Genomic DNA, 55262 nt, shown 5'->3' on the forward strand with positions numbered 1-55262 from the left:
CAAGCCACGTGAGGAGCGTCCGGCCATGACGAGCGACAAGCTGACGACCTGCCTGTGGTTCGACCGCGGCGAGGCCCGCAAGGCCGCGGACTTCTACGCCGCGACCTTCCCCGACAGCCATGTCGGCGCGCCCATGAACGCCCCCTCGGATTTCCCCGGCGGGTCCGCGGGCGACGAACTCACGGTCGCGTTCACCGTCCTCGGCCGTCCGTTCGTCGGCCTGAACGGCGGCCCGGCCTTCCGGGCCAACCAGGCGGTCAGCTTCATGGTGCTGACCGACGATCAGGCGGAGACCGACCGCTACTGGGACGCCGTCGTGGGCCACGGCGGCGCGGAGAGCGCGTGCGGCTGGTGCACGGACCGCTGGGGCTTCTCCTGGCAGATCACGCCGCGCGCGCTCCTGCACGCCAACAGCCACCCCGACCGGGCTGCGGCCCGGCGCGCGTTCGAGGCCATGATGACCATGCGCAAGATCGACATCGCCCGGATCGAGGCTGCCCTCCGCGGGGACTCCGCCCATGCGTAAGATCACCGGCTCCCTCTTCCAGTCCCTCGACGGCGTGATCCAGGCACCGGGCGGTCCGGAGGAGGATCAGACCGGCTTCGCGCACGGCGGCTGGACCTTCCCGTACTTCGACGCGTCGCTCGCCGGGCCGATGGGCAAGCTGCTCGGCGGCGATTACGAGCTGCTGCTCGGCCGGCGCACCTACGAGATCTTCGCCGCCTACTGGCCGCACAACGCCGAGCAGCCGATCGGCGCGACCTTCAACGCGATCCGCAAGCATGTCGTCACCGGAAGCGACGCCGCGCTCGACTGGAACAACAGCCAGCGCCTCGCCGGCGACCCCGTCGCGGCGGTCACCCGCCTCAAGGAGAGCGCGGGCCCCGACCTCCTCATCCAGGGCAGCAGCAGGCTCTATCCGGCGCTGCTTCCGGCGGGCCTCATCGACCGGCTCGTCCTGATCACCTTCCCGGTCATGCTCGGCCGCGGCAAGCGCTGGTACGCGGACGACCCGGCGGCGGCCCGCACCTGGACGCTGGTCGAGCAGAGCCACTCGCCGAAGGGCGTCCACGTCGCGGTGCTCGCGCGGGACGGGGCGGTCCAGACCGGCAGTTTCGCCAGCAAACCACCCAGCGCGGACGAGATCGCGCTCCGCGAGCGCCAGGCGGCGGGTCGCTGGTAGACCGCCGCCTGCGGCAGCGACCGGCCGGCCGCGCGCACGGCACGGGGTCGTGACCCGTCGGAAGCCGGCAGGTCCCGTGTCAGCCTTCCCTCAAACCTCTTGGCGGCCGCGCCGCGGCCGGGGTAGCCTGCCGCCAGGCCGATGCGGCCTGCCGCTCGCCCCGGAACCGGGATGGTGAACGCATCGCGGACGACCCACCCCCACCGTGTCCCTGACTGGCGCCGGGTCGGCAATGCGGGCACCGACGGACCGACGCCGGCCCGGGGAGAGGACCATGACGACCGTCGATCAGGCCAAGACCATGGCCAAGCGGCTGCGCGCCGCGCTGGCAGCCCGCGACCTGGCCGTCCCGCACGCGGCCGCCCTCGAACTCGTCGCCGCCGGGCTGGGCTACGACGACTGGAACACCGCCTGCGCCGTCCTGAACCGGGACGCGGATGACGGCCCCCGTTTCCTGGAGGCGGTGCCGCTTCTGCGCATCTTCGACGAGGCCAAGGCGCGCGCGTTCTACTGCGGCTTTCTCGGCTTCACGCCCGGGTTCGAGCACCGGTTCGAGCCGGGTCTGCCGCTCTACATGGAGGTCGCCCGCGCGGGTTTGCGGTTGCACCTGACCGAGCACCACGGCGACGCCACCCCCGGCTCGACCGTGTTCGTGCCGATGCGCGGCATCCGGGCCTATCACCGGGCGCTCACCGACCAGCGCTACGGCTATGCCCGGCCCGGCATCGAGCAGGCGCCCTGGGGCGAGGTGCTGGAGGTGGCGGATCCGTTCGGGAACCGGTTGCGATTCTGCGAGCGCCGAACCGGGTGACTGGTCGGGCAGGCGGTCCGATCCGCCGCCGACCCAGCATCTGGACTCGATCGGCACCTGACGGCGACGACGGCGTTCAGAGCGACGCCCGAGGCGTGGTGTTGCCCTCGATCGCGAAGGCGGCCTGTGGGGAAGGGCCGATCCCGGGCGCATCCCCATCGCCGGCCGGATTCCGATGCCGCCGGCGTGCTGGGCCCGCCTCCAGTCCGAAAGCGGATCGTAGGTGCCGGCCCGGAGCCCGTGCTGCAGCGCTCTCATCGCGACGGAGCCGCACGCTCGTATGGGTGCTCCCATAACGACCTTGACGTGGGTTAATAGGGACGATCTCAAAAACTTATTGAACATAGACGCTAGGTCTAATATCTGACAATTTTTAGATCAATATTGGGAGAGTCGGCCGCATCGCTTTGGTGCGCGCCTGCCTTTCTGGAATCGATTGAATTGCGTTGGAGGGAGCGATGACTGATTTTTTCAAGCAAATCATTCATGCGCCACAGTTGATTATTACCTGGACGATGTTTTTCGGGTTCGGACTGGCATTTTATGTAGCTTATATTGCAAAGAACCGCGCGAAATTCTCATTCCGTGGACTTGCGAAGCACTGCGTACCGTTCAATGTCCTCACGGAAAAAAGCTTCCATACAGATGTAAAAATATACATCATTGGAAAATTGACAGGCAGTTTCATCGTGATACCTGCCATATTTCTCACTGCTGTTTGCTGCAATGCATATAGTTCTCTCGCGCATCTACTTTTCCCGGATTTCAAGAACCTCGAGTTTAGTATTCTTTATGCCAGTATTTGCACGATCGTCGTGTTCGTTGTCGTAGAATTCTCGGATTTTATCTGCCATTATGTTGAGCATAAAGTGCCGTTCCTGTGGGAGCTTCATAAAGTCCATCATTCGGCGCAAACTCTGAACCCTCTGACATCGAAGCGAGGCCATCCCGTGGGGATGGCGCTCGAAGCCATCGTTCGAGGGCTTCTGACTGCCGTGCCCGGTGGCTTGTTCATGTTCCTGTTCGGTCTCAGCGTCGTTGAGGCAACGTCACTATCTTGGGTCGCATCGAAAGTTTTTATTCTTCTCACTCTCGATCCGCTGAAGCATTCGCATCTTCCGATAAGCTTGGGTTTCTTCGATAAATTCCTGATCAGTCCGCATATGCACCAGATACATCACAGCAAGGTGCAGGCGCATTGGGACAAAAATTTCGGTACAAATTTGTCTATATTCGATTGGATGTTCGGGACTGCCTATAGACCGAGTCGGAACGAGATACCGGTATTCGGCATCTCTGGCCTCAAAGACGAAACGTTGATGAAATACAACTCTCTGTACGGGTCCTATGTCGCGCCTCTGACCAGGAGCTACAGAAAGATCCGGAAAATGTTCAATCATGAAACAGGCTCAACCGAGCGATCGGCATCCTAGCTGGGGGCTCATTCAGGCCCATGCGATGACACGGGAGACGAGCGCGACGGCGGCGAGATGATTATGGGTCAAGCGATCGTGGTGGGTCGTGACGGGCCGCCAGTTTCTGAGGTGTCCGCAAAGGCGCGCGACTCGATTGCGCCGCCGGTCGGCGATCCGGCTGTGTTTGTAGGGCACCGTCCGCGTGGCCGTGGACGGGATGGTGGCGATCAGTTCGGTGGCTCTTGAGCCAATCTCCCAGGCTCTGCGCGTCGCAGGCTCTGTCGGCCGTCAGAGCCCGCGATGAGCCACCTGTTGTAGCGGTTGTGGATCGTCGTGTGGGTGCCGTGGGCGGAGGGCGTGTCCTGCCAGCGGCAGCCGACCTTCGGGACGTGCCGGATGCCGCTGATCACCCGCCTGTCGTCGATCCGAGGTTTGCCCGTTTGGCCATGCGGCAGAAGCGGCTCGATCCGCGCCCAGGCGTCGTCCGAGAGCCAGAACAACCGCGCCATCGCGATCCTCTCGCGCGGAGAACTCCACAATCAGGAAGCGGACGCGAGCGGACGCAGATCGTTGTATGAGTGCCCGAACCAGGGGAGGAGGGCCGCGATGGGCGTCGATATCGCGCGCGTGAAGGCGCTCATCGCGACGTTGGAGGCTGTGACCTCCGCCCCCCACTTCCACAGGACGGCCTTCCGGACGCCGCGCAAGACCTTCGCGACGCTGGACGAGGTGGGCCACGACATCAACCTGATGTTCGACCCGGACCTGCGCGACTTCTTCTGCGAGCAGGTGCCGGCGGCTTTCAGCCCCGTTCCGGGCGGCTGGGGGCGGATGGGCGCGACGCGGTGCGACCTCGCGATCGTCGACGAGGCGACCCTGATGTCGGCCCTGACGGCGGCCCACCGGCTCGCCGCGCCGAAGCCGCGCGCGCGGCGCGGCGGCGCCTGAGACCGGCGCCCGTCGCCCACGCCCCGCCGACCGTGACGGTCCCGACCCCCAAGGTCGGGCCGGGATCCGTCCGCCGGCCAGACCTCAGGCCGGGATCCGTCCGTCGGGCGTGTAGCGGTCGACGGCCCGGGGGAGCTCGCGGGACAGCCGGGAGAGCAGCTCATCGCGGGACAGTCCCGTCCGCTGGGTGAGAGCCGCGAGGACGTCGGGTCCGATCGCCTGTTCCAGATGATGCGGCGCGATTTCTTGGTTCGGTCCCGGGTTGACCCAGGACTGGGCGGCCGTCCCGTGACCGGCCTGCTGGAAGCGGTCCAGCATCTCGCCGAGGCCGCTGTGCAGGAACCCGCCGGGAGCCTCGCCGCGCCTGTCGCCCAGCAGGCCGCCGAGGAGACCGCCCAGGCCGGCACCGGAGCCGCTGTTGGAGGCGCCGTTGGAGCCGTCGGCCGGGCCGCCGGGGCCCGCCGGCGCGGTCTGACCGGCGCCGCCCAGCAGTTCCGCGAGCTTGTCGCGGTTCTGGTAGCCTGCCAGGGCGAGGAGGCCCAGGAGCGCCGTCATCGAAGGGTAGCCATCACTCATGGTTCGTCTCCCGCTGCGGGCAGCGGGCCCGCGCCCGTTCGCCACGCGACGCCAACCAACGCGCGCTGACCCGGTTGCGATGCGGGCGGCCCCGCCGAGGCCGGCGCGGCCGCATCGCGAACGGCTCTAGCCCGCCGCGGCACCGACCGGGTTGTCGACGCCGATCGGGTAGGTGCCGTGCCCCGCCCGCACGCGGCCATCCTCGAAGACGAGCACCTCGCTGACGCTCACACCCTTCTGGTTGCGATACTGGATCACCAGCGTGTCGATGCCCGCGAAGACCTGCTCCACCGCGAAGTGGAGGTCCGGGATCCGCCGCAGGGCCTCCGTCCAGTAGGCGCGCAGCGCATCCTTGCCCCGCACCGATCCGCCCGAAGCGGGGACGATGCGCGCGGCGCCCGGCGAGGTGAACACGGCGTCGTCGTGGAAATGGGCCAGCACCCGCTCGACATCGTGGGCGTTCCAGGCGGCGCACCACGCGTCGGCGAACGCGTTCCAGTCCACGGGGTGCGACATCCCGGTGATCCCCATGCAAGTGCCGGACTCGGGCACCGCGTGACGGGCCGACGGGAGGCTACCGCACGCTCGCGGCGATGGGTAGGCCGACGGGCCCCGGGACAGGGCCGGCCGAGGAGCTGCATGCCCTCGGCGCCGGCGAACCCGGCCGGAGGTCGGCTCAGCGCCACCCGAGCGCGGGGGCCACGTGCGTGAGCAGGCTCTCGATGAGGTGGGCGTTGTAGGCGACGCCCAGCTGGTTCGGGACCGTCAGCAGCAGGGTGTCGGCCTCCGCGATCGCCGCGTCGGCGCGCAGCTCGTCGACCAGACGGTCCGGCTCCGCGGCGTAGGAGCGGCCGAACACCGCCCGCATGTTGTCGATGATGCCGACCTGGTCGCTGCTCGTTCCGCGCCCGAAATAGGCGCGGTCGAGGTCGTTCACGAGCGCGAAGATCGAGCGCGAGACCGAGACCCGCGGCGTGCGGGCGTGTCCCGCATCCTGCCACGCCTGCCGGTAGCGGCGGATCTGCTTGGCCTGCTGGACGTGGAACGGCTCGCCGGTCTCGTCCGCCTTCAGGGTCGAGCTCTGCAGGTTCATGCCCTGCTGCGCCGCCCAGATCGCGGTCGCGTCGGAGGCTGATCCCCACCAGATGCGATCCCGCAACCCCTCGGAATGCGGCTCCAGGCGCAGGAGTCCCGGCGGGTTGGCGAACATCGGCCGCGGGTTGGGCTCGGCGAACCCCGTTCCCTTCAGGAGGTCGAGGAAGACCTCGGTGTGCCGGCGCCCCATATCGGCGTCCGTCTCGCCCTCGGCCGGGGCGAAGCCGAAGTGCCGCCAGCCGTCGATGACCTGCTCGGGCGAGCCGCGGCTGAGCCCGAGCTGCAGGCGTCCGCCCGCGATGAGGTCCGCCGCGCCGGCATTCTCGACCATGGAGAACGGGTTCTCGTAGCGCATGTCGATGACGCCGGTGCCGATCTCGATCCGCTTCGTCCGGGCGCCGACCGCCGCCAGCAGCGGGAAGGGCGAGGCGAGCTGGCGCGCGAAATGGTGGACCCGGAAATAGGCGCCGTCTGCCCCGAGCTCCTCCGCGGCGACCGCGAGGTCGATCGACTGGAGGAGTGTGTCGGCCGCACTGCGCGTCGCCGATCCGCCGGTCGGCGACCAGTGCCCGAAGGACAGGAACCCGATCGTCTTCATTTGCAGAACCTCCGCCCGCCTGCCGGGACCGGCGATAGCCGCCGGAATCCGGCCGGGCAACGATCCCGCGCCGCGGGGCTGACCCGCGCGGCTGGCCGCGCGCCCGGCGATCCGGCAGACTCGGTCCCGGTGACCGGGCTCGGTGACCGGGCCCGGTAATCCGGCGGGCCGGCACGAAAGTGGCAGGGGCACCGGCGGGCCCGTCCCGGGGACCGGCGTTCGGGGAGGCGTAGCGATGGACCGCGTGTCCGCCATCACGGCCGCCGTGCGCGCGCAGCGCGGCCGGGTCGAGGCCCTGTTCGCGGAGCTGGCCCGGTGCGGCCGGACGGAGCCCGGGTTCACCCGGCCCTCCTACAGCCCGGAGGAGACCGCGGCGCACGCGGCGGTGGCGCGCTGCGCCTCCGATCTCGGCCTCGCGATCGCCCGGGACGCCGCCGCCAACACCGCCATGACGCTGCCGGGGCGGGACCGAACCCTGCCGCCGATCCTGATCGGCTCCCACCTCGACACCGTGGCCCAGGGCGGCAACTTCGACGGTGCCGCCGGCGTGGTGGCCGGGCTCGCCGCCGTCGCGGCCATCCGCCAACTCGGCCTGGAGCCGGAGCGGGACATCTCCGTCCTGGGCATCCGCGCCGAGGAGAACGTCTGGTTCCAGGTCTCGTATATCGGGAGCCGCGCGGCGCTCGGAGCCCTGCCGGACGGGGCGCTCGACGCGGCCCGGATCGACACGGGCCTCAGCCTCGCCGACCACATCGCCCGGGAGGGTGGCGACCCGGACGCGCTCGCCCGCGGCCCGGCGGCCTTCGACGCAGCCGCGATCCACGCTTTCCTGGAGGTGCATATCGAGCAGGCGCCGAGCCTCGAGGAGGCCGGGATCCCGGTCGGGCTTTGCACCGGGATCCCCGGCAACGTCCGCTATCCCGACGTCCGCATCGCCGGCCGCTACGACCATGTCGGGACGCCGCGCCGCTTCCGGCGCGACGCGGCCATGGCCGGGGCCGAGATCGCCCTGGCGCTGGACCGGGTCTGGGCGGAGCGCGAGGCGGCCGGGTGCGCGATGGCCGTCACCTTCGGCCGGTTCCACACCGACGCCGAGGCGCACGGCCTGACCACGGTCCCGGGCGAGTTCCGGTTCAGCCTCGACATGCGGGCCTACGCGGCCGCGGTGCTGGCGGAACTGGAGGCGGCGATCCTGGCAGCGGTGGCGGAGGTGTCCGACCGCCGCGGCGTGACGGTGACGCTGGGTCCGCGCGCCGAGGCGGGCGTCGGCGCCGTCGCGCCGCGGATCCGTGACGGGTTCGCGGCGGCCGCGGACGCCCTCGGCATCGCGACGCGGCCCCTCGGCAGCCCGGCCTCTCACGACGCCGCCGCCTTCGCGAAGGCCGGCGTGCCCATGGCGATGCTGCTCGTGCGCAACGCCAACGGCAGTCACAATCCGCGCGAGGCCATGGCGATCGACGACCTGCTCGACGCCGTGGCGATCCTCACCGCGTGGCTCGTGGCGGAAACCTGCGGCGCCTGACCGGATGCGCGTCGACCGGCGAAGCGCTCGTCGGGTCCGCCGCCGCACCGACAGGTCCGAGGCTCCGCAGGACGTTCGCGGAGCGCCGGGAGGCGCTGCGCTGTACGCGGCGGGCCGTTCGATGCGGGCCCAGTCGTCTGGCCGGGCCGGCGATGAGGCCCGCTAGACCTGCCACACGGTCGGCGCGGGCCGTCAGCGTCGGACCAGCGTGAACGTGAGGTCCTTTGCGACCGACCACCAACGGATGTTGCCGTCGTGGACGGCCCGGTAGGTCCCGGAGGTCACCAGAGCGCAGAGGCGCTTGAGCGCCTCGAGGCCGACCTGTAGACGGCTTCCCGCTCGTCGAGCTGGTGCAGCGCGCGCTGCAGGAAACCGACCGCGCGGTCCCGATCGAAGAGCGGGAAGGCCCCCGCGCTCGCGTCCGGCAGACGTGTGACGATCCGGATCATCGCGGCGGTCGTGTGCCGGTAGGGATCCGATCCGCCGGCCGCGCTCCTGGGCCTGGGATGCCGCACGCGCGTCCCGTCGCCGAACAGGTTGTTGCCGTGCTGGCGGTAGTGGACGAGCGGGACATCGATCTCCACGACTTGCCCGACGACTTGCCCGACGACTTGCCCGACGACTTGCGCGAGGAACGTCACCCACCGATCGTGCGCGATCATCGCGCTCGGCACGATGAAATCGATGAAGCGGTCTTCGATATCCCATAGGTCAGGAGATCGCGGCGGAAGACGATCGAGAAGCCGAAGAACGTCAGCCAGGGATCGTAGCTCAGTGGCGGCTTCACGCCATCGCGCTGGATCCCCTGCGAGAATAACCGGAGCGCGCGGTTGCCCGCGTCGAGGCTCAGGGCTGTATGGGCGATCATGGACACGGCGCGATCATCGATGTGGTGCGAGCAAAGCTCGATCTTCCTCGGGTCCCAGATGTCGTCCTGATCGCAGAAGGCCACGAAATGCCCGCGTGCGCGCAGCGCTTCGCACAAGAAACTGTCCCGAAAGCCTAGTGCGGGCGAGTTCCGGAATATTCGAATTGAAATTTTGCTTGAGGGCACAAATTACTGAACAATTTCAAGGGTATTCTCGGTCGAGTTGTGGTCTGAGAGGATGATTTCCAGCGGGCGCCCGGTTTGCATGACGAGGCTGTGCAGCTGCTCGCGGAGGAACGCGGAACCATTATGTGTTGCGATGACGACCGATATACCGTGTTCGTATCGCATCATGCCCGTTCAGATCGGAGAGCAAAGCAGTATCACCAAGTGATGAGGATAATATTGCCGCCACTGTGGCTGCGCCTTCGAGCCTGCGCGACGGCAGAGAATGCGCTCCCGGGCTCGACCGCGCCATCGCCCGCTGACAAAGTTAAACATTGCGCGGCTCTGGACGGCACACGCGGTCTGTCCGCTCTCTACGTGCGCCTCTTTCATACCGGGCCCTGGCTGGATGTGCCGTGGCTCGCCGTCAATGGAGGACTTTCCGTCGATACGTACTTCACGTTGAGCGGCTTCGTCCTTGCCCGCGCTTACAAGGATCGAAGGGACCGGCTGTCCAACATGGACTTCCTTTTTCAGCGTCTCGTCCGGTTGATGCCCGTCATCGCGCTCTCGCTCCTCATCAGCGCGCCGTATGTCGCGCTGCGAAATTCCATGACGTCCGGCGCCACCTACGCCAGCCAGATCGTCGTCGCCGTCCTTCTCGCGCTCCTCAACATCCCCTACTTCCATGCCCCGCCGCGGATCGGCGGTCCTCAGGTCTTTCCATTAAACGGCCCACAGGTCTCGCTGTTCTTCGAGATCGTGGCCAACGCGTTCTGGTGGTCGATCCGATACCTCAAACCGGTTTACGCGTCGGCATCTCTCTACATCGTGTCCGCTTGCTTCGTCATGACCGTGTGAATCGACGGCGATCAGACGGATAACTTCATGGGCGGATTCGGCCACGTCGGGTGGTCCTTCTTCGTCGGTGTCTTCTGCTACCAGATCAAGGATCTGCTCGCTCGGCGGGCCAACCTGACGCCGGTCTTCTACGTCCTGCTCGTCGTGATGGTGATCATCTTCACCATGCCGTACGAACTGAACCACACGCAGCGGATGCTCTGGAAGCTGCTGCTGGCCCCCCTGCTCGTCGTCGGCGGATCGTCCAGCACCCTGTCGGACCCGCTGAAAGACCTCTCGACCCTCGGCGGAGACCTATCGTATCCGATCTACGCCCTGCATTTTCCGATCTTCTCGTGGATCCACGGCCTGTACCAGAAGCTGAGCGGCGGGAAGTCGGCCGCGATCGAGGCCGCAACGCTCTTCGCAGCGACGTTGATCTTGAGCTACCTGGCGCTGCGCTTATACGACCGGCCGATACGCACCTATCTCACGCGCCTGCTCAAGGCGTCCCGAAAGCCGATCATCCCCCGGATCGATCGCCGGTGTCGAGAGCGGCCTGATGGCCTCTGAAGGGGATCATCGTGGCTGCGGCGCAGGGCGCGGCGTGGCGGAAGCGCCGGTCACCTCCGGCGTGATCGAACGCGCGCCGCGTCCCTGAATACGGTCCCTCCCTTCGGACCGTCCCTGCAGGCCGCGGTTATCCGCGACGCCTCACCGCACCGACAGGGTGCGCGGCAGGTCGGACAGGGGCTCGACCCCGTCTGCGGTGACGATGACGGTCTCCGAGGCGCCGACCGTCCAGGCGCCGTAGCGGCGCAGGGTGGCCGGCAGGTGGAAGACCATGCCGGGCTCGATCGGCCGGTCCTGTCCGGTGAAGAGCGAGAGCAGGGCACCCTCCCCCCAGTCCGGCGCGAAGGCGACGCCCATCGAGTAGCCGATCCGCTTGCGGAAGGCCGGGCCGTAGCCCGCCGCGTCGATCACGGCCTGCGCCGCCGCGTGCGGGGCGGCGCAGGGATGGCCGGGCCGGATCGCGGCGAGCGCCGCGTCGAGAGCGCGCAGGGCGCAGTCCATCATCCGCGACGCCTCGATCGGCGGCGGACCGATCCAGACGCTGCGCATCAGCGCCGCGTGGTAGCGGGCGTGGCTGCCAGCGAGCTCGAGGAAGACCGCGTCGCCCGGCTCCAGCCGGCGCCGCCGCCACGTCATGTGCGGCAGACCGCTGCGCGGTCCCGACGCGACCAGGGGCTCCATCGCCATGGCCTCGGACCCGGCGACCGTCGCGGCCGCCAGCATGGCGGCGGCGACGGCGTTCTCGTCGGTGCCGGCCGCGCAGGCGTCGAGCCCCGCGGCGAGACCGGCCTGCGCGTACCGGGCGGCGGCCCGGATCGCCGCCAGTTCGGCCGCCGACTTCACTGCCCGCAGGGGCGCGAGCAGTCCGGATCCGTCGGGCAGCGGGCCGCTTCCGAGGGCGGCGTCGATCCGCGCCGCGAGCGCCGGCGCGACGAACCAGCCGTCCCGCTCCAGGGCCGGCCGGGCGACCCCGCGCCCGCGCACGAGGGCCGCCAGGGCCGCGGCCGGGTCGGCGCCGTCCGGGTAGGCCCGGATGTCGTCGAGCCACGTGTTGGCGGCCGCGCCCGGCAGTTCGAGCTGCCGGACCAGGAGGGCCGGGTCGCCGTCCACGGGCACGAGGAGCGCCTGGAAGGCGAAGTAGCCCGCCGTCTGGCGGCCGGTCAGCCAGTAGATCGTCTCCGGGCCGGTCACCACGAGGGCGTCGTGGCCGGCACCCGCGATGGCGGCCCGGGCCGCCGCCTGCCGGGCGGCGAACTCCGCCTCCGGGAAGGCCGCCTCGCGGCCGCGCAGCTCCGTGAACTCGTGCATCGCGCCGCCCTCGTCCCAGACTTCGCTCAGACTTCGCTCAGACTTCGCTCAGACTTCGCTCAGACTTCGCTCAGGCGCCGGATGATGCCCTGCTTGAAATTCTCGAGATGGGCCGCGATCGCGTCCGCCGCCGCCGCCGCGTCCTTGGCCCGCAGGGCGGCGACCACCGCGAGGTGCTCGCGATGGACCGCCTCGAACCGCTCGGGCATCCGGCTCAGGTTGAACATCTGCGTCTTGAGCCGCAGGTCCTTGATCGTCTTGGCGAGGGTCGCGTTCTGGCTGTGCTCCGCGATCAGGTCGTGGAAGCGCCGGTCGACCTCCCAGTTGCCCGGCGCGTCCGGGTCGCCCGCCGCCAAGAGTGCCTCCATCTGACGCTGCAGGTCCGCCAGCACCGCGTCGGCGATGCGGCCGGTGGCCAGCGCGACGCTCTCCCGCTCCAGCAGGCGGCGGACATGCAGGATCTCGATCAGCTCGCGCAGGGAGAATTCCTTGACCACGAGCATCCCGCCGGGTTGCCGCTCGATCAACCCCTCGGTCTCCAGCCGCGACATCGCCTCGCGGGTCGGGGTCCTGGAGATGTCGAGCATCTCGGCGAGGCGGCGCTCGTGCAGCACGGTGCCGGCCGGAAGGTCGCGGCGGACGAGCATGTCGAGCAGGCGGTCGTAGGCCATCTGGCCGAGGCTCTGCTCGCGCCGTGCACTGAGCGCCGTCGTGTACGACGCGGCGTCGAGGGTCTTCATGGTGTCCTCCCGGAGCGGCCGGCTCAGCCGCTCCCCATTCTTGTTCTCGCGCGTCCGCCGTGCCCGCTCACATGGCGGGCGTGCGGATCGGCTCCTTCGGGGCCGGATCATAGCCGATCAGCGGGGTAACGAGCTTGGCGTAGGTACCGTCCGCGACCATCTCGCCGAGCGCCTTGTTGACGGCGGCGTGCAGGTTCGGCTTGCCCTTCTTGATGGCGAAGCCCTTCTGGACCGTGCTCAGCGGGGTCTCGATCATCACCAGGGGCAGCTTGCGCGCCTTGATGGCGTAGTTGCCGGCCACCGCGTCGTTGATCACCGCGTCGATGTTGCCGCCGACGAGGTCCTGCATGGCGTCCGCGGCCGTCTTGTAGCTCTTCAGGGTGGCGCCGTTCTCCTCGGCGAGCTTGCCGAAGGTCGAGGCCGAGAGGGCGCCGACGTTGCGGCCCTTGAGATCCGCCGGCCCCTTGATGCCGGTATCCTTGCGGGTGACGATCCGCGCGCCGGATTCGAGCCACCCGTCCGCGAAGGCGACCTGCTTCTGCCGGGCGGGGGTGATGTCCATCGACTCGCTGGTGATGTCGTACTGGTCGGCCATCAGGCCCACCAGCAGGGCGTCGAACTTGATGTTGACCGGGCTGTACTCGAGCCCGAGCCGGCGGCAGACCTCGCGCATGACCCGGACCTCCAGCCCGTCGAGCTCGCCGCTCGGCGTGCGCATGCTGAAGGGCGCGAAGGTGCTGTCCGTCGCCACGATCAGCTTGCCGGGCTCGATCAGCTCCAGCTTGCCCTCGGCCGCGCGGGTCGCGGGGGCGGCGAGGATCCCTGCGCCGAGGCTGGCGCAGAGGGCGGCGAGGGCGAGGACGTGGCGGCGGTTCATGGTGATCTCCGGTCTCGGGACGGGGCGGGAAGGATCGGCCGCGGCCCGTCCCGCGGCGGGGGGGCTCAGGACAGGCGGGCGTAGCGCCGCTCGAAATAGGCCGAGAGCTGCGACAGGATCGACGTGAGGCCGAGGTAGATCAGCGCCGCCGCGATGTAGAAATCGAACGGCCGGAAGGTCGTGGCGATCATGAGCTGCGCGTAGAGCGTCAGCTCCACCACCGTGATCGTCGACAGCAGCGAGGTATTCTTCACCGCCGAGATCGCCTCGTTGGTCAGCGACGGCAGGATCATGCGGAAGACCTGCGGCAGGACGATGCGCACCATCATGATCCGCGGGTTCATGCCGAGCGCCAGCGCCGACTCGACCTGACCCCGGGGGATCGCCGCGAGGCCGGCCCGGATCGTCTCGGCCACGTAGGCGCCGCTGCTGACACCCAGCGCGATGATGCCGGCGGTCACGGGCGAGAGCTTCACCCCGACCTGCGGCATGCCGAAATACACGATGAAGACCTGCACGAGGGTCGGCGTGCCGCGGATGAACCAGACGTAGAAGCTCGCCAGCGCCCGGAAGGGCGCGAAGGACGAGCGCTTGCCCAGCGCCCCGAGCAGGCCGCAGGCCCAGCTCACCAGGATGCTCGCCACCGTGACGCCGAGCACCACTAGGGTCGCCGAGAGGAAGCCGGGGCCGTAGGTGACGACCTCGTCCGAGAGGGTGAGCCACCACTCCTGCAACGCCGCGACGCTCATCGCTGTCCCTTCTCCCCGGTGATGGGCCGGCGGCTCACGCCGTCTGTCCCGGCGCGGCGGGCTGGTGCAGGACGCGCCGGAGGAACTGGCGCAGCCGCTCGCTCCGGGGCGCGCCGATGATGGCGTCGGGCGGCCCGTCCTCGGCGATCACGCCGCCGTCGAAGAACAGGGTGCGGGTGCCGACATCCCGGGCGAAGGCCATCTCGTGGGTGACGAGCAGCATCGTCATCCCGTCCGCCGCGAGGGAGCCCATCAGCGCCAGCACCTCGCCGACCAGCTCCGGATCGAGGGCCGAGGTCACCTCGTCGAACAGCATCACCTTGGGCGCCATCGCCAGGGCGCGCACGATCGCCACGCGCTGCTGCTGCCCGCCCGAGAGCTTCGACGGGTAGGCGTGCCGCTTCTCGTAGAGGCCGATGCGCTGGAGCAGCGCCTCCGCCTCCGCGACGGCCTGCCGGCGCGGCATCCGACGTACCCGGATCGGCGCCTCGATGACGTTCTCCAGCACGGTCATGTGCGGCCAGAGATTGTAGCTCTGGAAGACCATGCCGATCCGCGCCCGCAACTCGCAGAGCTGCTGCGGCGTCGGCTGGCGGCGGGCGCCCTGCTCGTAGTCGAAGGCGAAGCGCTCGAAATCCATGAAGCCGGAGGTCGGCGTCTCCATGAGGTTCAGGCAGCGCAGGAACGTGCTCTTGCCCGAGCCGCTCGCACCGATGATCGACACGACCTCGCCCTCTCGGATGTCGAGGGAGATGCCCTTCAGGACCTCGTTGGTGCCGTAGCTCTTGTGCAGCTTCCTGATCTTCAGGAGCGGGGGCGCGGCCGTCTCGGTCTGAGCCATCGTTAAACCTGATGTTTTGCAGTCGCTTCGCGGATCGATGCTTAGATCCGCACGCAGATCGCATTATGTTGCTGTTTTATCGTTCATAAAATCTCTCAATATAGAGATTTAATTTTCCATCCGCCGACGTTTTACATTGCCAAATCGGATGGGATGCCTTAGCAGAACCGGTATACCGCCGGCATTCAAGCGGTATTTTTGAGCATGGCTGCCTCCGACATGGTCATCGAACTTCCGGATCCCGGTATTCCCTTCGCGACTGCGCCGGGCGCGTGCCTCATTGTTCAGCCGATGGACCGGGTCGGACCCGCGCGGCAGCCGGCATGACCCGGCTCGCGATCGATCCGGATCTCTGCGCGGGCCTGTTCGCCGAGCTCCTGAGCTTCAGCGAGGACGCGCCGGGCGTGACGCGGGCGGCCTACGGCGTCGGCGAGGAGCGCGCCCACGCCCTGATGCGAGCCACCGGGCTGGCACTCGGGCTCGCCGCCGAGACCGACGCGGCCGGCAACCTGTTCCTGACGATGGCGGGCCGCGACCCGGCACTGGCGCCCTGGATGGTCGGCTCTCACGTCGACACGGTGCCCCACGGGGGCAATTTCGACGGGGCGGCGGGCGTGATCGGCGGCCTCGCGGCCGTGGAGGCCCTGCGCCGGGCTGGGATCGTGCCGGCGCGTCCCGTGACGGTGGCGGTGTTCCGGGCCGAGGAGAGCGTGTGGTTCCCGGCCTCCTACGTCGGCAGCCGGGCCGCGCTCGGCCTGCTGCCGCCGGAGGTGCTCGACCTGCCCCGCGCCGATACCGGCAGGAGCCTGCGCGACCACATGGCCGAACTCGGCCTGCGGCCGGGGGCGGTGGCGCGGGGCGAGCGGCTCCTCGATCCGGCGCGGATCCACGGCTTCGTCGAGATGCACATCGAGCAGGGCCCGGCGCTGGAGGCGGCCGGGCTCCCCGTGGGCTTCGTCACGGCGATCAGCGGCAGCTTCCGCTACCGCAAGGCGGCCTGCTTCGGCCGCTACGGCCATTCCGGCGCCGTGGCGCGGGGCGACCGCAGCGACGCCGTCTTCGCCCTCGCCGACCTGATCACCGGCCTGGACGCGCTCTGGGGCAGGCTGGAGGCGGAGGGCTGCCCGGCCACGATCACGCTGGGCGAGGTCGCCACCGACCCGGTTCAGCACGCCTTCGCCAAGATCCCCGGCGAAGTCCGCTTCTGCCTCGACGTGCGCAGCACCGAGCCGGCCGTTCTCGACCGGGTCGAGGCGGCGCTCGCCGAGCATATCGCCGCCATCGAGGCCGCCCGCTCGGTACGCTTCGTGCTGGGCGAGCGGACCGGCAGCACGCCGGCGCGGATGAGCGCCGCGCTGGTCGAGGCCCTGTCCGGCCACGCGCGCCGGCTCGGGACGCCGTTCCGCACGATGGCGAGCGGGGCGGGGCACGACACCGCGACGCTGGCCGGCCAGGGCGTGCCGAGCACGATGATCTTCATCCGCAACCAGAACGGCAGCCACAACCCGGACGAGGCGATGCGGATCGCGGATCTGTGCGCCGCCGCCACCCTGGTGGCCCACCTGGTCGCCGAAGCCTGACCCCGCGCGAGAGAAGGGATGCACCGATGATCGTCGATCTGAACTGCGACATGGGCGAGGGCTTCGGCGTCTACCGTCTGGGCGACGACGCCGAGATGCTGACCGTGGCGACCTCGGCCAACATCGCCTGCGGCTTCCACGCCGGCGACCCGCTGGTGATGCACGAGACCCTGAGCCGCGCCGCCGCGAACGGCGTGCAAGCGGGCGCCCACCCGAGCTTCCTCGACCTCTGGGGCTTCGGCCGGCGGCCGATCCACGGCGAGCGCCCCGCCGACATCGAGAAGGCGGTGCTCTACCAGGTCGGCGCGCTGCTGGCGCTGGCGCAGGATGCCGGCTGCCCGGTGCGCCACGTGAAGACCCACGGGGCCATGGGCAACATGGCCAACGAGGATGCCGACCTCGCTCTGGCGGTGGCCCGGGCGATCCGCACCCTCGACCGCGACCTGATCTTCGTGGTGATGCCCGGCCTGGAGACCGAGCGGGCCGGCGAGAAGCTCGGGCTGCCGATCGCGCGCGAGATCTACGCCGACCGCGCCTACGCGGATGACGGCACCCTGGTCTCGCGCAAGCTCCCCGGCGCCGTGCTGCACGATCCCGATTCCGTCTCGGAGCGCGTGGCGCGGATGCTGGAGGACGGGGCGATCACCTGCCTGTCCGGGCGGCGCATCCCGACGCGGATCGACACGGTCTGCGTCCACGGCGACACGCCCGGCGCGGTCGCCATGGCGCGCCGCCTGCGGGCAGAGTGCGCCGCCAAGGGCATCGCCCTGCGCCCGATGGCCGAGGTGCTCGGTGTCTGAGCCCGGCTACCGCCTCCTCGATAGCGGCGACCGGGCGCTCACGGTGGAGCTCGGCCGCGCGGTCGATCCCGCGATCAACGCGCGGGTCATCGCCCTCGACGCGGCGCTCCGCGGCGCCGGGCGCCCGGGCGTCCTGGAGACCGTGCCGACCTACCGCTCGCTCCTCGTCCTCTACGATCCGGACCTGCTGCCCCGGGCCGACCTCGCCGCGCTGATCGCCGCGCACTGGCCGCCGCCGGACGGGGCGGCGGGCTCGCTGCGCCGCTGGCGGGTGCCGGTCCATTACGGCGGCGCGCACGGCGCCGACCTCGACGACCTCGCCGCCGGGGCCGGCCTCAGCCCGGAGGCGGTGATCGCCCTTCATTCCGGCCGCGACTACCGCGTCTACATGATCGGGTTCGCCCCCGGCTTCGCCTATCTGGGCGGCCTCGATCCCCGGCTCCACGCGAGCCGGCGCACCGATCCGCGGCCCAAGACGCCCGCCGGCAGCGTCTCGATCGGCGGGAACCAGACCGGCGTCTCGCCGCCCCTGGAGCTGCCGAGCGGCTGGCAGCTCATCGGCCGCACGCCCGCGCGCTCCTACGATCCGGGCCGGGCCGAGCCGTTCCTGTTCGCGGCCGGCGACCTGATCCGGTTCGAGCCGATCGACCGCGCCGCGTTCGACGCCCTCAGCGAGGCCGCCCGCGCCGGCGAGACCGTCGCGACCCTGGAGCGGATCGATGCCTGAGGGCCTGCGCGTCATCGCCCCCGGCGTGGCCTCGACCCTGCAGGATGCCGGGCGGCCGGGCTACCTGCGCTACGGCATCTCGGGGTCCGGCGCGATGGATCCCGACCTGCTGGCCCTGGCCAACGGCCTCGTCGGCAACCCGCTCGACGCCGCGGTGATCGAGATGGCGATGGTCGGTCCGACCCTCGCCTGCGAGACGGATATCTGCCGCGTCGCCCTCGCCGGCGCGCCCTTCGCGATAAGCCTGAACGGCCGCGCCCTCGACCCGTTCACCGCCTACGACCTGCGGCGGGGCGACCGGCTCGTCCTGGGCGGACCGCGGCAGGGCCTGCGCGCCTGCCTCGCGGTCGCCGGGGGCTTCGCCGTCGCGCCGATGCTAGGCAGCGTGGCGACACACACCCGCACCCGCCTCGGCGGCCTCGACGGCCAACCCCTGGCCGCGGGCGACCTGCTGCCCCTCGCGGCGCCCGCGCCCCGCGACCGCCCGCTGACCCTGCCGCCGGCCCACCGGCCGACCTTCGGCGGGCCGATCCGGGTGGTGCTCGGGCCGCAGGCCGACGGCTTCACCGCGGACGGCCTGCGGACCTTCCTCTCCGAAGCCTACACCCTCACGGCGCGGGCGGACCGGATGGGCTGCCACCTCGACGGGCCGCCGATCGCCCACGCGGGCGGCTTCAACATCGTCTCGGACGGGATCGTGAACGGCTCGATCCAGGTGCCCGGCCACGGGCGCCCGCTGATCCTGCTGGCCGACCGCCACACCACCGGCGGCTACCCGAAGATCGCCACCGTGATCTCGGCGGATCTCGGCCGCCTCGCGCAGGTGCGGCCGGGGGAGACGATCCGGTTCGCGGCCGTCGCTGTCGCGGAGGCCCAGGCCATCGCCCGCGCCGCGCGAAGCGCTCTGGCCGCGCGGCTGACGGCGCTGGTGCCGGCCGGCGGCGGCGATCTCGACAGCGCGTTCCTGCTGTCCTGCAACCTCGTCGGCGGCGTCGTCTCGGCGCGTGCCCTCGATCCGGCGCCCTGACGGCGCCGCAACCCCCTCTCAACCGAGCCCAGCAAGCAAGAGACCGTCGATGCTCACGCCGTTCCACCTCGCCTACCACGTCACCGACCTCGACGCGGCGCGCCGCTTCTACGGCGGCGTCCTCGGCTGCCAGGAGGGCCGCAGCACCGAGACCTGGGTCGATTTCGACTTCTTCGGCCATCAGCTGTCGCTGCACCTGGGCGAGCCCTTCGCCACCACCCGGAGCGGGAAGGTCGGCGACCACACGGTGATGATGCCGCATCTGGGCGTGGTGCTGCCGCTCGACGCCTGGGAGGCGCTCGCCGGCCGTGTCGAGGCGGCCGGCATCGCCTTCGACATCCCGCCGGTCGTCCGCTTCGCCGGCGAGCCCGGCGAGCAGCGCACGATGTTCTTCTTCGACCCGAGCGGCAATCCGATCGAGGTCAAGGGTTTCCGGGATCTGGCCGGCGTCTTCGCGCACTGAGGCGCGTATCCGCGAAGCGGCCCGCCGCCGGAGCGGCGACGGGCGGCCAGGACACGCCGCCCGTCAGGCGCGGCGGGCGTTCCAGAAGACGAACTGGCCGTCGACCACGTCCCGGAGGTCGCGCCGGAAGGCCGTCCGGTAGAAGTACTGGCCGGTCGGCAGGTACGGCACGTCGCGCATCGCCAGGGTCTGCATCCGGGCCGCGATCGCCTGGCGCGCGGCCTGGTCCGGCGCCTCGATCCAGGCCTCCCGCAGCCTCTCCAGTTCGGGCAGGTCCGGCCAGCCGAAGAAGCCCTTCTCGCCGCCGCAGCGCAGGACCTGCTCCACGACCGGGTTGGCCATGTCGAGGCCGGTCCAGGTCGTGGTGAAGATGTTCCAGCCGCCCTGGTCGGGGGGCACCTTGCTGGCGCGGCGGGTGACCAGCGTGCCCCAGTCGGACACGACGTACTGCACGTTCATCCCGAGGCGCTGGAGCAGGTCGTGCATGATCTCGCCGAGGGCGCCGAGCACGGGGTTCTCGCTCGTCGACATGAGCACGACGCGCTCGCCCTGGTAGCCGGCCGCCACGAGGTCGCGCTTGGCCTTGGCGAGATCGCGCGGCCGGGTGAGCACGTCGAGCCCGGCATCGGTGGCCATCGCGGTCCCCGGCGTGAACAGGCCGACATCCTTGCGCCACAGCTTGGGATCGTCGCCGGCGGCCGCCGCCATGAAGTCTGCCTGGGACAGGGCCTCGAGGACCACGCGCCGGACCGCGGGCTTGTCGAAGGGCGGGTGGAGATGATTCATCACGCCGGTGCCGAGATTGCCGAGCGGCGAGGCGAGCTGCGTGGCGATCTGCGGGTGCGCCTGAAGCGTCGGCACGAGATCGCTGATCGGGTTCTCCCACCAGTCGACCTCGCCGTTCTGAAGGGCGGCGGCCGCGGTGCCGGGATCCGGCATGACCTGCCACTCGACTCGCTCGAAATGGACACGCTTCGGCCCCGCCACCCAGGAGACCGGGCCGTTCTCCCGGGGCCGGTAGTCCGGGTTGCGGTCGTAGACCACGCGGGCGCCGACGAGCCGCTCCTTGGTGTTGAACCGGAACGGCCCGGAGCCGATCAGCTCGGGGATCTGCTGGGCCGGGTCGGTGGCGGCGAGGCGCTCGGGCATGATGACGAGGACCGGCGGACCGAGCTTCGCCAGCGTCTCGAGCATCAGCCCGTAGGGCCGCTTCAGGCGAATGACGAAGGTGCGGTCGTCCGGCGCCTCCAGGGCGTCCGTGCGCGCCATCAGGGCCTGCCCGAGGCTGTCGCGTTGCGCCCACCGCCGGATCGACGCGACGCAGTCGCGGCCCCGCACCGGCTCGCCGTCGTGGAATCTCAGGCCCTCGCGCAGCCGGAAGGTCCAGCGCCGCCCGTCCTCCTCGACCGTGTGGCCCTCGACCATCTGCGGCTGCGGCGTGAACTGCGCGTCGAGGCCGTAGAGCTGGTCGAACACCATCAACGCGTGGTTGCGCGTGACGTAGGCCGTGGTCGTCACCGGATCGACGATGGTGAGGTCGGATTGCGGCACGAAGCGCAGGACGCTCGCCCGGCCGCCCTGGGCGAGGGCCGGGCGGGCCGGCAGGAAGGGCGCGGCGGCCGCGGCGGCGGCACCGCCCAGGAAGGTTCGTCGCAGCATGGGGTCACTCCTGGCGTTCCGGGTCAGGCGGACGGGGACGGGAGCGCCGGTCGGCCTTCCGTGCGAGGCCAATTTCTGCGGGCGCAGTCCGCGGGAGCACAACCTGCAAGGGCCGTTCCGCCCCGGCCGGTCACGGGGTGCGGACGGCCTCTTCGGCCCGCCGGCGCAGGGCCGCGCGGTCGATCTTGCCGGTCGAGGCGAGCGGCAGCGCCTCGACGAACCAGACCCGACGCGGGTGCTGGTAGGCCGGCGCGTGTTCGAGCGCGTAATCCTTGAGAGCGGCCTCATCGACGGTGGCGCCGGGCCGGCGGACCACGAAGGCGACCGGCTTGGTGCCCTTGATGGCGTCGTCCACCGGCACCACGCAGGCCTGGAGCACCGCGGGGTGGCGCTCCAGCACCAGTTCGACCTCGCCCGGAAAGATGTTCTCGCCGCCGGAGACGAACATGTCGTCGGTCCGCCCGAGGAAGTAGAAGAACCCGTCCGCGTCGCGGCGGAAGACGTCGCCGGTGTCGTAGAACCCGTCCGCGGTGATCGGGACGGGCACGTCCGGCCGGTTGTGGTAGCCGAGCATGATCGCGGGGCTGCGCATCTGCAGGATCCCGGTCTCCGGGGCGTCCGGTCCGACGAGGCGCAAGGCCACCTGGGGATGCGGCGCGCCGACCGACGCGACCGGCGTCGGCAGGCCGTCCGGATGGTCGCCGAACACGACCGGGCCGCCCTCGGTGGTCCCGTAGGCGTTGAGGATGCGGGCGTTCGGCAGGAGGGCGCGGATCTGCCGGGCGAGGGTGTCGTTGACCGGCGCCGAGCCCATCCGGACCGTCCGCACGCCGGTGAGGTCGGCTTCCGCGAGGAGATCCGGCTCCCGCAGCATCATGGCGATCATCGGCGGCACGGCGGTGAGCCACGTGCAGCGGTACCGGTCGATCGCCGCGATGTAGGCCCGCGCCTCGAATTGCGGCAGCAGCACCATCGTGGCGCCGGCCGCGCAGACGAGGAGCGCCAGGGCGAGCGCGTTCATGTGGTAGAGCGGCGCCGCCACGAGCAGCCGGTCGTCGCGCAGGTCCGTCTCCGCGGCGCGGGTCCGCGCCACCCAGAGGTGGCTGGCATGGCTCAGCCGCACGCCCTTCGGCCGGCCCGTCGAGCCGGACGTGTAGAGGAACAGGGCCGCCTCGTCGGGCTCGGGCACGACCGGCACGAACGGACCGGGGTCGAGCCAGGCCGCGAAGCCCTCCGGCCCGTCATCGTCGAACCCGGCGATCCGGATATCGGGGCCGAGATCGGCCAGCAGCGCCCGGCGCGGGCCGTCGCAGAGCACGAGCCGCGCCCCGCAATCGGCGAGCACGGCGGCGATCGTGGCCGGCGGGAACTTGTGATTGACCGGGACCGGAACCACGCCGGCGCGCATCGCCCCGAGCAGCGCCGCGATCGTGTCGGGCCGGTTGGCCGCGAGGATCGCGACCCGCGCGCCGCGGGCGATCCCGCCGCGCAGCAGGCCGCGGGCGAAGGCGTCGGCCCGGGCGTCGAGACCGGCGCGGGTCATCACCGCGGGCTCGCCATCCGGGCCGACGCCGATGATCCGCGGCCTGTCCGGCGGCCCGGACCGGTCGACGAGGTCGCCGAGATTGGTCGGAGCCGTGGCCGCGCGCGTCATGGGGCCGCCCTGCACACGAGACGGAGGTCGAAGGCCGGTAGCGTCAGCGTGGCCGCGTCCGGCCCGTGCCGAACCCAGGCCGCCTCCGGGAGCGCGCCCGCGCGGGCTTCGAGGGCGTCGAGGTCGCGGAAGCGCAACGCCAGGGCGGAGAAGCGGGCGGCCGGCCCCGGCACGATCGCCACCCGCGTCTCGCCGAGCCGGAGGGTCCGGACGCCGCCCGCGGCCTCGGCCGGGGCGCCGCTCGCGCTCGCGTAGAGGGCGGCGTCGGCCTCCGGCGCCGGGCTCTCGATCGTCAGCGCGTCGAGCCCCGTGAAGCCGTTCGGATGGTCGAGCCATTCGGGGCGCCAGACGAGATCCGGGGTCAGGTGCTCGCAATGGTAGAGGCGCCCCGCCGGGAACCGGTCGACCGGCACCCGCACCGTGCGGAACCGGGCCGTTTCCTCGCGGCCGTCGACGGTCACGGGGCGCGTGAAGGCGACGGGCGGCCCGGCCGCGAGCCCCGCCGCGGCGAGGCGGGCATGCGTCGCGTCGGCGTCCCGGCTCGCCACGACGAGCCCGTTCAGGCCGAACGGGCTGTCCAGAACGTCCTGCCGCTGCGGACCCGTCTCGGGCAGGCCGACGAGTTCGAGGTAGGGTCCGGCCGTCATCATCAGGTGGTTGACGGAGCCCAGCGAGTGGTGGCCGCGCGGCGTCAACCGGAAGCCGAGGGCGGCGAACAGGTCCGCCGCCTCGTCCATCCGCCGCAGCACGTTGATCACGACGTGGTCGAGGGCCCCATCCGCCGGGGCGCCGGGGGCCGGTCCGGTCATTTCGGCGGCGCCGTCATGTAGACGCCGCGGCCGCTCGCGAGCAGGCGCCCCTCCGGGTCGAGGATCTGCGCCTCGGCCACCGAGAGCTGGTTGCCGAACTTCACCACCGTGCCGCGGCAGGTGAGATCGCCCTGCATCGCGGCCCGGTGGTAATCGACCCGCAGGTCCACGGTGGGGACGCCCCGGCCGGTCTTGGAGACTAGCGCCCAATCGGCGGTGAGGTCGACCAGCGTCGCCAGGATGCCGCCGTGGACGTAGCCGCGCTCGGCGTTGACGACCCATTCCGGCCGCCACGTCGCCTTCAGTTCGATCGTCCCATCGCCGACGGCGACGACGGAGAGGCCGAGCCACTGGTGGAACGGGCCGCGCAGCAGCAGCGCCTCGACCTGCTCCTTGGTGAGGGGGGTGTCGGACATGGCTTCGAGATCTCCTCGGGCGGGGCTGGGGGCGTGGACGCGCGGCGGACCGGCCTCGGGCGGTGTCAGGGGGTGACGACGATCTTGCCCATGACCTCGCGGTCGCGGATCATCCGCAGGCCCTCGGCGGCCTCCTCGAGGGGCAGGAGCTTGTCGATGGTCGGCTTCAGCGTGCCGGCCTGGATCATGTCCATCAGGGCCGACAGGTTGTCGTCGTAGAAGCTGTTCGAGCCGATCACCTTGAGTTCGAAGCTCCAGATGTAGCGGAGATCCTCCTTTGGATCGTGCCCCGCGGTGGCTCCGCAGACGAGCAGCGTGCCGCCGCGCTTCAGGCACTTGAGCGAGGGCACCCAGGTGTCGCCGCCGGTGAAGTTGATCACCACGTCGACGCCGCCCTCGTAGGTCCGGCGCTGCGGCTTGCCGTACTGCTGGATCGCCCACTTGGAGAAGTCGGTCTCGCGGTAGTTGACGACGTGGTCGGCCCCGAGGGCCGTCAGCGCCGCCATCTTCTCCGCGCTGCCCGCGCAGGCGATGACCTCGGCGCCGAGCTGCTTGGCCAGCATCACGCAGCCCGTGCCGACGCCGCCGCTGGCGCCCAGGATCAGGACCTTGTCGCCGGCCTTCACGGTGTTGTGGGTGATCAGCATGCGGTGGGCCGTGCCGTAGGCCACCGGCAGGGACGCCGCGTCCGCGTAGCTCACGTCCGGCGGCATCGCGATGAGCTGGCTCGTCGAGACCCGGCAGTACTCGGCCATGCCGCCGTCGAGCATCTCGCCCATCAGGCCCTTGGCCTTGTTGAGCGGGTTGACCAGCACCCGGTCGCCGACGCGCCACTCCGCGACGCCCGCGCCGAGCTCGACGATCTGCCCGGCCATGTCGAGGCCGATCACCACCGGCATCGGCACCTTGATGCCGGGCATGCCCTTCACGGTGAACACGTCGTGGTAGTTGAACGAGGACGCGCCGACCCGGATCAGGACCTCGCCCGGGCCGGGGGACGGCCTCGGATAGTCGTTCACCACCTTCAGCGTGTCGATGTCGCCGTGCGCCTCCAGAACGAGCGCCTTCATCGTCTGAGCCATCGTGGAAACCCTCTTCTGCAGGTCGGAAAGGCTACGGGATCGACTTCGACCGCTCGTAGGGGCCGGGGACCAGGGCCGTGTCCGGCAGGCTGCCCTGGACGGCGCCGACCGCCTTGAACACGTCGAATTCCCGCTTCAGCGAGGCGATGTCGGCGGGCTCCAGGCTGACCGTGTAGATGCCGTCCCAGAGGCCCGCGTAGGCCGCGGCGTCGGCGTCGCTCAGGTTCGCGGCCGCCTTCAGGATCTTGGCCACGCCGGGCTTGTCGGCCTGGCCGAAAGCGTAGGCCTTGCGCATCGCGGCCACGACCTTGGCGGGCGCGTCCGGATTCTGCGTCATCCAGGCATTGCGCATCAGGCCAACGCCGAGGACCGGCGGCGCGTCCTGCTGGGTGAGGCGCTTCCACTCCTCCCGGAAGGTGCCGAGCCGGCGCAGCTTCACGTCCGGCAGGAGCGCGAGGGTCACGGTGCGCAGGGCCGCGGCGTCGATGTCCTTCTGGACGAGGAATTGCGCCAGCCGGGAATCGTTGCCGGGGACGGCCTGGTAGTCGGCGGGCTTGAGGCCGTGATTGGTCTCCAGGATCGCCGCCGCGATGGCGGCGGTGCCGCTGCCGGCCGGCGAGGTGCCGATCTTCCTGCCCCTGAGGTCGGCCATCGTCTTGATCGGCGAGTCCTCCGGGACGACGAAGTCGAGATCGGCCACCTGGGTCGCCAGGACGATGCTCATCGGCAGCCCGTCGGCGGTGACGCTCAGCGCCGTCCCGGCGCTCGCCGCGATCGCGAAATCGATCGCCCCGGCGGCCATCGCCTTGGTCGGCGCGTTCACGTCCGGGAACTTGACGTACTCGGCCGTCAGGCCCTCCTTCTCCATGAACTTGCCGGCTTCCAGCACGGCGCCGAAGCCGAGGCTGATGCCCGAGCTCCAGTATCCGATGCGCACCGTCTCGGCGCGCGCGAGGCCGGGCAGGCCGAGTGCGCAGAGCGCGGCGGCGGCGAGGACGCGGATCCGTTTCAAGGCGTTCTCCGGGACGGGCGATGAGGGGTCGTGCGGCGGGCGTGTCCCCGGCTGGCGCCGGCCGTCACGGCTGCGCCACCTTCTTCCAGGCGAACAGGCGCTGCTCGGCCGGCTTCAGGACGAGCGTCTCGAGCCCGATCATCAGGGCGACGAGGGTGAGGGTCCAGGCGAAGACCTGGTCGGTCTGGACGAGGTCGGCCGCCTGCCGCAGGCGGTAGCCGATGCCGCTGCTCGCCCCGAGCGATTCCGCCACGAGGACGACCCGCGCCCCGAAGCCGATGGCGAGGCGCGCGCCCGCGAAGAAGGCGGGCAGGATCGTCGGCAGGTAGATCTTGGTCAGCACCTTGCGGCGCGGCATCCGGAAGGTGCGGGCGAGCTCGAGATGCTCGGCGCTGACCGTGCGCGTGCCCTGCCAGACGTTGGTCAGGATCAGCGGCATCGCGGTCATGAACACCACGAAGATCGTGGTCCAGTTCGAGAGGCCGAACCAGATCAGCGCGAAGATCGCCCAGATCGCGGAGGAGACGGTGTTGGTCACCGTCAGCACCGGCTCGAAGAAGCGCCCGAGGCGCGGGCTCGCGCCGAGCAGCAGGCCGAGCGGCAGCCCCACGAGGGCCGCGAAGGCGAGGCCGACGCCGATCCGACCCAGCGTGATGCCGAGATCGGCGGCGAAGCTCGGCGTGGCGACGAGGCCGAGCCACGTGTGCCAGACCCGCGCGGGGCTCGGCAGGACGAAGCTCGGCGCGTGCAGCGATCCGAGCTGCCACGCGGCCAGCGCCAGGGCGAGCAGGGCGAGCCGCTGGAGCAGCACGCCCGCCCGGCGGCCGGCACCGGACGTCCGCGTCCGCCGGATCAGGCGCGGCGGGGTCTTCACGAGCATCGCGCGCTCGCCGCGGAGAGGCTGATGCGCAGGCGCCGGACCTCCTCGGCGACCTCCGTCGAGAGCGGGTCGCGGGGGTACGGCAGATCGATGGCTCGGACGGTGCCGATCCGGCCCGGCCGCGGGTGCAGGACGACCACCCGGCTCGCCAGCACCACCGCCTCCTCGACGTCGTGCGTGACGAAGACCAGGGTCATCGCCCGCAGGCCGGCGATGCGCAGCAGCTCCGCGTGCATCTGCGCGCGGATCTCGGGATCGAGCTTCGAGAACGGCTCGTCGAGGAGCAGGATCTTGGGCTCGGTCACGAGGCTGCGCGCGAGCGCCACCCGGCTGCGCATGCCCCCCGACAATTCGTGCGGGTAGGCGTCGCGGAAGGCCTCCAGCCCGACGAGCCGCAGGGTCTCGTCGACCCGCCGCGCCCGCTCCGCCCGGCCCATGCGTCCGGCCTCGAGGCCGAAGGCGACGTTCTGGGCGGCCGTGCGCCAGGGCAGCAGCCGGTCCTCCTGGAACATGTAGGTCATGGCCCGCCAGTCGCGGAAGGCGTGCGACGGGATGCCGTTCAGGAGGACGGCGCCCTGATCGGGCTCGACCAGCCCGGCGATCATGTTGAGGAGGGTGCTCTTTCCGCAGCCCGAAGCGCCCAGGATCGCGACGATCGCGTGCTGCGGGATCGCGATGTCGACGGTGTCGAGGACGTGGAGCGGCCCGCCCTCGCGCCGGTCGAACCACTTGCTGACGTGGTCGAGCTCGACGGCGTTCACGGCTCGCCCCCGTCGACCCGGGCCGGCCGCACCGGCGCCACCACCGCGGTGTCGCGCAGGCTGGCGATGACCTTCTCCAGGGTCATGTCGCGGAACGTCTCGACGTGGCGGCGGGCCACCAGGGCGGCGCTGTCGGCGTCGCCCGCCACGAGGTGCTCGATCAGCGCGGTGTGGTCGTTCTCGATGTTCGGTCGCACCCCCTGCACGCCGAAGCCGAGGGCGACGAGGCGGGTCATCTCGTCGAGGAGGCCCGACAGCGTCCGGTACAGGCGCCCGTTCCCCGCGGCCGCGGCGATCGCGAGGTGGAAGCCCCGGTTGGCCTCCAGGAAGAAGTCGATCTGGTTGCCCATCTCCACCGTGATCTTGCGGCGGCAGGCCTGCTCCAGGCGCTCCAGATGCGCCCGGTTCACGCGGCCGGCGGCGCCCCGCGCCGCGAGGGGCTCGAGCTCCATCCGGAGGGCGAAGACCTCGTCGACATCCTTCACGGTCACCGGGCTGACCCGGTAGCCGTGCCGCGGCATCGAGCTGACGAAGCCTTCCTGGGCCAGGCGCTGGAGCGCGATCCGGCAGCTCGCCTTGCCGATCTCGAACCGCTCCATCACCTCTGCCTCGGTGAAGCGCGTGCCGGGCAGGAGGCGGCAGGCGACGATCTCGCGGCGCATCAGGTCGTAGGCCTGGTTGCCCTTGCGCGTGGCGTCGGGGACGGCGAGCACCGCCGCGGTCGGGCGAGCGGGCCGGGACCTGTCATCGCGGGTCGTCATCGCACCTCGCTGTTCGGGCATTGAGGCTCCCACAGCATGCTGTGAGCTGCCCACCGCACGCAGGACATGTGCCAACCCCGCGCCGGCCCGCCTGCGCGCGGCGCGCATCGGCGGGCGGAACGATGGTCGGGTGCCGGCATTCGTCGCGCGGTGGGAAGCTCAGCTGCGACGCGTGATCAGCTCAGCGCGCGCTGTGGGCATTCCATGCCGTATTTATGCGCAACGTCTCCGCGTTCTGTAAATGGAATGCGCGTCCAATTTTCGCGAAGATGTTGGAAGAAAGAGCTTTTCGCGGCGCTCGGACGCAGGACGATCTGTGTTTTCCTTGGGCAGAAGGCGCGTGCCGCGGGCCGCAACGGCGACGCCCTACAGGATGTCGGGCTGGCCGCGCCGGTGCTCGTGCCCCGCGATGACGCGGCGCAGGAGCCGGGTCAGGGTGTCCTGCTCCGCCGGGGTGAGGGCCTCGACGGTGAGGCCGTGCGCCGCCCGCGCCGCCGGCTCCATCGCGCCGTGGAGCGCGGCGCCTTCGTCCGTCAGCCGGCAGACCTGCGCGCGGCGGTCGAGGGGCGAGGTCGTGCGGCTCACCAGACCGCGGGCCGCGAGGCGCTTCAGGGCGCCGGTCGTCGTCGTCCGGTCGAGGGCGACCGCGCTCGCGAGCGTCGTCTGATCGGCCTCCCCCAGATCGCGCAGCAGCGAGAGCAGGCTGTACTGGAGCGGGGTGACGCGAAACGCGGCACAGCGTTCGGCGAAGAGGCTGACGTGGATCTGGTGCATGCGGCGGGCGAGGAAGCCCGGGCGCTCGGCCAGGGGCCAGTGCCGGGCGTCCGCCGCCCCTGACGCGGTCCCCGCTTCCGCCAATCCCGCCGCGCAGCCGGCATCCGGGACCTCATCCATCGTCCGCCTCCGCAGAACGGTTCCAGCCTTGGCACGCGGTGTGCAACGCCGGAATACGAAGCATGCTTCGCTTTTGGCAAGGGCGAGGCCGGCGCGCCGGCCGGGACCACGAGGTCGACATGGACAATCGCCGCTATGATCTGGTTCTGCGGGGCGGGCGGGTCATCTGCCCGGCCTCCGGCATCGACGGCATCCGCGACGTGGCGGTGCGGGACGGGCGAATCGCCGCCGTGGCGGAGACGATCCTGCCCTCGGCCGCTGCCGAGGTGGTCGACGTCGCGGGCAAGCTCGTCCTGCCCGGCATGATCGACACCCACGCCCACGTCTACCAGTACGTCACCGGCCGGTTCGGCCTGAACCCCGACATGGTCGGCGTGCGATCGGGCGTGACCACGGTGGTGGACCAGGGCGGGCCGTCCTGCATGACCCTGCCGGGCTTCCGCCACTTCATCGCCGAGCGCTCCGAGACGCAGGTGCTGGCCTTCCTGTCGGCCTACCTCGTCGGCGGCCTGGAGGGGCATTTCTACCCGAACCTCTACAGCCCGGACGGCGTCGACATCGACGCGACGGTGAAGTCGGCCACCGAGAACCGCGACCTTGTGCGCGGAATCAAGGGCCATGCCGAGATCGGCGGCTTCGCCCGCTGGGGCATCAAGGTGATGGAGATGGCGGCCGAGATCAGCCGCCGCGCCGACCTGCCGCTCTACGTGCATTTCGGTCAGCTCTGGGGCCTGCCGGAATCCGGCGCCAACGGCGAGGACGCCGACACCATCGTCGAGCGGGTGATCCCGCTGCTGCGGCCCGGCGACGTACTGGCCCATCCCTTCACCCGCCACCCGGGCGGCTTCATCAACGAGCAGGGCGAGGTCCACCACATCATCCGCCGGGCCATGGAGGCCGGGCTCAAGGTCGATGTCGGCCACGGCAGCCACTTCTCCTACCGCGTGGCCCGCGCGTCCCTGCCGGCCGGCGTGATCCCCTACACGCTCGGCGCCGACATGCACGGCTACAACACCGAGGTGCCCGAGGTGACGAAGCCCGCCGGCACCCCGGACGAGCACCACGACGACGAGAACCATCCCTTCCTCGGCCAGGCCCGGTTCAGCCTGACCCAGGCGATGAGCTCGATGATGGCGCTCGGCATCCCGCTGGAGGAGGTGGTGCCGATGGTGACGTCGCACCCGGCCGAGATGCTGCGCATGGGCGACCGGATCGGCGCGCTCAAGGTCGGCTACGCGGCCGACGTCTCGGTGCTGCACGACGATCGCGGCCGCTTCCTGCTGCGCGACAACGAGGACACGCGGGTGATCGCCGACCGCCTGCTGCGCCCGGCCTTCTGCCTGCGCGCGGGGCGGCGCTTCGAGGCCGACTCGCCGATCCTGCCCCAGGCGATCGCGGCCTGAGGGGGCGCCGGTGCCTGCCTTCCTCCTCGACGACCCGACACCGCCGGATCCGCGCCGCCGCTGGGCCAGCCTGGACTTCGCGGCGCGGGGCGCCTGCTACGACAACAATGCGGCCGTGCCCGACAGCGCCGCGCAGGTCGCGGCCCGCAACGCCGCCTCCGCGATCTACCGCGCGGCGCACCCGGCCGGGCTCGACATCCCCTATGCCGCGGGGGACCGCACGGCCTTCGACCTCTACCCGGCGGCGGAGACGGGGGCGCCCTGCCTCGTCTTCGTCCACGGCGGCTACTGGCAGCGCAACGCCCGGGCCGATTTCGCCTGCTTCGCGGAGGGGCTGAACGCCGCCGGCTGGTCGGTGGCGATGCCGGGCTACACCCTGGCGCCCGAGGCGCGCCTCGCCGGCATCGTCGCCGAGATCGGGGCCGCCCTCGACTGGCTCGCCGAACAGGGCGCAGCGCGCGGGGTCGGCGGACCGATCGTCCTCGCCGGCTGGTCCGCGGGGGCGCAGCTCGCCGCCCTCCATCTCGGGCATCCCGCCGTGACCGCGGCCCTGGCGATCTCCGGCGTCTACGACCTCGCGCCGATCCGCGAGACCTACCTGAACGAGAGGCTCGGCCTGACCGACACGGAGATCGAGACCTTGTCGCCGCTGCGGCTGGCGGTCACGCCAAAGCCCATGACGATCGCCTACGGCAGCCGGGAGCTGCCCGCCCTCGTCCGCGACGCGCGCAACCTCCACGCCCTGCGCAGCGCCGCCCACGCGCCGGGCGCCCTGCTGCCGGTGCCGGGCGCCGACCACTTCTCGATCCTCGACGGGTTCCGCCGGCCCGACGGCCTGCTGGTCCGCGCCGCGCAGGACCTTCTCGGAGGCATCCGATGAGCCACGAGGGCGTCGGGGCTCCGCTGCCCCGCAAGGAGGACGACCGCCTGATGCGCGGGCGCGGCCAGTATGTCGGCGACCTCCGGCTGCCAGGCCTGCAGGACGTCGCCTTCGTGCGCAGTCCGCTCGCCCATGCCCGGATCCGCGCCATTCACGTGCCGGAAGCCTACCGCGACCGCGTGTTCACCGCCGCCGACCTCGACGGGGTGCTGCCGATCCGGGCGGTCTCAGGGCTGCCGGGCTTCAAGGTCTCCGAGCAGCCGGTGCTCGCCACTGGCAAGGTCCGGCAGGTCGGTGAGCTGGTGGCGCTGTGCGTCGCGCCGACCCGCGCCGAGGCCGAGGACATCGCCGCCGCCGTCGTCCTCGACCTGGAGGAATTGCCCGCCATCCACGACATGCTGGCCGCGCGCGCGCCGGATTCCACCCTCGTCCACGAGCATTGGGGCGACAACGTCTTCCTCGAGACCCTGGTCGATGTCGGCATCGAGGGCGCCCTCGACGCGCCGATCAAGGTCAGCCGCACCATCTCGACGGGGCGCCAGTGCATGGCGCCGATCGAGGGCCGCGGCACCGTGGTGCAGCTCGATCACCGGCTCGACCAGCTCGTGGTCCACACCGCGAGCCAGATGCCCCACATCGTGCGCAACGGCCTCTCGGAATGTCTCGGCATCGAGCAGGGGCGCATCCGCATCGTGTCGCCGGATGTCGGCGGCGGGTTCGGCTACAAGGCGATCCTGCTTGCCGAGGACGTGGCGCTCGCGTGGCTCGCGCTCCGCTGCGGCCATCCGGTCCGCTGGCTGGAGGACCGGCGCGAGCACCTGACCGCCAACGCCAATTGCCGCGAGCACCATTACCGCATCACCGCCTACGCGGAGCGGGACGGGACCCTGCGCGGCATCGACTGCGAGGCCACCGTCGATTCCGGCGCCTACTCGGCCTACCCGTTCTCGGCCTGCCTGGAGGCCGCGCAGGTCGCCAGCATCCTGCCGGGGCCCTACGACTTCCCGGCCTATCGCTGCCGCACGTGGTCGGTGGCGACCAACAAGTGCCCGATCCTGCCCTACCGGGGGGTGGCGCGCACCGGAGTCTGCTTCGCCCTGGAACTGGTGCTCGACGCCGTCGCCCGCGCGGCGGGGGTCGCACCCGAGACCGTGCGCGAGAAGAACCTCGTGCGGCCCGAGCAGATGCCGTTCGAGAATATCACGAAGAAGCATTTCGACAGCGGCGACTACCCGGAGGCGCTGTCCCGGGCGCTGAAGGCCATCGACGTGGAGGCAATCCGCGCCCGCCAGCGTCAGGGTGAGCCGGACGGGCGCCGGATCGGCCTCGGCCTCGCGATCTACTGCGAGCAGGCCGCCCACGGCACCTCGGTCTATTCCGGCTGGGGGATCCCGATGGTGCCGGGCCACGAGCAGGCCAGCGCCCGCCTGACCCCGGACGGCGGCCTGGAACTGCGGATCGGCGCCCATTCCCATGGCCAGGGCCTGGAGACGACGCTGGCCCAGGTCGCCCACGAGATCCTGGGCGTGCCGGTGGCGCGCACCCGCCTCGTCCACGGCGACACCGCCATGACCCCCTACTCCACCGGCTCCTGGGGCTCCCGAGTCATGGTGATGGCCGGCGGCGCGGTCGCGGCGGCCTGCGAGGAACTGCGGGCCCGAGCCGTGCGGATCGGCGCCCACCTGCTCCAGGCGCGGCCCGAGGAATGCCGGTTCGAAGGTGGCCACGTCGTCGGCCCCACGGGCGATGTCCCGCTCGAGGCGATCGCCCGCACCTGGTACCGCCGCCCGCAGGACCTCGCGCCCGACACCGATCCCGGCGGGCTCGAGGTCACCGCCGGCTACAAGCCGGTGCGCGATTCCGGCACCTTCTCGTACGCGGCGCACGCGGCCGTGGTGGCGGTCGACCCCGACCTGGGGGCGGTGGAGATCCTCGACTACGTCATCGTCGAGGACGGCGGCACGCTGGTGAATCCCCTCGTGGTCGACGGCCAGATCTACGGCGGCCTCGCCCAGGGGATCGGCACGGCCCTGTTCGAGGAGATGCGCTTCGACGCCCGCGGCCAGCCGCTGGCCTCGACGTTGGCCGACTACCTCCTGCCCGGCGCCGCCGACGTGCCGATGGCGCGCATCGACCACATGGAGACGCCCTCGCCCTACACGCGCTTCGGCCAGAAGGGCATCGGCGAGGGCGGCGCCATCGCGCCGCCGGCGGCGCTCGCCAACGCCGTGAACGACGCCCTCGCGCCGCTGGGCGTCGAGCTGCTGCATTCGCCCCTCACCCCCCGGCGGATCGTGGAGGCGGTGCTCGCCGCCCGTGATCCCGCCGTGACCGCGCGGGAGGCCGCATGAAGCCCGCCGCCTTCGCCTGGGAGCGCCCCGACAGCCTGCCCGCGCTGCTGGCACGCCTCGCCGAAGCCCCCGCGGGCGTGAAGCTGATCGCGGGCGGCCAGTCCCTCGGGCCGATGCTGAACCTGCGCCTCGTCGAGCCCACCCTGATCCTCGACATCACCGGCATCCCCGAACTCCGGGACGCGCGGGTCGAGGGCGACACGCTCGTCCTCGGGGCCTGCGTGACCCACGCCGACGTCGAGGACGGGCGCGTCCCGGACCTCACCGGCGGCGCGCTGCGGCGGGTCGCCGCCGCGATCGCCTACCGGCCGGTCCGCAACCGCGGCACGATCGGCGGCAGCCTCGTCCACGCCGACCCGGCCGCCGACTGGGTCACCGCCCTGACGGCCCTCGGCGCCGAGGTCGAGATCGCGGGGCGGAGCGGCCGCCGCACCCTGCCGGTGGAGCGTTTCGTGACCGGCGCCCTCGAAGTGGCGCTCGGCGCGGACGAGATCCTGGTCGCGGTGCGTGTCCAGGCGCTGCCGGCGGGCGCGGCCTGGGGCTACGTCAAGCACTGCGCGAAGATCGGCGAGTTCGCCCACGCCATCGGGGCCGTGCGACTCGAGCCCGGCGCGGGCCGGGGCCGGGCCGTGATCGGCGCGGTCGAGGGGCCGCCCGTGCTCCTGGCCGATGCCCGCCCGCTCTTCGGCGGCCGCATCGGCGCCGACTTCGCCGCGCGCTTCGACCCCCGGGCCGCCGACCAGGCCCTGCGGGAGGCTGGCATGGCCGACGCGGTCGAGCGGCACATCCACGTCACCGTCCTGAGCCGCGCGGTGGCCGCGGCGGCCGCGCCCGATCCCCGCGCCAACACCCTTCCGGAGGCCGCATGAGCGCCGCGCTGGCCGAACCCGGGACGTCGCGCATGGCCCTGGCGCTGACGGTGAACGGCCGGGCCGTGCGGGTCGCGGCCGAGCCGCGCAGCCACCTCGGCGACGTGCTGCGCGACGGGCTCGACCTCACCGGCACGCATCTGGGCTGCGAGCACGGCGTCTGCGGCGCCTGCACGGTCCTGCTCGACGGCGAGCCGGCCCGCGCCTGCCTCACCTACGCGGGGGCCTGCGCGGGCGCCGCGGTCACGACGATCGAGGGCCTCGACGCGGACGCGATCGCGGGCGAGTTGCGGGCCGCCTTCAACCGCGAGCACGCGCTCCAGTGCGGCTACTGCACGCCCGGGATGCTGGTGGCCGCCCGCGACCTGGTCCTGCGGCTGCCCGAGGCCGACGAGCGGCGGATCCGCGTCGGCCTGTCGGGCAACCTGTGCCGCTGCACCGGCTATGCCGGCATCGTCCGGGCCGTGATGGCGGTGATCGCGGACCGGCGCGGGCGCGGCATCCCCCCGGAGACCGGTGCGGCGCGGCCGCTCGGCCCGGTCGGCGCCCGGATCGGCGACGCGGCTTTCGCGCCCCTGGAACCGCCGGCGGATCGGATCGCCCCGGCGGCGCCCGCGGCCGTCGCGGACCTGTCCGACGCATTCGCGCCGGCCCACGGCTTCACGCAGGTCCTCAACTTCGCCCACCCGCCCGAGGGCGTCTTCGCCCTGCTGGGCGATATCGCGACGGTCGCCGCCTGCCTGCCGGGCGCGGTGCTCACGGCGCCGCCCGCCTCCGACACGGTCGAGGGCGGCCTGCAGGTGCGGATCGGGCCGATCGCCGCGACGTTCCGCGGCCGCGCCCGCCTCGCGCGGGACGAGGCCGCCCGGACCGGCGCGGTCCACGGGGCCGGCACCGACGCGGGCGGCCGCTCGGCGACCGAGGGCCGGATCCGCTACCGGGTCGAAGCCGGGCCGACGCCCGGCACCGCCCGGGTCGAACTCGACGTCGGCTACACCCTGACCGGGCCGCTCGCGCAGTTCGGCCGGCCCGGCCTCGTGCGCGACCTCGCCGGCCGCATCGCCGCGGAGTTCACCCGCAACCTCGATGCCCGGCTCTCGGGCGTCGCGGCGCCGGCGCCCGCCGGCCTCAACCCGCTCCGCCTGCTCCTCGGCCTCGCCCGCGCGCGCCTCGCCGCGTGGTTCGGCCGCGCCTGATCCCATCCCGCCCCAACGCACCGGAGACACGCGAATGCTAGGCAGGTTCACCCTCACGACCGCGATCCTGCTGGCGCTGACGGCCACCGGCGCACGGGCGGAGGCGATCCGCATCGGCGTCAACGAGCCGCTGACCGGGCCGTTCGCGGCCTCGGGCACCTACGTGGTCAACGGCGCCAAGATCGCCGCCGACGAGATCAACGCCAAGGGCGGCGTCCTCGGGAAGAAGCTCGAACTCGTGATCGAGGACAACAAGAGCAACCCGACCGAGGCCGCCGCGGTCGCCGAGAAGCTGATCACCAGCGACAAGACCCCGGTCATGATGGGCGCCTGGGGCTCCAGCCTGACGCTCGCCGTCATGCCCAAGCTCGCGGATTACGAGACGCCGATGCTGGTCGAGACCTCCTCGTCCGGCAAGATCACGACCTCCGGCAATCCGTACGTCTTCCGGATCTCGCCGCCCTCGTCGCTCGAGGCCGAGACCTTCGCGCCCATGGTCGGCCGCCTCGGGCTGAAGAAGGTCGACTTCCTCGTCCTCAACAACGATTTCGGCCGCGGCGCCGCGACCGATTTCGGCAAGATGCTCAAGGACAAGGGCGTGACGGTCGGCCTCGTCGAGACCATGGACCAGGGCGCGCAGGACATGAGCGCCCAGCTCGCCAAGCTGAAGGCGTCGGATTCCGACACGATCATGATCACGAGCTCGGTCGATCAGCTCGTGCTGCTGTTCAAGCAGATGGCGGCGCTCGGCCTGAAGAAGCGGGTCATCACCACCGGGGGCTCCCAGAACCCGGACCAGATCATCGCCCAGGCCGGTGCCGCCGCCGACGGCACGATGCACCTCACGACCTTCCTGCCCTGGTCGCCCGACAGGACGCCGGACCCGAAGGCCACCGAGGCGTTCATCGCCGCGTGGAAGAAGCGCGGCTTCGACTTCGCCGGCGTCACCGAGAGTTTTCGCGGGTACGACGGCATCCGCGCGATCGCCCACGCCATCGAGAAGGCGGGCTCGGCCGATCCGGCCGCGATCACCAAGGCCTTCTGGTCGGTCGACTTCGTCGGGCTCAACGGGCCGATCCGCTTCGCCAAGGCCGGCCCCGCCGGGAAGGAGAGCGGGCAGAGCAAGCCCGACGTCTACCTGATCGAGATCAAGGACGGGACGGTGATCGTGCCGACGCTGTAGGGCTGCCGCGGCGTGCTCTCCTCCACCCTTCGGCAGGCTTTTGGATCCACGCATCAGGTCCGGGCATGCAGGTCCAGGATCGAGCGCGGGTCCCCTCTCCCGTGCGGGAGAGGGACAGGGTGAGGGATCAGGTCTCTCCGAGCGAGGCGCGCCTTACCGGCGCGTCGATGGCATGCCTCATCCGGAGGGTTCTCGTCCCTCACCCCAACCCTCTCCCGCTCGGGAGAGGGGGCCCGTCGCGCTCTGCAGCCCGCCGCGATGCCCGACGGAGATCTGTGAACCTCGTAAGCCTTGCGGGGGAGGGAGACGCACCGTGCCTGTTCCCGAAATGACAGCCCTCGTGTGCCCCCACGGGGTGAAGCGCCGGTCATCCGGCACGCGACCTGCCAGGAGAGGCCCATGGATGAACTGATCCAGCACCTCGTCAACGCGCTCATCCTCGGCGGCACCTACGCGTTGCTGGGGATCGGCCTGACGCTGATCTTCGGGATCATGAACGTCGTGAACTTCACCCACGGCGCGCTCTACACGGTGGGCGCCTACGTGATGTACCTCGCGGTCGCCGCGCTGGGACTGAACTTCTTCCTGGCGCTTCCTGTGGCGATCCTCGGCGGGCTCCTGCTCGGGGCCGCGATCGAGTTGCTGCTGCTGCGCCCGTTCCGAGGCTCGGACATCGACACCACCATGCTGGTGATGATCGGCGCCGGCATCGTCCTGCAATCGGGCACGCTCTGGACCTTCGGCGGCGTCGCCAAGGCGATCCCCGCGCCCTTTCCCGAGGCGCCGCTCCAGGTCGGCCCGGTCTCGGTGTCGTGGCTGCGGCTGTTCGTGCTCGGGGCGGCGCTGACCTTGATCGCCCTCACCTACGCGCTGATCAACCGGACCAAGCTCGGGCTCGCCATGCGCGCCGCGTTCCAGGATTCCGACACGGCGGCGCTGATGGGCGTCGACGTCCGCCGGATCTACACCGCGACCTTCGCCCTCGGCTCGTCGCTGGCGGCGGCGGCCGGCGCGCTCCTCGGTCCGGTCTACGTGGTGTTCCCGCAGATGGGCGGCCTCGCCGAGCTCAAGGCCTTCGCCATCGTCATCCTGGGCGGGCTCGGCAACGTCACCGGCGCGGCGATCGGCGGCTTCATCCTGGCGCTCGCCGAGGAGCTGGGCGCCGGCTACGTCTCCTCCGGCTACCGGGACGCGATGGGCTTCCTGATCATCATCGCGGTCCTGCTCTGCAGGCCGACCGGGTTGTTCGCCAAGGCGGAGCGCATCGGATGAACCGGCTCCTCCCCCTCGCCCTGCTCGCCGGCCTCGTCGCCCTGCCCCTGGGGCTCGGCGCCAACCCCTACCTCCTCAACGCGCTGATCGTGACCGGCATCCTGACGATCGGCGCCATGAGCCTGAACCTGCTCCTCGGCTTCACCGGGCAGCTCAGCCTCGGCCACATCGCGTTCTTCGGGATCGGCGCCTATGTCAGCGCGCTGACCAGCCTCGGCTTCGACGTGGATCTCGGCTTCGGCATCCGGGCGGTCCACGAGCCCTGGCCGGCGGTGGTCGGCCTCCTGCTGGCGACGGCGGCGGCGGGCGCTTGCGGCTACCTGATCGGGCGGCTCTCCTTCCGGGTGCGGGGCGCCTACTTCGTGATCGTGACGATCTCGTTCGCCGAGGTCGTGCGGCTCGTGGCGCTCAACTGGGTGGAGCTGACGCAGGGGCCGCTGGCGCTCACCAACATCCCCGCCATCACCCTCGGCCTGCCGGGCCTCGGGATGTGGACCCTCAAGACCAAGCTCCAGAACTACTACCTCGTGCTGGCCGTGGGGACGCTCTGCTACGCCGTGATCGCCCGCCTGGTCGGCGGGCGCTTCGGCCGGGCGATGCGGGGCCTCAAGGAGAACGAGCCGCTGGCGCTCTCGGTCGGCATCAACGCCACGCGCACGCTGACGGTGGCGGCGGTGATCTCGGCCGCCATGGCCGGCGCGGCCGGCAGCCTCTACGCCCATTACCTGCGGATCATCGATCCCGACGTGTTCCTGTTCGCCACCACGGTCACCATGGTCATCATGGTGGTGGCGGGCGGCAAGGGCACCCTGCTGGGCCCGGTCGTCGGCGGCCTGATCTTCGGCCTGCTGCCGGTGGCGCTCCGCCCGGTCATGGCGCCGGAGGCGCAGTGGATCGTCTACGGCCTCGTGCTGATCGTGATCCTGTTCGTGATGCCGCGGGGCATCGTGCCGGGACTGGCGGCGCTGCTGGGCCGCCGGCCGGCCCCGGCCGCGCCCGTCCTCAAGGCCAACCCGGCGGTGCAGCGATGAGCGCGATCCTCTCCGTCGAGCATGTCGGCGTCCGCTTCGGGGGCCTCGTCGCCATCGCCGACCTGCATTTCGACGTCCGGGCCGGCGAGATCGTCAGCCTGATCGGCCCGAACGGGGCCGGCAAGACGACGGCCTTCAACGTGATGACGGGCTTCCTCAAGCCCAGCCAGGGCGCGGTCCGCTTCCGCGGCACGTCCCTGAAGGGCCTGCCGCCGCACGCGATCACGCGGCTCGGCCTCGCCCGCACCTTCCAGCGCACCAGCGTCTTCCCGGACGACACGGTGTTCGACAACGTGATGATCGGCCTGCACCAGATGGGCGCCGCGGCGGGACGCGCGCCCGTTCTGGACGCGCTCCTCGGCCGCGCGGGGGCCGGCGAGAGGCAGCTGCGCGCCCGGGCCGCGGCGCTCCTCGACTGGGTCGGGCTCGCCGGACGGGCGCAGGAGAAGGCCGGCGCCCTCGCCTACGGGGAGCAGCGCCTCGTCGGCGTGGCGCTGGCGCTCGCCACCGAGCCCGCCATGCTGCTCCTCGACGAGCCGGTCTCGGGGATGAACGCCTCCGAGACGCGGGTCTTCGTGCGCCTGATCCGGCAAATCCGGGAGCGCGGCGTCACCATCCTGCTCGTCGAGCACGACATGCCGATGGTGATGGAGGTCTCCGACCGCATCGTCGTCCTCAACTACGGGCGCCTGATCGCCGAGGGGCCGCCGGACCGGATCCGCAGCGACCCGGCGGTGATCGAGGCCTATCTCGGCCAGGGTAGCGCCGCCCGGCAGGCCGCCGCGGCTGCCGCGCAGGAGGCGGTCCATGCTTGAGATCCGCGACCTCGTCTGCGGCTACGGCCACGTCACGGCTCTGAAGGGGCTCACGATCGACGTGCGCGAGGGCCAGCTCGTCGCCCTCGTCGGCGCCAACGGCGCCGGCAAGTCCACGACGCTCCGGGCGATCTCCGGCCTCGTCCCGCCGCGCTCTGGCGCGATCCGGTTCGCCGGCCGGGACATCGCGGGGGCGGAGCCCCCCCGGATTTTGGCGGCGGGCATCGCCCATTGCCCGGAGGGCCGGCGCGTCTTCCCGCAGATGACGGTCGCCGAGAACCTCGCCATGGGCGCCTACCTGCGCCGCGACCGGGCGGCGGTCGCGGCGGACTTGGCGCGCATCTACGGGGAGTTCCCGCGCCTCGCGGAGCGCCGCGACCAGGCGGCCGGCACGCTGTCGGGCGGCGAGCAGCAGATGCTGGCGATCGGCCGCGCGCTGATGGGGCGCCCGAAGCTCGTGCTGTTCGACGAGCCGTCCCTGGGGCTCGCCCCCAACATCGTCGAGCGGATGTTCGCGGTGATCGGCACGATCCGCGACGCCGGCACGACCGTGCTCCTCGTCGAGCAGAACGCCTTCGCGGCCCTCGAACTCTGCGACTACGCCTACCTCCTCGAGACCGGCCGCATCGTCCTCGAGGGGCGCGGGCAGGACCTCATCGCCGATCCCCACGTTCGGGACGCCTATCTCGGTGGCTGAGCGGGATCTGCCGGGGCGGATCCGCCTCGGCCCGGTCGACCTTCTCGGCGACCGGGACCTGCTCCCCGTCACCGCGGGCGGCCGCCGCCTGCTCCTCGTCCGGGACGGCGCGCGGATCGTGGTCGCCGAGCGCGCCTGCCCGCACGAGGGGGCCGATCTCGCCCTCGGACGCTGCGTCGCGGGCCGGCTGCACTGCCCCCGGCATCAGGCGTCGTTCGACCTCCGGGACGGTGCCGTCTCGCCGGGCTGGTCGTTCCGGGCCCTGCGCCTGTCCGCGATCGAGGCGGCGCCGGACGGGCTCTGGCTCAGGACCGGATCCGGCCTTCTCGCGCCGGACACCGCGCCGCCGGGCGGCCGCGGATTCCCGGCCGGCCCGGAGATCCGACGGTAGAGCGACCGAGATCAGCCGATCCGTCTCGCTCTACGGCAGCGAGGTCGGGATCGCGGCGCTCACCGCCTGTCTCGTGCGGACGAACGGCCCGCACGCGCGCCTGCTCGCGCGGGGACGCATCGCGAGGACGGTCGCGGGTCCCTCCGGCCGCTGAGGATCGGCGCTGATCGCCCGTCCGAAGGTGTCGGCCCAGGACAGCCTCGTCACGTTGTCCGGGGTCGGAGCGGGCGGAGCTTCCCGGTCGGCCGCCCGGCCGCGCTTGCGGGCCGCGGCACCGATCCACCGCACGATCAGGGGACCCTTCGCGTCGAACGTCGGATCGGACGCGGTCCGGCCGATGCCTCGTCTCTGACGGCGATGAACCATGGAATTCCCTCGAATCGACTTGGGAGGGCCGCGCGCGCGGTCCGACGGACGTCACCGCCCGCGATCACCGGACCGTCGCCGCGACGGCAGCGGTGTGAAGCGCGGGCCGCGCGGGATGGCGGGCGCCCTCGCCCAGCATCCGATCCCGTCCGCGTGGTCTCCAGCTGCATGTCCGGGCGCGCGCGATCGAGTTCCTCGACCCGTGGCTTAGCCGATCGGGATGGCTTCGTGGACCAGTCCACATGGACTGGTCCATGACCCGTGACGGCGCCTGTGCGGTTGCTTAGACAGGATTCGCATGGCGCAGGAAGCAATCCTCATCATCGATGACCACGCGCTGTTCCGGTCCGGCATCGTCTCGATGCTGTCGACGGCGTTCGATGAGATCCCGGTTCTCGACAGCCCATCGCTGCACGAGGCGCTCGCCATCGTGGCCGTCGTCCCGACGATCGTCCTCCTCGACATCCAGTTGCCGGGCATCGGCGGGCTCGAGGGGATGGGCCTGCTCCAGCAACGCTGGCCGGCCGCCCGGATCGTCGTCGTGTCCGGCCTGGATCTGCACGATACCGTCAGCACGGCTCTGGCGCAGGGCGCCTGCGCGTTCCTGTCCAAGACCGACCGCCCCGAGCGGATGATGACGGTCCTGCGCGAGATGCTCGCCCGGTCTTCCGCGGTCCCGCGGGTCGGGGGCGCCCTCTGCCCGACGCTCACGCCGCGGCAGGCCGAGGTGCTGACCCTCGTCGGCCGCGGATTGTCCAACAAGATGATCGGACGCAATCTCGGTCTGTCGGAACACACGGTCCGCGGCCACGTGCAGGGTCTGCTGTCGGTCCTGGGGGTGACCCGGCGCGCCGAGGCGGTGTTCAAGGCGCAGCAGTTCGGCCTGATCCGATGAGCCCGTCGCAGGAGGAGCGGATCGCGGCCGAGCAGCTGCGCCTCGTCCTGGACGGCGTCACGCAGTCGGTCGCCGTCGGTTTCCTCGTCTCGACGCTCATGCTGGCCGTGCTGTGGAGCCTGGTGCCCCACGCCGTCCTGCTGAGCTGGTACGGCGCGTTCCTCGTCGAGCGGTTCGGGGCGGCCGCCTACGCGCGTCGTGTCCGCGCCGCGATCGGCGAGCCCGACCGCGCCCGCCGGGTCGAGCGGGTCATCTTCCTGAGCAAGATCGTCGAGGGCGCGATCCTGGGATCGCTGATCTGGATCGCGCTGCCGCTCCAGGTCCCGGCGGTGAGCATCCTGACCATGTCGCTGCTGGGCGCGACCTGCAGCAACGGCGTCTCGCTCCTGGCGCCGCGGCGGCACCTCTACCTCGCCCTCGTCGTGCCCGTCGCCGTCCTGGCCGCGGGAACCCTCTGGTCGCTCGGCGGCGCGCCCTACCGCGCCCTGGCAATCTGCTCGATCCTCTTCGTGGTCGGGCAGTACGGTCAGGTCGTGCTCGCCAGCCGCCGCGTGCGGGAATCGATCGAGCTCCGCTTCGAGAACGCGGCCCTCGTGGAGCAGCTGCGCGCGGAGACCGCCGCGGCGCACCGGGCCCGCCGCGACGCCGAGCACGCCAACACCGCGAAGTCGCAGTTCCTCGCGGCGGCCAGCCACGACCTGCGCCAGCCGGTCCACGCCCTGGGCCTCTTCCTCCAGGCGCTGAGCCAGACGGATCTCGCCGCGCCGCAGCGGCGGATCCTGCAGAACGCCCAGACCGCGAACGTCGCGTCGACCGACATGCTCAACACGCTTCTGGACTTCTCGCGCCTGGAGGCCGGAGTCATCACGCCGCGGCCCCGCGCCTTCGAGCTCCAGCCTCTCCTCGACAAGATCGAGAACGAGCTGGCGCCGCTGGCCGACGCCAAGCGCCTGATCTATCGGACGCCCCAGACGGACCTGGCGATCGTCTCGGACCCGGCCCTGCTGGAGCTGGTCCTGCGCAATCTCGTCCTCAACGCCATCCGGTACACCGAGCGCGGCGGCGTCCTCATCGGCTGCCGGCGCCGGCGCGCGGGCGTGTCGATCGAAGTCTACGACACCGGGATCGGCATCCCGGTCGACAAGCGCGAGGACATCTTCCGGGAGTTCTACCAGCTCGGGAATCCGGAGCGCGATCGTCACAAGGGTCTGGGGCTGGGACTCGCGATCGCGCGCGGGATCGCCGCCTCGCTCGATCACCCGCTCTCCCTCTCGTCGAAGGTGGGGAGCGGCAGCGTCTTCCGCATCCTCGTCCCCCGGACGCTCGATGCCGGGCGGGACGCCAGGCTCGACGACGCGCCCGCGGCCGCCAGCGCGGAGAGCGGCCGCCTGGTCGGCGCCCGCATCCTGATCGTCGACGACGATGCCATCGTCCGCGACGCGATGGTGGCGCTCCTCTCCGGCTGGGGTTGCCTGTGCTGGGCCTTCGAGGACCCGACTGACGTCACCGAACGGCCGCCGCAGGGGCCGCCGCCGGACGCGCTGATCTGCGACTACCGCCTGCGCAGGGGCCAGACCGGCGCCGAAGCCATCGCGACGCTGCGGCAGCATTGGGGACGGCCGATCCCGGCGATCCTCATCACCGGCGACACCGCGCCCGTCCGCATGCGGGAGGCCTTGGACAGCGGGGTCCCTCTGATTCACAAGCCGGTCCGGCCCGACCTTCTCCAGAAGGCGCTCGCCGCGCTGATCCCGCCGGGCCGGCCACCCGTCGGTCCCTTGGGCGCGGAGGTTCGGCGCGGGCCGGAGACGACGGATCTCGTCCGCGCGGAGGGATAGCGGGCGCCTCACGCGGCGCCGCGGACCCTCGAACGCCCGCCGCGCCGCCGTCGCGGTCTCGCCGCGCGGCTAGCGCGAGCGTCAGCGGGACGGCTCGGCGGCAGCCTCGGTCCAGCTCGGGAGCGGGAAGGTTCGATCGTAGGCGAGATTGAACACGAAGGCGTAGGCCACGTAGAAGGCCGCGATCGCCAGATCCATGAAGAAGGCCTCCACGAGGCCGATGCCGAGATACCACGCGATCGGCGGCAGCAGGATCAGGAGCAGCCCCGCCTCGAACAGCACCGCGTGGGCGACCCGCAGGACGAGGCTCTTGCGCGTGTGCCCGGCGAGCCGCTGCATCGTCCGGTCGAAGCCGAGATTGTAGACGTAGTTCCAGCTCGTCGCGACGAGGGCGCTGCCGATTCCGATCACGCCCATGTCGGCGGCGTGCAGGCCGAAGGCCGCGGTCCCGAGCGGGACGATGAGGAGCAGCCCGATCACCTCGAACAGGATGGCGTGGCGAATGCGGTCGCGGGTGGTGCGCATAGTCTCGCTCTCGAGAGGCGGATTGGTCGGCCGCTCTCTATCTGCGATAAGGCGATCCACAAGTTAGGAAGTATCGGATAAACAGATAGATGGCGGTCTCGCTCGACCAGCTCCAGGCTTTCGTGGCGGCGGCCGAGGCCGGGTCGTTCTCGGGCGCGGCGCGGGTGCTGCGGAAGGCGCAGTCGGCCGTCAGCACGCAGGTGGCCAACCTCGAGACGGATCTGGGGCTGGCGCTGTTCAGCCGCGCGGGCCGGAACCCGGTGCTGACCCCGGCGGGCGAGCGGCTGCTGCTGGAGGCGCGCGTGGTGCTCGACCGGCGGGAGCACCTGATCGGTGTGGCGAGTAGCCTGGAGCAGGGCGTCGAGAACCGGCTGGTGGTCGCCATCGACGAGCTCTACCCCGAGCACGCCCTCGGCGCCCTCTTCGCCAGCTTCGCCCAGCGCTTCCCCTTCGTGGAGCTCGAGCTGCTCTTCCCGCTGATGGAGGATGTCAGCCGCATGGTCCGGTCGGGCGCCGCCGACCTGGGCGTGATGTGGCGCCAGGAGGGGCTCCCGACGGAGCTCGGGTTCCGGACCATCGGCTGGGTGCCGCTCAAGCTGGTCTGCGGCCGCGATCACCCGCTCGCGAAGGAGCGGGTGGCGTGGGAGGAGCTGAAGCGCCACCGCCAGATCCTCGTGGCCGCCCGCGGCGACGGGGCGGAGAAGCGCCGTCTGCGGGTTGCCGCCGAGGTGTGGTGGGTGGAGAGCCACTGGGTCATCCTGGAGATGGTGAAGCACGGGATCGGCTGGGCCTTCGTCACCGACCACGTCATCGCCGCGTCCCTCACGGCGCCGTACCTCGTGACGCCCGACCTCCAGTTCGATGAGGGCGACTGGCCGATCGCCCTGGAACTGGTCTGGCACAAGCAGCGGCCCTGCGGCCCCGCCGCGGCCTGGCTCCGCGAGCGTTTCGCCGCGGAGCGCGTCGGGATCCACCCGGGCGGGACCTGAGCGCGGTGCGGGACGGACGCCTGCCGGGCCCCGCCTCGGCGACACGCCGCTGTCGACGGTCCTGACGGGCCGGCGAGATCCCGGCCGTCGAGGACGTCCACCCCGCGAGTCTAGACGCAAAAGACCTTCCGTGCTTCTATCCATTCGAAATTCCTATGGGTCGGCCCATGGAACTCCGGCATCTTCGCTACTTCGCCGCGGTGGCGGAGCATCTCAGCTTCACCGCCGCCGCCCAGAGCCTGGGCGTGTCGCAGCCGCCGCTGAGCCAGCAGATCCGCGATCTCGAGGTGGAGATCGGCGTCAACCTGTTCGAGCGCTCGAGCCGGCGCGTCGTCCTGACCGCGGCGGGCGAGGATTTCCTCGGGAACGCGCGGGCGGTCCTCGCGCAGGTCGCCGATGCCGTCGACCGGGCGCGGACGATCGGCACCGGAACGGCCGGCATCCTCAACATCGGCATGACGAGTTCCGTCCTCGCGGGGCCGGCCGGTTGCCTGATCCGGGCCTTCGAGCAGCGCTTCCGGGCGGTGGACGTGCGCATCCACGAGATGGCGCCGGCCGACCAGATAGCGGCCCTCAAGGCGAACCGGACGGATCTCAGCTTCCTCCGCAGCCCCCCCGAGGATCTGGATCTCGTCGCCCACCTGGCGTGGCCCGAGCGGCTCTGCGTGGCCGTGCCGCGCGAGCACACCCTCGCCGCCGGTCGCAGTGTCGCGATCGACGTCTTCCGCAGCGAGCCGCTGATCTCGCTCGGCCTCGAGAGCTCGCGCTTCGCGGCGGATATCTACCAAGCCTGCATCGCGCGCGGGTTCACGCCGAGCATCTCGCAGCAGGTCCGCGAGGCCTCGTCGCTGATCAACCTGGTCGCGGCGGGCTTCGGTCTCGCCATCATCCCGGAATTCGTCGGCCGGCCGAGACATCCGGACGTCGTCGTCCTGCCGATCAAGCCGCCCTTCCTGTCGGCGGACGTCTACGCGCTGCATCATCAGCGCCGAAACCCGGTGATCGACAACTTTCTCGGGCTGATCCGCGAGGAGGCCCCGGGCTTGATCGCGCGCTTCCAGAGGCGGTGACGCCCTTCGTCTCCGCACCCGCTCGCCGGCGCCGTCCGCGACCGTCTCCGAGGCAGCGTCCTGCGCGCAGGCGCCACCCCGAAGCCACCCCGAAAGCCAACGCGAAACCACGCGACAGCCCGCAGCGGCGTTCCCGGTGGCGTCCCCGGCGGCGCCTGTCTCAATCCTCGACGAGCCGGCGCAGCCGGGTCCGATGCAGGCACACCTGTCGGCCGCCGTCGCGTCGCAACACCCCGTCCTCCTCCAGCTGCGAGAGGGTGCGCGATACGGTCTCGATGGTCAGGCCGAGGTAGTCGGCGATGTCGCGGCGGGTCATCGGCAGCGCGAAGGTGCCGGCGGCGCCGAGGCGGTCATCGACCTCCAGCAGGAAGGCGGCGACCCGCTCCTGGGCCGAGCGCCGTCCGAGCAGGAGCGCCAGGTCCTGGGCGTGTCGCAGGTCGCTCGTGGCCATGCTCCAGAGTCGGCAGGCGACCTCGGCCCGCCCGGTCGCGGCGCGCTCGACCTGTCGTCGCTTGAAGATCAGCACCTTGGTGCTGGTGAGGGCCTCGGCGGTCTGGCGATTGATCTCGCCCTGCCCGAGCCCGAACAGGTCGCCGGGCAGGTGGAAGCCCGTGATCTGGCGGCGCCCGTCGCTCAGGACCCTGTGGGTGCGCACCGCGCCGCTGAGGACCTTGTAGACGAACTCGGCCTCCTCGCCCTCTCCGTAGATCTCCTCCTCGCGGGCGTAGGAGAACGGTGTCCCGACGACGTCGGGGCATCCCGCGAACAGGGTGCTCCCCTCGATCTCCGGGACGGGAGCGGGACGGGCTGCGGGCCCCTCCGGTGCTGTCCGTGCCGTGAACTCGGTGCTCATCGCTGCGCTCCTCGCCTGCGTCGGTCGGGACGAGATTGGCAGCGGGCGGGAGGCGGAGAAATTCCGGTCGGAGCCTTAAGGCGCGCCCCTTAAGGGCAATCCCGTAGTCGCGGGTGCCGGCCGAATGCCCGCGGCCGCGGCGGCGACGGGCGCGCCTCAGACGGAGCGCGCCTGGGGCGACACGAAGAGCCGCCACAGCGCGTACGCGGCCAGGGCGGCCACGGCGAGCCCGGTCAGGCCGTGCACCCACACGGGTGCCGTCGCGTCGGCGAAGCCGAGAACCCAGGGCGCCATGGCCGCCCAGAACCCGAGGGCGACGTTGAGGTATTCCTCCCAGGCGCAGGTCACGCCGAGGGCCAGGAGTGCGACCACGGTGATGGCGCCCCCGGTCACGAAGGCGTTGCGCGCGGCGGCCGTCTCGTAGCCCAGATTCAAGTACCAAGGTGCGAGGAGGAGCGCGACGCCCAGGAGCATGTTGAGCGCGTTCGGGACCATATCCGCCGTTCGGTTCTCGATCGTTCTCACCGGATTCCCCGCGCGGGCTGACGGCATCGGCGGCCCGATGTCCGGGCACCCGAGCCCTGAGCGACAGACGACCTGCCATCTTTCACGGCCCGAGCATCCGGTATCCGTGCGGCCGGTCATTGATCTGGCTCAAGTCGATCGCGACCTTGCCCGCGTGTCAGGATCCGGCAAGCTTGGCGCGCCGCGGATTTGCTGCGCGCTGTGGGTGGCAGACTCGATTCTCGAGATTGTCGTCGCCGACGGGACGCGCGCGTCGGCGAGATCCGCGTCCTCCCGTCGGACCGGGCGGACGCGGATCTCGGGCGTGGCCACCCTCAGGCGGCGCGGACGGTGGCGAGGAAGCGGGCGACCTCGGCGCCGAGATGCTCGGATTGCCGCGACAGCTCCGAGGCCGCCGACAGGACCTGCGAGGCCGCAGCCCCCGTCTCCTCCGACGCCTGCGCCACGCCGGCGATGTTGCCCGTCACTTCGTTCGTCCCCGCCGAGGCCTGGGCCACGTTGCGCACGATCTCCTGTGTCGCCGCCCCCTGCTCCTCGACGGCCGCCGCGATCGAAGTCGCCACGCTGTCGATCTCCCGGATCCGGCCCGTGATCCCGCCGATCGCCGTCACCGCCTGCGCGGTCACCCCCTGGACCTCGCCGATCTGGCGCGCGATCTCCTCGGTCGCCTTGGCGGTCTGCTCGGCCAGCGCCTTCACCTCGGAGGCCACCACCGCGAAGCCCCGCCCGGCCGCGCCGGCGCGGGCCGCCTCGATCGTGGCGTTCAACGCCAGCAGGTTGGTCTGGCCGGCGATGCCGGAGATCATCCCGACCATGTCGCCGATCCGCGCGGCGTTCTGGCTGAGCGCCTGGACGAGGTGGGCGGTCTGGTCGGCTTCGCCCACCGCGGCCTGGGCAAGGTGGGCCGAGCCGGTCACCTGCCGGCCGATCTCCTGCACGGAGGAGCCGAGTTCCTCGGCCGCGGCCGCGACCGTGTTGACGTTGGTGGACGCCTCCTCGGCGGCCGCGGCCACGGTGGTCGACTGGGATGCGGTCTCCTGGGCGGTGGCGGTCATCTGCTGGGCGGTGGCCTGGAGCTCGGTGGCCGAGGACGAGACCAGGCCGACGATGCCGCCGACGGCGCGCTCGAAGCCGTCGGCGAGCTCGACCATGGTGCGCTTCCGCTCGGCGGCGGCGGCCGCGTCGGCGCGGCGCCGGACCTCGGCCTCCTCGGCGGCCTTGCGGGCGACCATGGTCTTGATGCCCTCGACGGCCTGGCCGACGGCACCGATCTCGTCGCCGCGGGTGGCCTCGCGGATCTCGGCGTCGACCGCGCCCTTGGCCATCCGCTGCAGGACGCCCACGAGGCTGCCCAGCGGCCGGGTGACCTGGACCACGATCACGTACACGCCGTAGGCGATGCTGAGCGCGGCGAGCGCGAGCGCGGCCAGGAGCGCGAGGCGCGACCAGCCGGCAATCGTCTCCGAGCGCCGGAACTCCGCCTCGGCTTCCCGGACCTGCAACGCGGTCAGCTTGCTCAGCGTGGCGTTGGTGGCCTGCATGCTCTTCAGCAGGTCCGTGTGGGTGGCCTCGAAATCCGAGGCCGCGCCGGCGGCGACGCGCTTGAGGATCTCGGCCGCGATCGCGTCGTTCCGATCGACGCGCAGCTGCAGGTCCTTGGCGAGGACGTCCTCTTCCGGAGTCAGGTAGGTCGCCAGATAGGCCGACCACTCCTTGTGGAGCTTCGACAGATCGCGCTCGATCTTGTCCTTGGCCTCTGCCGGCTCGATCTGCTTGCCGCGCAGCTGGCGCGAGGCGTCGAGCAGGTCATCGTAGGCGTCGCGGATGATGCTGAACTGCCGGAGACAGACGACGCGATCGTCGAAGACGGTCTTCAGGCTCTGATGGCTCCAGTGGAGCGAGAGATTTCCGAGCGCCGCCGTGGCGAGCAGCACCAAGCCGAGTCCGCCGAGCAGCGAGACGAGTCGCAGTTTGATGGTCATTTTCATGAGGCGGATGTCCAGGCGACGGAACCCAGGGCTGCGAACGCGTCAGCCAGGCTGAGCAGTCATGATCGGGTTGCGTAAAATATACGCAAACTGATTAAGATTTATTCTGAGGAGTTTCCCGTTACGGGGTCTGTCATTCGGTCTCCGGCTCGCGATATCGTGCGTGCAAAGGCGGTTATTCAACTTCAAGATGAGGAATCGGAGCCGAATCAATCGGAAAGGGCCTCTGGTGCGGACCGGAGCGTCACCGCTCGACGTGGCCGATCGCCGCACAGCGGGCGGCACGCGCAGGGCGGGATCGACCGGTTAGGAACGTCGCCGGTCTCGGGATGGCGGCAGTACGGGCGCGGCCCCGGTCTTGAGGCAGGTCAAGGTCGGCCGCCGCGGACCGCCCCTAAGCTCGGCACCATGACCTCACTGGACGCCACGCTCCCGGCGAACGCCACGCTGTCCGCCGCGTCGAGCCTCATCTACGTCGTGGACGATGACCCGGCCATCCTGCACTCGACCCGCTTCCTCTTGGAGAGCGAGGGCCACCGGGTGGAGACCTTCGCCGACGGACGCGCGCTGCTGGCCGCCTTCCCCGGCCCGCACCCGACCTTCGTCCTGCTGGACCACGTCATGCCGGGGATGGACGGGCTCGCGGTGTGGGGCCGGCTGCGGGACCTCGCTGCCGGCGTGCCCGTGATCCTGATCACCGGCCACCCCGATCCGGGCATCCGGAGCCGCGCCCGCGCCGCCGGCATACCCCTGGTCGAGAAGCCGCTGGCGTTCGACGCCCTGATGGGCATGCTCGCCGCCGGCCCGATTTCCGCCAGCCGCACCCGTTAGGGTCCGCGGTGCCCGCCCGGGACGCCCGACCGTCGGCCCGCCGACGCGGCGGCGCGTGAGGTCGTCGACCCGGCACGGGCAGGCTCCGCCGGATCGACGAAAGGCCGGTGGCGATCCGCCCGACGGCGCTCCGATACTCAGATCAATGATCGCACCATCTAAACGCGCAACCTATCAATCAAGCCGAACAAGATATTGGACCAACGGTCGGCCGTGCGTCTATCTCGCGTCGGAACGAGGGATCACGCCATGTTCGACCTCGACCAGGACTATCCCCGCGACATGGTCGGATACGGCCGGCATCGACCGGACCCGGCCTGGCCCGGGGGCAAGCGCGTCGCCGTCCAGTGCGTCATCAACTACGAGGAGGGCGGCGAGAACTGCATCCTCCACGGTGACGCGGCGTCCGAGGCCTTCCTCTCCGAGATCGTCGGGGCCCTGCCCTGGCCGGGGAAGCGCCACGCCAACATGGAGTCGATCTACGAGTACGGCGCCCGCGCCGGCTTCTGGCGCCTCTGGCGCGCGTTCACGCGCCGCAACCTCCCGGTCACGGTCTTCGGCGTCGCCTCGGCGATGCAGCGCAACCCCGAGGCCGTCGCCGCGATGGTCGAGTCCGGCTGGGAGATCGCCAGCCACGGCCTGCGCTGGATCGACTACCGCGACCACAGCCGGGAGGCCGAGCGCGCCGATATCGACGCCGCCGTCGCGCTGCAGGCATCGCTGACGGGCAGCAGGCCCCTCGGCCTGTACCAGGGGCGCACCTCCGCGAACACGCTCGCCATCGGCGCCGCCGAGGGCGGATTCCTGTACCTCGCCGATTCCTACGCCGACGACCTGCCCTACTGGCTGCGGATCGGGGGGCTTCAGCAGCTCGTCGTCCCCTACACCCTCGACGCCAACGACATGCGGTTCGCCACCGCCCAGGGCTTCAACAACGGCGACCAGTTCTTCGGCTACCTCAAGGACACGTTCGACGTCCTGTACCGCGAGGGCGAAGCGGGACGGGGCGGCATCATGTCGGTGGGGCTGCACTGCCGCCTGGTCGGGCGTCCGGGGCGGATGGCCGCGCTGGAGCGGTTCCTCGACTACGTGGGCGATCACCCCGACGCCTGGGTGACCACGCGGCTGGACATCGCCCGTCACTGGATTGCGGCCCACCCGCCGCGCGGCGGCTACCGGCCGACCTGCATGGGCCGCGCCCTGTTCGGCGCGGTCTTCGGCCCGGTCTGCGCCGGGCTGGCCGACGCGTCGCCCGCGGCGGGCGTGGCGATGGCGGAGCGGGTCCACGCGGCCGGACTCCCCGCGGAGGCGGACGACCCGTCCGGCCTGGCCCGGCTCCTCGCGGAGGCCGCGGGCGCCCCGGCCGACGCGGGCGGCCTCCGGACCCGCCTCGCGGCGGTCGTCGCGGGATAGACAAGTCGACGTCACGTCCGGGACTTGGAGGTCCGAACTCGGTCGTGATCTGTATTCAGGTCGTCTTTTCAGAAGTCAGGAGACGGAGAGTTCCAGGTTTTGCATGGCGGTCCCAGCGGGTCGTCAGCGTCACGGAAAAAGCCCGGCAACAGGGCTGCGCCAGTCAGGGAGAAACGCCATGTACGCACAGGTTGAGGCCGCCGGCATCAGCACGGCCGTGTCGGACGAACGGGAAGCCGTCGTCATCAAGCCGAGCTACGATCCGGATCTCGTGAACAAGGATCTGGCCCCGCTGCGCAAGCAGACCTGGGGCACCTACAACATCTTCGCCTTCTGGATGTCTGACGTCCACAGCGTCGGCGGATACGTGACCGCCGGCTCCCTGTTCTCGCTGGGCCTCGTGAGCTGGCAGGTGCTGATCGCCCTGCTCGTCGGCATCGTGATCGTCCAGATCTTCTGCAACCTCGTCGCCAAGCCGAGCCAGCAGACCGGCACGCCCTATCCGGTGATCTGCCGCGCCTCCTTCGGGGTCAAGGGCGCCAACATCCCGGCGATCATCCGCGGGCTGATCGCGGTCGCGTGGTACGGCATCCAGACCTACCTCGCCTCGGCGGCGCTGACGGTGGTGGCGCTCCGCTTCTACCCCGAACTCGCCGTCTACGCCGACGTCAAGCAGTACGGCTTCGCCGGCCTGTCGGGTCTGGGCTGGGCCGCCTTCATGACGCTCTGGGTCCTGCAGGCGCTGGTCTTCTGGCGCGGCATGGAGGCGATCCGCGTATTCATCGACTGGGCGGGGCCGGCGGTCTACGTGGTGATGATCGCGCTCGCCGCGTACCTCGTCGCCAAGGCCGGGATCGGCGAGATCGGTCTGACCCTGGGCACCGTGAAGTATACCGGCTGGGACGCCCTGCCGGTGATGATCAACGCCGTCGCCCTCGTGGTCTCCTACTTCTCCGGGCCGATGCTGAACTTCGGCGACTTCTCGCGCTACGGCGCGAGCTTCGAGGCGGTGAGGAAGGGTAACTTCTGGGGTCTCCCGGTGAACTTCCTCGGGTTCTCGCTCCTGACGGTCGTCACCGCCTCGGCGACGGTTCCGGTCTTCGGCCACCTGATCACCGACCCGGTGGAGACGGTGAGCCGCATCGACAGCACCTTCGCGGTCGTGCTCGGCGCCTTCACCTTCATGACCGCGACCATCGGGATCAACATCGTCGCGAACTTCGTCTCGCCCGCGTTTGACTTCTCGAACGTGTCGCCGCGGCGGATCTCGTGGCGCATGGGCGGGATGATCGCGGCCGTCGGCTCGATCTTCATCACGCCCTGGAACCTCTACAACAATCCCGCTGTGATCCACTACACGCTCGACGTCCTCGGCGCGTTCATCGGCCCGCTGTTCGGGATCCTGATCGCCGACTTCTACTTCGTGAAGAAGCAGAAGGTGGTCCTCGACGACCTCTACACGATGAGCCCCGCCGGGACGTACTGGTACAGTGGCGGATACAACCGCGCCGCGGTGACCGCCATGATCCCCTCGGCCCTCATCCCCGTGCTCTGCGTGATCCTGCCGGGCCTGGAGGGCGTGGCGAACTTCACGTGGTTCATCGGGTGCGCCCTGGGCTTCGCGATCTACACCGCCCTCATGCGCCGCCCCGCGGGCGCGGCCCGTCCTGCCTGAGGCCGTCCGGACCTGGACCCGCCCCGGTCCGGACCTGGACCCGCCCCGGTCCGGATCGGAGACACGAACGGCCCGGCGGCGCGGCCTGACCCGCGCCGCCGGGCCCCCCGACCTCCCCATCCCCGGCCGGCTGCGTGCGGGCCTCTGCCCGGCCATCCGGCCGGCTCCCGCCACCCGAGGGCGCCATGCGGATCCTGCTGCTCAATCCGAACACCAGCACGTCTGTGACCGACCTCCTGGCCGGGCAGGTCGGGACGATGGCGGGCGCGACTGCGACCTTCGTCCCGGCCACGGCGCGGTTCGGCGCCGCCTACATCGCCAGCCGGGCGGCCCTGGCCATCGCCGGCCACGCCGCCCTCGACGCCTTCGCGGAGCACGGCCGGGACTGCGACGCGGTCTTCCTCGCCTGCTTCGGCGATCCCGGGCTGCTGGCCCTGCGCGAGGTCTCACCGGTCCCGGTGGTGGGGATGCTCGAAGCGTCGTGCCGCGAGGCCCAGCGGGTCGCCGGGCGCTACGCCATCGTGACCGGCGGGGCCCTGTGGAAGCCCATGCTCCGCGAGTGCGTCGCGAG

Annotated in this window: 54 protein-coding genes and 3 pseudogenes (2 of these 57 cut by a window edge); 32 read left to right on the forward strand and 25 right to left on the reverse strand. The window is 71.2% G+C overall.

What is annotated here, in order from left to right:
• The 5 genes from BM314_RS14550 to BM314_RS14570 form a co-directional block, all read left to right on the forward strand.
• Positions 1-12 carry the final stretch of a VOC family protein gene (locus tag BM314_RS14550; RefSeq protein ID WP_091978579.1) on the forward strand. It extends 780 nt beyond the left edge of the window, so the window shows 12 of its 792 coding nt (coding positions 781-792); its start codon lies beyond the left edge, outside the window; its stop codon occupies positions 10-12.
• A gap of 13 nt (positions 13-25) precedes the next feature.
• Positions 26-526, forward strand: a complete 501-nt coding sequence (locus tag BM314_RS14555; RefSeq protein WP_020094506.1) for a VOC family protein — start codon at positions 26-28, stop codon at positions 524-526.
• On the forward strand, positions 519-1184 hold the full coding sequence (locus BM314_RS14560) for a dihydrofolate reductase family protein (RefSeq protein ID WP_091978581.1): 666 nt from the start codon (positions 519-521) through the stop codon (positions 1182-1184). Before BM314_RS14555 ends, BM314_RS14560 begins: the two co-directional genes overlap by 8 nt.
• 274 nt (positions 1185-1458) lie before the next feature.
• Positions 1459-1995: a glyoxalase superfamily protein gene (locus tag BM314_RS14565; protein WP_091978583.1), complete on the forward strand. Its 537-nt coding sequence runs from the start codon at positions 1459-1461 to the stop codon at positions 1993-1995.
• A 458-nt stretch (positions 1996-2453) separates the two neighbouring features.
• The gene (locus BM314_RS14570) at positions 2454-3428 is read left to right on the forward strand and encodes a sterol desaturase family protein (protein WP_091978585.1); all 975 of its coding nucleotides are present in this window, start codon (positions 2454-2456) and stop codon (positions 3426-3428) included.
• Between the two features lie 287 nt (positions 3429-3715).
• On the opposite strand, the pseudogene BM314_RS31010 reads toward BM314_RS14570, so the two are convergent.
• Positions 3716-3877 (reverse strand): annotated as a pseudogene (locus BM314_RS31010) (transposase); the annotation flags it as partial.
• Between BM314_RS31010 and BM314_RS31015 the strand changes: the two are divergent.
• A complete protein-coding gene (locus BM314_RS31015; RefSeq protein ID WP_244539945.1) occupies positions 3807-4358 on the forward strand; it encodes an MmcQ/YjbR family DNA-binding protein in 552 nt (183 codons plus the stop codon). The pseudogene BM314_RS31010 and the gene BM314_RS31015 overlap by 71 nt on opposite strands.
• 84 nt (positions 4359-4442) lie before the next feature.
• On the opposite strand, the gene BM314_RS14585 is transcribed toward BM314_RS31015, so the two are convergent.
• From BM314_RS14585 to BM314_RS14595, 3 genes are all read right to left on the reverse strand, one after another.
• The gene (locus tag BM314_RS14585; RefSeq protein ID WP_091978589.1) at positions 4443-4934 is read right to left on the reverse strand and encodes a YidB family protein; all 492 of its coding nucleotides are present in this window, start codon (positions 4932-4934) and stop codon (positions 4443-4445) included.
• A 126-nt stretch (positions 4935-5060) separates the two neighbouring features.
• Positions 5061-5450, reverse strand: coding sequence for a nuclear transport factor 2 family protein (locus BM314_RS14590; RefSeq protein ID WP_091978684.1), 390 nt, complete (start codon positions 5448-5450; stop codon positions 5061-5063).
• Between the two features lie 160 nt (positions 5451-5610).
• The gene (locus BM314_RS14595) at positions 5611-6627 is read right to left on the reverse strand and encodes an LLM class flavin-dependent oxidoreductase (protein WP_091978592.1); all 1017 of its coding nucleotides are present in this window, start codon (positions 6625-6627) and stop codon (positions 5611-5613) included.
• Positions 6628-6862: 235 nt separating this feature from the next.
• Between BM314_RS14595 and BM314_RS14600 the strand changes: the two genes are divergently transcribed.
• Positions 6863-8149, forward strand: coding sequence for a hydantoinase/carbamoylase family amidase (locus BM314_RS14600; RefSeq protein WP_091978594.1), 1287 nt, complete (start codon positions 6863-6865; stop codon positions 8147-8149).
• A gap of 281 nt (positions 8150-8430) precedes the next feature.
• Here the strand turns inward: BM314_RS14600 and BM314_RS14605 are convergent, their stop codons facing one another.
• Positions 8431-8823 (reverse strand): hypothetical protein, encoded by a 393-nt coding sequence (locus tag BM314_RS14605; RefSeq protein ID WP_091978596.1) that lies wholly within the window; start codon positions 8821-8823, stop codon positions 8431-8433.
• A pseudogene (locus BM314_RS31365) lies at positions 8808-9371 on the reverse strand (glycosyltransferase). The gene BM314_RS14605 and the pseudogene BM314_RS31365 overlap by 16 nt, the downstream one beginning before the upstream one ends.
• A 39-nt stretch (positions 9372-9410) precedes the next feature.
• Between BM314_RS31365 and BM314_RS31370 the strand changes: the two are divergent.
• Positions 9411-10595: pseudogene (locus tag BM314_RS31370) on the forward strand (acyltransferase).
• 141 nt (positions 10596-10736) lie between these two features.
• Here the strand turns inward: BM314_RS31370 and BM314_RS14630 are convergent.
• The 5 genes from BM314_RS14630 to BM314_RS14650 all read right to left on the reverse strand — a co-directional run bounded on the left by BM314_RS14630 (position 10737) and on the right by BM314_RS14650 (position 15110).
• Positions 10737-11903: a M24 family metallopeptidase gene (locus BM314_RS14630; RefSeq protein WP_091978604.1), complete on the reverse strand. Its 1167-nt coding sequence runs from the start codon at positions 11901-11903 to the stop codon at positions 10737-10739.
• Between the two features lie 59 nt (positions 11904-11962).
• Positions 11963-12643: a GntR family transcriptional regulator gene (locus BM314_RS14635; protein ID WP_091978606.1), complete on the reverse strand. Its 681-nt coding sequence runs from the start codon at positions 12641-12643 to the stop codon at positions 11963-11965.
• A 67-nt stretch (positions 12644-12710) separates the two neighbouring features.
• The gene (locus tag BM314_RS14640) at positions 12711-13520 is read right to left on the reverse strand and encodes a transporter substrate-binding domain-containing protein (RefSeq protein WP_020094491.1); all 810 of its coding nucleotides are present in this window, start codon (positions 13518-13520) and stop codon (positions 12711-12713) included.
• Between the two features lie 65 nt (positions 13521-13585).
• The gene (locus BM314_RS14645) at positions 13586-14269 is read right to left on the reverse strand and encodes an amino acid ABC transporter permease (RefSeq protein WP_020094490.1); all 684 of its coding nucleotides are present in this window, start codon (positions 14267-14269) and stop codon (positions 13586-13588) included.
• A 34-nt stretch (positions 14270-14303) separates the two neighbouring features.
• Positions 14304-15110, reverse strand: a complete 807-nt coding sequence (locus BM314_RS14650; protein WP_056527014.1) for an amino acid ABC transporter ATP-binding protein — start codon at positions 15108-15110, stop codon at positions 14304-14306.
• Positions 15111-15433: 323 nt separating this feature from the next.
• Here BM314_RS14650 and BM314_RS14655 point away from each other — a divergent pair, with 323 nt between their 5' ends.
• The 5 genes from BM314_RS14655 to BM314_RS14675 are packed head-to-tail and all read left to right on the forward strand — an operon-like array spanning position 15434 to position 19707.
• Entirely contained in the window at positions 15434-16690 is a 1257-nt protein-coding gene (locus BM314_RS14655; RefSeq protein ID WP_091682417.1) for a Zn-dependent hydrolase, read from the forward strand.
• 26 nt (positions 16691-16716) lie between these two features.
• Positions 16717-17490: a LamB/YcsF family protein gene (locus BM314_RS14660; protein ID WP_091978608.1), complete on the forward strand. Its 774-nt coding sequence runs from the start codon at positions 16717-16719 to the stop codon at positions 17488-17490.
• Positions 17483-18217 (forward strand): 5-oxoprolinase subunit PxpB, encoded by a 735-nt coding sequence (pxpB, locus tag BM314_RS14665; protein WP_091978610.1) that lies wholly within the window; start codon positions 17483-17485, stop codon positions 18215-18217. The genes BM314_RS14660 and pxpB overlap by 8 nt, the downstream gene beginning before the upstream one ends.
• A complete protein-coding gene (locus BM314_RS14670; protein WP_091978612.1) occupies positions 18210-19244 on the forward strand; it encodes a 5-oxoprolinase subunit C family protein in 1035 nt (344 codons plus the stop codon). Before pxpB ends, BM314_RS14670 begins: the two co-directional genes overlap by 8 nt.
• Before the next feature lie 49 nt (positions 19245-19293).
• The gene (locus BM314_RS14675) at positions 19294-19707 is read left to right on the forward strand and encodes a VOC family protein (RefSeq protein WP_020094484.1); all 414 of its coding nucleotides are present in this window, start codon (positions 19294-19296) and stop codon (positions 19705-19707) included.
• A 63-nt stretch (positions 19708-19770) separates the two neighbouring features.
• Here the strand turns inward: BM314_RS14675 and BM314_RS14680 are convergent, their stop codons facing one another.
• From BM314_RS14680 to BM314_RS14725, 10 genes are all read right to left on the reverse strand, one after another.
• The gene (locus BM314_RS14680; RefSeq protein ID WP_091978614.1) at positions 19771-21366 is read right to left on the reverse strand and encodes an ABC transporter substrate-binding protein; all 1596 of its coding nucleotides are present in this window, start codon (positions 21364-21366) and stop codon (positions 19771-19773) included.
• A 130-nt stretch (positions 21367-21496) separates the two neighbouring features.
• Entirely contained in the window at positions 21497-23020 is a 1524-nt protein-coding gene (locus BM314_RS14685; RefSeq protein ID WP_091978688.1) for a class I adenylate-forming enzyme family protein, read from the reverse strand.
• Positions 23017-23829, reverse strand: coding sequence for a VOC family protein (locus BM314_RS14690; RefSeq protein WP_091978616.1), 813 nt, complete (start codon positions 23827-23829; stop codon positions 23017-23019). The genes BM314_RS14685 and BM314_RS14690 overlap by 4 nt, the downstream gene beginning before the upstream one ends.
• Positions 23826-24245 carry a PaaI family thioesterase gene (locus BM314_RS14695; RefSeq protein ID WP_020094480.1) on the reverse strand — a complete coding sequence of 140 codons (420 nt, stop codon included), beginning with the start codon at positions 24243-24245 and terminating at the stop codon, positions 23826-23828. The genes BM314_RS14690 and BM314_RS14695 overlap by 4 nt, the downstream gene beginning before the upstream one ends.
• Before the next feature lie 65 nt (positions 24246-24310).
• Entirely contained in the window at positions 24311-25327 is a 1017-nt protein-coding gene (locus BM314_RS14700; RefSeq protein ID WP_091978618.1) for a quinone oxidoreductase family protein, read from the reverse strand.
• Positions 25328-25358: 31 nt separating this feature from the next.
• Positions 25359-26339 (reverse strand): ABC transporter substrate-binding protein, encoded by a 981-nt coding sequence (locus tag BM314_RS14705; RefSeq protein ID WP_091978620.1) that lies wholly within the window; start codon positions 26337-26339, stop codon positions 25359-25361.
• A 64-nt stretch (positions 26340-26403) separates the two neighbouring features.
• The gene (locus tag BM314_RS14710; RefSeq protein WP_091978622.1) at positions 26404-27219 is read right to left on the reverse strand and encodes an ABC transporter permease; all 816 of its coding nucleotides are present in this window, start codon (positions 27217-27219) and stop codon (positions 26404-26406) included.
• Complete coding sequence (locus BM314_RS14715) at positions 27210-27980, reverse strand: ABC transporter ATP-binding protein (RefSeq protein ID WP_020094476.1); 771 nt, start codon at positions 27978-27980, stop codon at positions 27210-27212. Before BM314_RS14715 ends, BM314_RS14710 begins: the two co-directional genes overlap by 10 nt.
• Positions 27977-28741, reverse strand: coding sequence for a GntR family transcriptional regulator (locus BM314_RS14720; RefSeq protein ID WP_091978624.1), 765 nt, complete (start codon positions 28739-28741; stop codon positions 27977-27979). Before BM314_RS14720 ends, BM314_RS14715 begins: the two co-directional genes overlap by 4 nt.
• A 366-nt stretch (positions 28742-29107) precedes the next feature.
• On the reverse strand, positions 29108-29635 hold the full coding sequence (locus tag BM314_RS14725; RefSeq protein WP_244539941.1) for a MarR family winged helix-turn-helix transcriptional regulator: 528 nt from the start codon (positions 29633-29635) through the stop codon (positions 29108-29110).
• 119 nt (positions 29636-29754) lie between these two features.
• Here BM314_RS14725 and BM314_RS14730 point away from each other — a divergent pair, with 119 nt between their 5' ends.
• The 13 genes from BM314_RS14730 to BM314_RS14795 all read left to right on the forward strand — a co-directional run bounded on the left by BM314_RS14730 (position 29755) and on the right by BM314_RS14795 (position 44822).
• Positions 29755-31038 (forward strand): amidohydrolase/deacetylase family metallohydrolase, encoded by a 1284-nt coding sequence (locus BM314_RS14730; protein ID WP_091978626.1) that lies wholly within the window; start codon positions 29755-29757, stop codon positions 31036-31038.
• 10 nt (positions 31039-31048) lie between these two features.
• The gene (locus BM314_RS14735; RefSeq protein ID WP_091978628.1) at positions 31049-31918 is read left to right on the forward strand and encodes an alpha/beta hydrolase; all 870 of its coding nucleotides are present in this window, start codon (positions 31049-31051) and stop codon (positions 31916-31918) included.
• Positions 31915-34269, forward strand: coding sequence for a xanthine dehydrogenase family protein molybdopterin-binding subunit (locus BM314_RS14740; protein WP_091978630.1), 2355 nt, complete (start codon positions 31915-31917; stop codon positions 34267-34269). Before BM314_RS14735 ends, BM314_RS14740 begins: the two co-directional genes overlap by 4 nt.
• On the forward strand, positions 34266-35138 hold the full coding sequence (locus tag BM314_RS14745; RefSeq protein WP_091978632.1) for an FAD binding domain-containing protein: 873 nt from the start codon (positions 34266-34268) through the stop codon (positions 35136-35138). The genes BM314_RS14740 and BM314_RS14745 overlap by 4 nt, the downstream gene beginning before the upstream one ends.
• Entirely contained in the window at positions 35135-36334 is a 1200-nt protein-coding gene (locus BM314_RS14750) for a xanthine dehydrogenase family Fe-S subunit (protein ID WP_091978634.1), read from the forward strand. Before BM314_RS14745 ends, BM314_RS14750 begins: the two co-directional genes overlap by 4 nt.
• A 34-nt stretch (positions 36335-36368) precedes the next feature.
• Complete coding sequence (locus BM314_RS14755) at positions 36369-37517, forward strand: ABC transporter substrate-binding protein (protein ID WP_091978636.1); 1149 nt, start codon at positions 36369-36371, stop codon at positions 37515-37517.
• A 399-nt stretch (positions 37518-37916) separates the two neighbouring features.
• Entirely contained in the window at positions 37917-38789 is an 873-nt protein-coding gene (locus tag BM314_RS14760) for a branched-chain amino acid ABC transporter permease (protein WP_091978638.1), read from the forward strand.
• Complete coding sequence (locus BM314_RS14765; protein ID WP_091978640.1) at positions 38786-39820, forward strand: branched-chain amino acid ABC transporter permease; 1035 nt, start codon at positions 38786-38788, stop codon at positions 39818-39820. Before BM314_RS14760 ends, BM314_RS14765 begins: the two co-directional genes overlap by 4 nt.
• Positions 39817-40635 carry an ABC transporter ATP-binding protein gene (locus BM314_RS14770; protein WP_056527063.1) on the forward strand — a complete coding sequence of 273 codons (819 nt, stop codon included), beginning with the start codon at positions 39817-39819 and terminating at the stop codon, positions 40633-40635. Before BM314_RS14765 ends, BM314_RS14770 begins: the two co-directional genes overlap by 4 nt.
• Positions 40628-41332: an ABC transporter ATP-binding protein gene (locus BM314_RS14775; protein ID WP_091978642.1), complete on the forward strand. Its 705-nt coding sequence runs from the start codon at positions 40628-40630 to the stop codon at positions 41330-41332. Before BM314_RS14770 ends, BM314_RS14775 begins: the two co-directional genes overlap by 8 nt.
• Positions 41325-41723 carry a Rieske (2Fe-2S) protein gene (locus BM314_RS14780; protein ID WP_091978643.1) on the forward strand — a complete coding sequence of 133 codons (399 nt, stop codon included), beginning with the start codon at positions 41325-41327 and terminating at the stop codon, positions 41721-41723. Before BM314_RS14775 ends, BM314_RS14780 begins: the two co-directional genes overlap by 8 nt.
• Positions 41724-42387: 664 nt before the next feature.
• On the forward strand, positions 42388-42984 hold the full coding sequence (locus tag BM314_RS14790; protein ID WP_091978647.1) for a response regulator: 597 nt from the start codon (positions 42388-42390) through the stop codon (positions 42982-42984).
• The gene (locus BM314_RS14795) at positions 42981-44822 is read left to right on the forward strand and encodes an ATP-binding response regulator (RefSeq protein ID WP_091978649.1); all 1842 of its coding nucleotides are present in this window, start codon (positions 42981-42983) and stop codon (positions 44820-44822) included. The genes BM314_RS14790 and BM314_RS14795 overlap by 4 nt, the downstream gene beginning before the upstream one ends.
• Before the next feature lie 81 nt (positions 44823-44903).
• Here BM314_RS14795 and BM314_RS14800 read toward each other — a convergent pair whose 3' ends face one another.
• On the reverse strand, positions 44904-45347 hold the full coding sequence (locus BM314_RS14800; RefSeq protein ID WP_020094459.1) for a PACE efflux transporter: 444 nt from the start codon (positions 45345-45347) through the stop codon (positions 44904-44906).
• A gap of 89 nt (positions 45348-45436) precedes the next feature.
• On the opposite strand from BM314_RS14800, the gene BM314_RS14805 reads away from it, so the two are divergent.
• On the forward strand, positions 45437-46336 hold the full coding sequence (locus BM314_RS14805; RefSeq protein WP_091682430.1) for a LysR family transcriptional regulator: 900 nt from the start codon (positions 45437-45439) through the stop codon (positions 46334-46336).
• A gap of 167 nt (positions 46337-46503) precedes the next feature.
• Entirely contained in the window at positions 46504-47406 is a 903-nt protein-coding gene (locus BM314_RS14810; RefSeq protein ID WP_091978651.1) for a LysR family transcriptional regulator, read from the forward strand.
• 160 nt (positions 47407-47566) lie between these two features.
• Here the strand turns inward: BM314_RS14810 and BM314_RS14815 are convergent, their stop codons facing one another.
• The 3 genes from BM314_RS14815 to BM314_RS14825 all read right to left on the reverse strand — a co-directional run bounded on the left by BM314_RS14815 (position 47567) and on the right by BM314_RS14825 (position 50772).
• The gene (locus tag BM314_RS14815; RefSeq protein WP_091978653.1) at positions 47567-48259 is read right to left on the reverse strand and encodes a helix-turn-helix domain-containing protein; all 693 of its coding nucleotides are present in this window, start codon (positions 48257-48259) and stop codon (positions 47567-47569) included.
• 156 nt (positions 48260-48415) lie between these two features.
• Positions 48416-48754, reverse strand: a complete 339-nt coding sequence (locus BM314_RS14820) for an SPW repeat domain-containing protein (protein WP_091978655.1) — start codon at positions 48752-48754, stop codon at positions 48416-48418.
• A 344-nt stretch (positions 48755-49098) separates the two neighbouring features.
• Positions 49099-50772, reverse strand: coding sequence for a methyl-accepting chemotaxis protein (locus BM314_RS14825; RefSeq protein WP_244539942.1), 1674 nt, complete (start codon positions 50770-50772; stop codon positions 49099-49101).
• 408 nt (positions 50773-51180) lie between these two features.
• Here BM314_RS14825 and BM314_RS14830 point away from each other — a divergent pair, with 408 nt between their 5' ends.
• The 4 genes from BM314_RS14830 to BM314_RS14845 all read left to right on the forward strand — a co-directional run.
• The gene (locus BM314_RS14830) at positions 51181-51603 is read left to right on the forward strand and encodes a response regulator transcription factor (protein ID WP_091978658.1); all 423 of its coding nucleotides are present in this window, start codon (positions 51181-51183) and stop codon (positions 51601-51603) included.
• Between the two features lie 249 nt (positions 51604-51852).
• Positions 51853-53016: an allantoinase PuuE gene (gene puuE, locus BM314_RS14835; RefSeq protein ID WP_091978660.1), complete on the forward strand. Its 1164-nt coding sequence runs from the start codon at positions 51853-51855 to the stop codon at positions 53014-53016.
• A gap of 178 nt (positions 53017-53194) precedes the next feature.
• On the forward strand, positions 53195-54691 hold the full coding sequence (locus BM314_RS14840) for an NCS1 family nucleobase:cation symporter-1 (protein WP_020094451.1): 1497 nt from the start codon (positions 53195-53197) through the stop codon (positions 54689-54691).
• Between the two features lie 185 nt (positions 54692-54876).
• A protein-coding gene (locus BM314_RS14845; RefSeq protein WP_091978662.1) for an aspartate/glutamate racemase family protein crosses the window boundary here: on the forward strand, positions 54877-55262 show its 5' portion. Its footprint extends 352 nt past the window's final position; the window shows 386 of its 738 coding nt (coding positions 1-386); its start codon is at positions 54877-54879; its stop codon lies beyond the right edge, outside the window.

This window comes from Methylobacterium sp. 13MFTsu3.1M2 (assembly GCF_900112625.1).
GTDB lineage: Bacteria > Pseudomonadota > Alphaproteobacteria > Rhizobiales > Beijerinckiaceae > Methylobacterium.

What these genes read in the sequence shown, in the direction of transcription:
- BM314_RS14695 (WP_020094480.1), bottom strand. Translation starts at nt 24,245, where the DNA reads ATGTCCGACACCCCCCTCACCAAGGAGCAGGTCGAGGCGCTGCTGCTG.
- BM314_RS14770 (WP_056527063.1), top strand. Translation starts at nt 39,817, where the DNA reads ATGAGCGCGATCCTCTCCGTCGAGCATGTCGGCGTCCGCTTCGGGGGC.
- BM314_RS14730 (WP_091978626.1), top strand. Translation starts at nt 29,755, where the DNA reads ATGGACAATCGCCGCTATGATCTGGTTCTGCGGGGCGGGCGGGTCATC.
- BM314_RS14765 (WP_091978640.1), top strand. Translation starts at nt 38,786, where the DNA reads ATGAACCGGCTCCTCCCCCTCGCCCTGCTCGCCGGCCTCGTCGCCCTG.
- BM314_RS14650 (WP_056527014.1), bottom strand. Translation starts at nt 15,110, where the DNA reads ATGGCTCAGACCGAGACGGCCGCGCCCCCGCTCCTGAAGATCAGGAAG.
- BM314_RS14700 (WP_091978618.1), bottom strand. Translation starts at nt 25,327, where the DNA reads ATGGCTCAGACGATGAAGGCGCTCGTTCTGGAGGCGCACGGCGACATC.
- BM314_RS14640 (WP_020094491.1), bottom strand. Translation starts at nt 13,520, where the DNA reads ATGAACCGCCGCCACGTCCTCGCCCTCGCCGCCCTCTGCGCCAGCCTC.
- BM314_RS14595 (WP_091978592.1), bottom strand. Translation starts at nt 6,627, where the DNA reads ATGAAGACGATCGGGTTCCTGTCCTTCGGGCACTGGTCGCCGACCGGC.
- BM314_RS14585 (WP_091978589.1), bottom strand. Translation starts at nt 4,934, where the DNA reads ATGAGTGATGGCTACCCTTCGATGACGGCGCTCCTGGGCCTCCTCGCC.
- BM314_RS14805 (WP_091682430.1), top strand. Translation starts at nt 45,437, where the DNA reads ATGGCGGTCTCGCTCGACCAGCTCCAGGCTTTCGTGGCGGCGGCCGAG.
- BM314_RS14825 (WP_244539942.1), bottom strand. Translation starts at nt 50,772, where the DNA reads ATGAAAATGACCATCAAACTGCGACTCGTCTCGCTGCTCGGCGGACTC.
- BM314_RS14680 (WP_091978614.1), bottom strand. Translation starts at nt 21,366, where the DNA reads ATGCTGCGACGAACCTTCCTGGGCGGTGCCGCCGCCGCGGCCGCCGCG.
- BM314_RS14630 (WP_091978604.1), bottom strand. Translation starts at nt 11,903, where the DNA reads ATGCACGAGTTCACGGAGCTGCGCGGCCGCGAGGCGGCCTTCCCGGAG.
- BM314_RS14830 (WP_091978658.1), top strand. Translation starts at nt 51,181, where the DNA reads ATGACCTCACTGGACGCCACGCTCCCGGCGAACGCCACGCTGTCCGCC.
- BM314_RS14600 (WP_091978594.1), top strand. Translation starts at nt 6,863, where the DNA reads ATGGACCGCGTGTCCGCCATCACGGCCGCCGTGCGCGCGCAGCGCGGC.
- BM314_RS14685 (WP_091978688.1), bottom strand. Translation starts at nt 23,020, where the DNA reads ATGACGCGCGCGGCCACGGCTCCGACCAATCTCGGCGACCTCGTCGAC.
- BM314_RS14590 (WP_091978684.1), bottom strand. Translation starts at nt 5,450, where the DNA reads ATGTCGCACCCCGTGGACTGGAACGCGTTCGCCGACGCGTGGTGCGCC.
- BM314_RS14760 (WP_091978638.1), top strand. Translation starts at nt 37,917, where the DNA reads ATGGATGAACTGATCCAGCACCTCGTCAACGCGCTCATCCTCGGCGGC.
- BM314_RS14670 (WP_091978612.1), top strand. Translation starts at nt 18,210, where the DNA reads ATGCCTGAGGGCCTGCGCGTCATCGCCCCCGGCGTGGCCTCGACCCTG.
- BM314_RS14775 (WP_091978642.1), top strand. Translation starts at nt 40,628, where the DNA reads ATGCTTGAGATCCGCGACCTCGTCTGCGGCTACGGCCACGTCACGGCT.
- BM314_RS14655 (WP_091682417.1), top strand. Translation starts at nt 15,434, where the DNA reads ATGACCCGGCTCGCGATCGATCCGGATCTCTGCGCGGGCCTGTTCGCC.
- BM314_RS14690 (WP_091978616.1), bottom strand. Translation starts at nt 23,829, where the DNA reads ATGACCGGACCGGCCCCCGGCGCCCCGGCGGATGGGGCCCTCGACCAC.
- BM314_RS14750 (WP_091978634.1), top strand. Translation starts at nt 35,135, where the DNA reads ATGAGCGCCGCGCTGGCCGAACCCGGGACGTCGCGCATGGCCCTGGCG.
- BM314_RS14710 (WP_091978622.1), bottom strand. Translation starts at nt 27,219, where the DNA reads ATGCTCGTGAAGACCCCGCCGCGCCTGATCCGGCGGACGCGGACGTCC.
- BM314_RS14660 (WP_091978608.1), top strand. Translation starts at nt 16,717, where the DNA reads ATGATCGTCGATCTGAACTGCGACATGGGCGAGGGCTTCGGCGTCTAC.
- puuE (WP_091978660.1), top strand. Translation starts at nt 51,853, where the DNA reads ATGTTCGACCTCGACCAGGACTATCCCCGCGACATGGTCGGATACGGC.
- BM314_RS14745 (WP_091978632.1), top strand. Translation starts at nt 34,266, where the DNA reads ATGAAGCCCGCCGCCTTCGCCTGGGAGCGCCCCGACAGCCTGCCCGCG.
- BM314_RS14795 (WP_091978649.1), top strand. Translation starts at nt 42,981, where the DNA reads ATGAGCCCGTCGCAGGAGGAGCGGATCGCGGCCGAGCAGCTGCGCCTC.
- BM314_RS14565 (WP_091978583.1), top strand. Translation starts at nt 1,459, where the DNA reads ATGACGACCGTCGATCAGGCCAAGACCATGGCCAAGCGGCTGCGCGCC.
- BM314_RS14810 (WP_091978651.1), top strand. Translation starts at nt 46,504, where the DNA reads ATGGAACTCCGGCATCTTCGCTACTTCGCCGCGGTGGCGGAGCATCTC.
- BM314_RS14820 (WP_091978655.1), bottom strand. Translation starts at nt 48,754, where the DNA reads ATGGTCCCGAACGCGCTCAACATGCTCCTGGGCGTCGCGCTCCTCCTC.
- BM314_RS14815 (WP_091978653.1), bottom strand. Translation starts at nt 48,259, where the DNA reads ATGAGCACCGAGTTCACGGCACGGACAGCACCGGAGGGGCCCGCAGCC.
- BM314_RS14645 (WP_020094490.1), bottom strand. Translation starts at nt 14,269, where the DNA reads ATGAGCGTCGCGGCGTTGCAGGAGTGGTGGCTCACCCTCTCGGACGAG.
- BM314_RS14755 (WP_091978636.1), top strand. Translation starts at nt 36,369, where the DNA reads ATGCTAGGCAGGTTCACCCTCACGACCGCGATCCTGCTGGCGCTGACG.
- BM314_RS14560 (WP_091978581.1), top strand. Translation starts at nt 519, where the DNA reads ATGCGTAAGATCACCGGCTCCCTCTTCCAGTCCCTCGACGGCGTGATC.
- BM314_RS14720 (WP_091978624.1), bottom strand. Translation starts at nt 28,741, where the DNA reads ATGACGACCCGCGATGACAGGTCCCGGCCCGCTCGCCCGACCGCGGCG.
- BM314_RS14840 (WP_020094451.1), top strand. Translation starts at nt 53,195, where the DNA reads ATGTACGCACAGGTTGAGGCCGCCGGCATCAGCACGGCCGTGTCGGAC.
- BM314_RS31015 (WP_244539945.1), top strand. Translation starts at nt 3,807, where the DNA reads ATGCCGCTGATCACCCGCCTGTCGTCGATCCGAGGTTTGCCCGTTTGG.
- BM314_RS14675 (WP_020094484.1), top strand. Translation starts at nt 19,294, where the DNA reads ATGCTCACGCCGTTCCACCTCGCCTACCACGTCACCGACCTCGACGCG.
- BM314_RS14800 (WP_020094459.1), bottom strand. Translation starts at nt 45,347, where the DNA reads ATGCGCACCACCCGCGACCGCATTCGCCACGCCATCCTGTTCGAGGTG.
- BM314_RS14570 (WP_091978585.1), top strand. Translation starts at nt 2,454, where the DNA reads ATGACTGATTTTTTCAAGCAAATCATTCATGCGCCACAGTTGATTATT.
- BM314_RS14790 (WP_091978647.1), top strand. Translation starts at nt 42,388, where the DNA reads ATGGCGCAGGAAGCAATCCTCATCATCGATGACCACGCGCTGTTCCGG.
- BM314_RS14740 (WP_091978630.1), top strand. Translation starts at nt 31,915, where the DNA reads ATGAGCCACGAGGGCGTCGGGGCTCCGCTGCCCCGCAAGGAGGACGAC.
- BM314_RS14635 (WP_091978606.1), bottom strand. Translation starts at nt 12,643, where the DNA reads ATGAAGACCCTCGACGCCGCGTCGTACACGACGGCGCTCAGTGCACGG.
- BM314_RS14725 (WP_244539941.1), bottom strand. Translation starts at nt 29,635, where the DNA reads ATGGATGAGGTCCCGGATGCCGGCTGCGCGGCGGGATTGGCGGAAGCG.
- BM314_RS14555 (WP_020094506.1), top strand. Translation starts at nt 26, where the DNA reads ATGACGAGCGACAAGCTGACGACCTGCCTGTGGTTCGACCGCGGCGAG.